Source organism: Brasilonema sennae CENA114 (genome assembly GCF_006968745.1).
Taxonomy (GTDB): Bacteria; Cyanobacteriota; Cyanobacteriia; order Cyanobacteriales; family Nostocaceae; genus Brasilonema; species Brasilonema sennae.
In genome coordinates this window covers 3,653,359-3,711,029 of the sequence record NZ_CP030118.1, presented here as the reverse complement: position 1 = coordinate 3,711,029, position 57,671 = coordinate 3,653,359, and the positions used below count along the sequence as shown (strand labels likewise).

47 protein-coding genes, 1 tRNA gene and 4 pseudogenes (2 of these 52 only partly in view) are annotated in these 57,671 nt (G+C 42.6%); 30 read left to right on the top strand and 22 right to left on the bottom strand.

Annotation, left to right across the window (positions count from 1 at the left end):
- From DP114_RS15785 to DP114_RS15775, 3 genes are all read left to right on the top strand, one after another.
- A protein-coding gene (locus DP114_RS15785; protein ID WP_171976539.1) for a Uma2 family endonuclease crosses the window boundary here: on the top strand, positions 1-91 show its final stretch. It extends 569 nt beyond the left edge of the window; only the last 91 of its 660 coding nucleotides appear in the window; its start codon lies off the left edge, out of view; the stop codon is at positions 89-91.
- A gap of 125 nt (positions 92-216) precedes the next feature.
- A complete protein-coding gene (locus DP114_RS15780; RefSeq protein ID WP_169268646.1) occupies positions 217-1,050 on the top strand; it encodes a carbohydrate ABC transporter permease in 834 nt (277 codons plus the stop codon).
- Positions 1,051-1,115: 65 nt separating this feature from the next.
- Positions 1,116-2,315 carry an FAD-dependent oxidoreductase gene (locus DP114_RS15775; protein WP_171976538.1) on the top strand — a complete coding sequence of 400 codons (1,200 nt, stop codon included), beginning with the start codon at positions 1,116-1,118 and terminating at the stop codon, positions 2,313-2,315.
- A gap of 39 nt (positions 2,316-2,354) precedes the next feature.
- On the opposite strand, the gene DP114_RS35955 is transcribed toward DP114_RS15775, so the two are convergent.
- Positions 2,355-2,618, bottom strand: a complete 264-nt coding sequence (locus tag DP114_RS35955) for an ArsR/SmtB family transcription factor (protein ID WP_246163332.1) — start codon at positions 2,616-2,618, stop codon at positions 2,355-2,357.
- Positions 2,619-2,788: 170 nt separating this feature from the next.
- On the opposite strand from DP114_RS35955, the gene DP114_RS36325 reads away from it, so the two are divergent.
- Both DP114_RS36325 and DP114_RS15760 read left to right on the top strand, forming a co-directional pair.
- Positions 2,789-3,193 (top strand): metal ABC transporter permease, encoded by a 405-nt coding sequence (locus DP114_RS36325; protein ID WP_171978210.1) that lies wholly within the window; start codon positions 2,789-2,791, stop codon positions 3,191-3,193.
- A 238-nt stretch (positions 3,194-3,431) separates the two neighbouring features.
- Positions 3,432-3,504, top strand: a tRNA-Phe gene (locus tag DP114_RS15760).
- Between the two features lie 256 nt (positions 3,505-3,760).
- Here DP114_RS15760 and DP114_RS15755 read toward each other — a convergent pair.
- The 3 genes from DP114_RS15755 to DP114_RS15745 form a co-directional block, all read right to left on the bottom strand.
- Positions 3,761-4,165 carry a hypothetical protein gene (locus DP114_RS15755; protein ID WP_169268505.1) on the bottom strand — a complete coding sequence of 135 codons (405 nt, stop codon included), beginning with the start codon at positions 4,163-4,165 and terminating at the stop codon, positions 3,761-3,763.
- A 425-nt stretch (positions 4,166-4,590) separates the two neighbouring features.
- Positions 4,591-7,767 carry a serine protease gene (locus tag DP114_RS15750; protein ID WP_246163211.1) on the bottom strand — a complete coding sequence of 1,059 codons (3,177 nt, stop codon included), beginning with the start codon at positions 7,765-7,767 and terminating at the stop codon, positions 4,591-4,593.
- A gap of 365 nt (positions 7,768-8,132) precedes the next feature.
- Positions 8,133-8,651 carry a COP23 domain-containing protein gene (locus DP114_RS15745; protein WP_171976537.1) on the bottom strand — a complete coding sequence of 173 codons (519 nt, stop codon included), beginning with the start codon at positions 8,649-8,651 and terminating at the stop codon, positions 8,133-8,135.
- A gap of 323 nt (positions 8,652-8,974) precedes the next feature.
- Here DP114_RS15745 and DP114_RS15740 point away from each other — a divergent pair, with 323 nt between their 5' ends.
- The 4 genes from DP114_RS15740 (at position 8,975) to DP114_RS15725 (ending at position 13,786) form a co-directional block, all read left to right on the top strand.
- On the top strand, positions 8,975-10,489 hold the full coding sequence (locus tag DP114_RS15740) for an AAA family ATPase (protein ID WP_171976536.1): 1,515 nt from the start codon (positions 8,975-8,977) through the stop codon (positions 10,487-10,489).
- Positions 10,490-10,684: 195 nt separating this feature from the next.
- A complete protein-coding gene (locus DP114_RS15735; protein ID WP_169268502.1) occupies positions 10,685-11,233 on the top strand; it encodes an SH3 domain-containing protein in 549 nt (182 codons plus the stop codon).
- Positions 11,234-12,207: 974 nt separating this feature from the next.
- Positions 12,208-13,155, top strand: coding sequence for an alpha/beta fold hydrolase (locus tag DP114_RS15730; RefSeq protein ID WP_171976535.1), 948 nt, complete (start codon positions 12,208-12,210; stop codon positions 13,153-13,155).
- 298 nt (positions 13,156-13,453) lie between these two features.
- A complete protein-coding gene (locus DP114_RS15725) occupies positions 13,454-13,786 on the top strand; it encodes a DUF433 domain-containing protein (protein WP_169268500.1) in 333 nt (110 codons plus the stop codon).
- A gap of 80 nt (positions 13,787-13,866) precedes the next feature.
- Here DP114_RS15725 and DP114_RS15720 read toward each other — a convergent pair whose 3' ends face one another.
- Both DP114_RS15720 and DP114_RS15715 read right to left on the bottom strand, forming a co-directional pair.
- Positions 13,867-17,217 carry a tetratricopeptide repeat protein gene (locus DP114_RS15720; RefSeq protein ID WP_172195223.1) on the bottom strand — a complete coding sequence of 1,117 codons (3,351 nt, stop codon included), beginning with the start codon at positions 17,215-17,217 and terminating at the stop codon, positions 13,867-13,869.
- Positions 17,218-17,277: 60 nt separating this feature from the next.
- On the bottom strand, positions 17,278-17,655 hold the full coding sequence (locus tag DP114_RS15715) for a hypothetical protein (RefSeq protein WP_169264827.1): 378 nt from the start codon (positions 17,653-17,655) through the stop codon (positions 17,278-17,280).
- A gap of 548 nt (positions 17,656-18,203) precedes the next feature.
- On the opposite strand from DP114_RS15715, the gene ilvA reads away from it, so the two are divergent.
- The gene (gene ilvA, locus DP114_RS15710; RefSeq protein ID WP_171976533.1) at positions 18,204-19,715 is read left to right on the top strand and encodes a threonine ammonia-lyase, biosynthetic; all 1,512 of its coding nucleotides are present in this window, start codon (positions 18,204-18,206) and stop codon (positions 19,713-19,715) included.
- A 253-nt stretch (positions 19,716-19,968) separates the two neighbouring features.
- Entirely contained in the window at positions 19,969-21,075 is a 1,107-nt protein-coding gene (locus DP114_RS15705; protein ID WP_216670002.1) for an SMP-30/gluconolactonase/LRE family protein, read from the top strand.
- An 85-nt stretch (positions 21,076-21,160) separates the two neighbouring features.
- Here the strand turns inward: DP114_RS15705 and crtO are convergent, their stop codons facing one another.
- The 5 genes from crtO to DP114_RS15680 all read right to left on the bottom strand — a co-directional run bounded on the left by crtO (position 21,161) and on the right by DP114_RS15680 (position 27,419).
- Entirely contained in the window at positions 21,161-22,858 is a 1,698-nt protein-coding gene (crtO, locus tag DP114_RS15700; RefSeq protein WP_169264825.1) for a beta-carotene ketolase CrtO, read from the bottom strand.
- Between the two features lie 211 nt (positions 22,859-23,069).
- Complete coding sequence (locus DP114_RS15695) at positions 23,070-24,329, bottom strand: MFS transporter (RefSeq protein ID WP_171976532.1); 1,260 nt, start codon at positions 24,327-24,329, stop codon at positions 23,070-23,072.
- Positions 24,330-24,514: 185 nt separating this feature from the next.
- Entirely contained in the window at positions 24,515-25,252 is a 738-nt protein-coding gene (locus DP114_RS15690) for an LmeA family phospholipid-binding protein (RefSeq protein ID WP_171976531.1), read from the bottom strand.
- Between the two features lie 428 nt (positions 25,253-25,680).
- Positions 25,681-26,370, bottom strand: coding sequence for a class I SAM-dependent methyltransferase (locus DP114_RS15685; RefSeq protein WP_171976530.1), 690 nt, complete (start codon positions 26,368-26,370; stop codon positions 25,681-25,683).
- An 89-nt stretch (positions 26,371-26,459) separates the two neighbouring features.
- The gene (locus tag DP114_RS15680; protein ID WP_171976529.1) at positions 26,460-27,419 is read right to left on the bottom strand and encodes a hypothetical protein; all 960 of its coding nucleotides are present in this window, start codon (positions 27,417-27,419) and stop codon (positions 26,460-26,462) included.
- 183 nt (positions 27,420-27,602) lie between these two features.
- On the opposite strand from DP114_RS15680, the gene DP114_RS15675 reads away from it, so the two are divergent.
- The 7 genes and pseudogenes from DP114_RS15675 to DP114_RS36315 all read left to right on the top strand — a co-directional run bounded on the left by DP114_RS15675 (position 27,603) and on the right by DP114_RS36315 (position 35,818).
- Positions 27,603-29,060 (top strand): sensor histidine kinase, encoded by a 1,458-nt coding sequence (locus tag DP114_RS15675; protein ID WP_171976528.1) that lies wholly within the window; start codon positions 27,603-27,605, stop codon positions 29,058-29,060.
- A gap of 96 nt (positions 29,061-29,156) precedes the next feature.
- Positions 29,157-30,338 (top strand): sigma-54-dependent transcriptional regulator, encoded by a 1,182-nt coding sequence (locus DP114_RS15670; RefSeq protein ID WP_171976527.1) that lies wholly within the window; start codon positions 29,157-29,159, stop codon positions 30,336-30,338.
- A 12-nt stretch (positions 30,339-30,350) separates the two neighbouring features.
- Positions 30,351-31,712 (top strand): RNA polymerase factor sigma-54, encoded by a 1,362-nt coding sequence (locus DP114_RS15665; protein WP_171976526.1) that lies wholly within the window; start codon positions 30,351-30,353, stop codon positions 31,710-31,712.
- Between the two features lie 183 nt (positions 31,713-31,895).
- The gene (locus DP114_RS15660) at positions 31,896-32,399 is read left to right on the top strand and encodes a hypothetical protein (RefSeq protein WP_169264818.1); all 504 of its coding nucleotides are present in this window, start codon (positions 31,896-31,898) and stop codon (positions 32,397-32,399) included.
- On the top strand, positions 32,396-34,246 hold the full coding sequence (locus DP114_RS15655; protein ID WP_171976525.1) for an ATP-binding protein: 1,851 nt from the start codon (positions 32,396-32,398) through the stop codon (positions 34,244-34,246). The genes DP114_RS15660 and DP114_RS15655 overlap by 4 nt, the downstream gene beginning before the upstream one ends.
- A gap of 21 nt (positions 34,247-34,267) precedes the next feature.
- Positions 34,268-35,317 (top strand): annotated as a pseudogene (locus DP114_RS36320) (tetratricopeptide repeat protein); the annotation flags it as partial.
- Between the two features lie 111 nt (positions 35,318-35,428).
- Complete coding sequence (locus DP114_RS36315) at positions 35,429-35,818, top strand: tetratricopeptide repeat protein (RefSeq protein ID WP_370469285.1); 390 nt, start codon at positions 35,429-35,431, stop codon at positions 35,816-35,818.
- A 14-nt stretch (positions 35,819-35,832) separates the two neighbouring features.
- Here DP114_RS36315 and DP114_RS15645 read toward each other — a convergent pair whose 3' ends face one another.
- The gene (locus DP114_RS15645; protein WP_171976523.1) at positions 35,833-36,294 is read right to left on the bottom strand and encodes a hypothetical protein; all 462 of its coding nucleotides are present in this window, start codon (positions 36,292-36,294) and stop codon (positions 35,833-35,835) included.
- 295 nt (positions 36,295-36,589) lie between these two features.
- On the opposite strand from DP114_RS15645, the pseudogene DP114_RS35015 reads away from it, so the two are divergent.
- A pseudogene (locus DP114_RS35015) lies at positions 36,590-36,751 on the top strand (aspartate aminotransferase family protein); the annotation flags it as partial.
- 131 nt (positions 36,752-36,882) lie between these two features.
- Here DP114_RS35015 and recA read toward each other — a convergent pair.
- From recA to DP114_RS15630, 3 genes are all read right to left on the bottom strand, one after another.
- On the bottom strand, positions 36,883-37,965 hold the full coding sequence (recA, locus tag DP114_RS15640; RefSeq protein ID WP_169264814.1) for a recombinase RecA: 1,083 nt from the start codon (positions 37,963-37,965) through the stop codon (positions 36,883-36,885).
- Positions 37,966-38,493: 528 nt separating this feature from the next.
- Positions 38,494-39,501 (bottom strand): glycosyltransferase family 2 protein, encoded by a 1,008-nt coding sequence (locus DP114_RS15635; protein WP_169264813.1) that lies wholly within the window; start codon positions 39,499-39,501, stop codon positions 38,494-38,496.
- 13 nt (positions 39,502-39,514) lie between these two features.
- Complete coding sequence (locus tag DP114_RS15630; RefSeq protein WP_169264812.1) at positions 39,515-40,219, bottom strand: C40 family peptidase; 705 nt, start codon at positions 40,217-40,219, stop codon at positions 39,515-39,517.
- Between the two features lie 13 nt (positions 40,220-40,232).
- On the opposite strand from DP114_RS15630, the gene DP114_RS15625 reads away from it, so the two are divergent.
- The 3 genes from DP114_RS15625 (at position 40,233) to DP114_RS15615 (ending at position 42,414) form a co-directional block, all read left to right on the top strand.
- Positions 40,233-41,177 (top strand): serine hydrolase, encoded by a 945-nt coding sequence (locus DP114_RS15625; protein WP_169264811.1) that lies wholly within the window; start codon positions 40,233-40,235, stop codon positions 41,175-41,177.
- Between the two features lie 149 nt (positions 41,178-41,326).
- Positions 41,327-42,118: a YdcF family protein gene (locus tag DP114_RS15620; protein WP_169264810.1), complete on the top strand. Its 792-nt coding sequence runs from the start codon at positions 41,327-41,329 to the stop codon at positions 42,116-42,118.
- A 71-nt stretch (positions 42,119-42,189) separates the two neighbouring features.
- The gene (locus tag DP114_RS15615; RefSeq protein WP_169264809.1) at positions 42,190-42,414 is read left to right on the top strand and encodes a hypothetical protein; all 225 of its coding nucleotides are present in this window, start codon (positions 42,190-42,192) and stop codon (positions 42,412-42,414) included.
- 143 nt (positions 42,415-42,557) lie between these two features.
- On the opposite strand, the gene DP114_RS15610 is transcribed toward DP114_RS15615, so the two are convergent.
- Positions 42,558-42,827: a ferredoxin-thioredoxin reductase variable chain gene (locus DP114_RS15610; protein WP_169264808.1), complete on the bottom strand. Its 270-nt coding sequence runs from the start codon at positions 42,825-42,827 to the stop codon at positions 42,558-42,560.
- Between the two features lie 659 nt (positions 42,828-43,486).
- On the opposite strand from DP114_RS15610, the gene DP114_RS15605 reads away from it, so the two are divergent.
- Positions 43,487-44,305, top strand: coding sequence for a type 1 glutamine amidotransferase (locus DP114_RS15605; RefSeq protein ID WP_171976522.1), 819 nt, complete (start codon positions 43,487-43,489; stop codon positions 44,303-44,305).
- A gap of 163 nt (positions 44,306-44,468) precedes the next feature.
- Here DP114_RS15605 and DP114_RS15600 read toward each other — a convergent pair whose 3' ends face one another.
- The 3 genes and pseudogenes from DP114_RS15600 to DP114_RS35010 form a co-directional block, all read right to left on the bottom strand.
- On the bottom strand, positions 44,469-44,750 hold the full coding sequence (locus DP114_RS15600) for a type II toxin-antitoxin system RelE family toxin (RefSeq protein WP_171976521.1): 282 nt from the start codon (positions 44,748-44,750) through the stop codon (positions 44,469-44,471).
- Positions 44,737-45,006, bottom strand: coding sequence for a type II toxin-antitoxin system Phd/YefM family antitoxin (locus DP114_RS15595; protein WP_171976520.1), 270 nt, complete (start codon positions 45,004-45,006; stop codon positions 44,737-44,739). The genes DP114_RS15600 and DP114_RS15595 overlap by 14 nt, the downstream gene beginning before the upstream one ends.
- A gap of 490 nt (positions 45,007-45,496) precedes the next feature.
- A pseudogene (locus DP114_RS35010) lies at positions 45,497-45,667 on the bottom strand (IS701 family transposase); the annotation flags it as partial.
- Positions 45,668-46,027: 360 nt separating this feature from the next.
- Here DP114_RS35010 and DP114_RS15585 point away from each other — a divergent pair.
- The 7 genes and pseudogenes from DP114_RS15585 to DP114_RS15555 all read left to right on the top strand — a co-directional run bounded on the left by DP114_RS15585 (position 46,028) and on the right by DP114_RS15555 (position 54,078).
- Positions 46,028-47,122, top strand: coding sequence for a S41 family peptidase (locus tag DP114_RS15585; protein WP_169264805.1), 1,095 nt, complete (start codon positions 46,028-46,030; stop codon positions 47,120-47,122).
- Between the two features lie 329 nt (positions 47,123-47,451).
- Positions 47,452-48,678: a murein transglycosylase A gene (gene mltA / locus DP114_RS15580; RefSeq protein WP_171976519.1), complete on the top strand. Its 1,227-nt coding sequence runs from the start codon at positions 47,452-47,454 to the stop codon at positions 48,676-48,678.
- 40 nt (positions 48,679-48,718) lie between these two features.
- Positions 48,719-49,609 (top strand): annotated as a pseudogene (locus DP114_RS15575) (CHAT domain-containing protein).
- A gap of 371 nt (positions 49,610-49,980) precedes the next feature.
- Entirely contained in the window at positions 49,981-51,177 is a 1,197-nt protein-coding gene (locus DP114_RS15570) for an acyl-CoA dehydrogenase family protein (RefSeq protein ID WP_171976518.1), read from the top strand.
- A 440-nt stretch (positions 51,178-51,617) separates the two neighbouring features.
- Positions 51,618-52,121: a YbjN domain-containing protein gene (locus DP114_RS15565; RefSeq protein ID WP_169264803.1), complete on the top strand. Its 504-nt coding sequence runs from the start codon at positions 51,618-51,620 to the stop codon at positions 52,119-52,121.
- Between the two features lie 50 nt (positions 52,122-52,171).
- Positions 52,172-52,840: a lipoyl protein ligase domain-containing protein gene (locus DP114_RS15560; protein ID WP_171978207.1), complete on the top strand. Its 669-nt coding sequence runs from the start codon at positions 52,172-52,174 to the stop codon at positions 52,838-52,840.
- Positions 52,841-53,058: 218 nt separating this feature from the next.
- The gene (locus tag DP114_RS15555; protein WP_171976517.1) at positions 53,059-54,078 is read left to right on the top strand and encodes a polysaccharide deacetylase family protein; all 1,020 of its coding nucleotides are present in this window, start codon (positions 53,059-53,061) and stop codon (positions 54,076-54,078) included.
- Positions 54,079-54,117: 39 nt separating this feature from the next.
- Here DP114_RS15555 and DP114_RS15550 read toward each other — a convergent pair whose 3' ends face one another.
- The 3 genes from DP114_RS15550 to DP114_RS15540 form a co-directional block, all read right to left on the bottom strand.
- Positions 54,118-54,732 carry an HD domain-containing protein gene (locus DP114_RS15550; protein ID WP_171976516.1) on the bottom strand — a complete coding sequence of 205 codons (615 nt, stop codon included), beginning with the start codon at positions 54,730-54,732 and terminating at the stop codon, positions 54,118-54,120.
- 89 nt (positions 54,733-54,821) lie between these two features.
- Positions 54,822-55,004 (bottom strand): hypothetical protein, encoded by a 183-nt coding sequence (locus tag DP114_RS15545; protein ID WP_171976515.1) that lies wholly within the window; start codon positions 55,002-55,004, stop codon positions 54,822-54,824.
- 35 nt (positions 55,005-55,039) lie between these two features.
- Positions 55,040-57,671: the 3' portion of a CHAT domain-containing protein gene (locus DP114_RS15540; RefSeq protein ID WP_171976514.1), read on the bottom strand. The gene runs 227 nt beyond the window's last position; only the last 2,632 of its 2,859 coding nucleotides appear in the window; its start codon lies off the right edge, out of view; its stop codon occupies positions 55,040-55,042.

Genomic DNA, 57,671 nt, shown 5'->3' with positions numbered 1-57,671 from the left:
ACAGTGTAAAACTGTGGGTAGAAACAAGACTATGAGAGCTTTTAGAGCTTGGGTGCAAGAACTCATTAGCAAAAATATTTCAAGGGTGTAAATGTAGTTTAGAATACTGGTTGTTTTTTTCAGTTACAGAAGCTGATTTAATTCTCAAGTTGAAGAGACTATTTAAGCTGGGTGATGGTGAGGAAAAACTAAACCCTTGATAAAGATATTATCAAAATGAAAATATATAATTTTTTGACTTGGAAGACACTGCTATACATTTTACTAACACTGTATGCAATCATCACGCTCATTCCCTTTTTATGGGCACTATCAGCATCATTTAAGCCGCTATCAGAAATTGTCAGCGGTGAACCTAATTTTGTACCCAAAAACTTTACTCTCGACAACTACAAACAAATTTTTTTCCAAGAACCGCTGTTTCTGCGGTGGGTCTTCAATAGTGTGGTTATAGCTATCAGTGTGACTGTATTAAACTTGTTATTCAACTCAATGGCAGGTTACGCCTTAGCAAGACTGAACTTTACGGGTAAACGCTTCTGGTTCTTCCTGATTTTGACAGTCTTAGCAGTCCCTGCACAGATCACCCTCATTCCCACATTTTTAATTTTAAAAGCTTTGGGCTGGCTGAATTCCTATCAAGGGATGATTGTTCCTAGCATGGTTAATGCTACCTTCATTTTTATGATGCGGCAGTTTTTCGTGAATTTTCCCAAGGAATTAGAAGAAGCTGCTCAATTGGATGGATTGAAGACTTGGGGTATTTTTCAGCATATTGTTTTACCTTTAGCAAAACCAGCTTTAGCAGCACAAGCAGTTTTTGTATTCATGGGAAATTGGAATAATTTCTTGTTACCTCTAGTTATTTTGTTTGATCCAGAAATGTTTACTCTTCCTTTGGGATTGAATACTTTTAAAGGTCAATTCATTAGTTATTGGAACTATATTATGGCGGCTTCTATGGTGTTTACTTTACCGGCTTTGGCGATTTATGCATTTTTTAACAGGTATTTTATTGAGAGTGTAACGTTTACGGGAGGAAAAGGTTAATGTAAGCAACTCAAAACTGAAAATGGACAATTTACGAACAATTCAATAAACGTAGGGGAAATGTAATGGCGCAGATTGTGATTGTGGGTGCAGGCCCGACTGGTGCTACGCTTGCTTTACAGCTTGTAAAACGCGGTATTGCAGTAACATTGATTGAGGCGGCGAAGGATTTCCATCGAGTGTTTCGCGGTGAAGGGTTAATGCCGAGTGGGTTGGATGCACTTGAGCAAATGGGATTATCGGCGATTGTGGAACGTATTCCTCATAGACAACTCGACGCATGGGAGTTCATCATAGGCAAAAAGCAGTTGTTTCGAGTTGAGGAACCAATGGGGGCAGATCAACCTTGTACGTTGGTGTCGCAACCGCCGTTGCTTGAAGCTATCATTACCGAAGCTCAGGCTTATCCTAACTTTGAATTTATACAAGGTTTTGCTGTAAAGGATTTACTATCGATTAATAATCGCGTTGCGGGTGTGAAACTGGGCAGTGGACGTGAAATTTCCGCCGAACTTGTGATTGGGACAGACGGTCGAAACTCGGTTATCCGACAACGGGCAGGGTTGCAATTGGTACGCCAGCCAAAGGATGTGGATATTCTCTGGTTCAAACTTGCTGCCAGTCCCAGGTTTACAGGAGATAATGTGTTTAATTTAATCGTTAATGGTGATCGCGTATTCACCATCTTTCACGGAGCAGAGGAAGGAAAACTGCATCTAGCTTGGGTAATATCTGCAGATGAAAAAACCGATCGCAAACAAGCAGACTGGGCAGAAATTTTTGCATCGCTATCACCCTCATGGATGGCAGAGCATTTCCATAGCTATGCAGACACCATCGAAACTCCGATTAAGCTATCAGTTGTAGTTGGTCGTTGTCCATCCTGGTACGCCCCAGGAGTGTTACTTCTGGGTGATGCTGCACACCCAATGTCTCCCATTCGCGCTCAAGGAATCAATGTCGCATTGCGTGATGTTATTGTCGCTGCTAATCATCTTGTACCGCTGTTTAACGCACAAGCTGGACACAAAGAGATTGACGCAGCACTATCCCGGATTCAAGCGGAACGTGAGCCAGAAATTATCCGCGCCCAACAACTCCAGATGCAGGAAGCAGCACAAGGCGAACTACTACGAAAAAATGCACTGATACGTTGGCTATTGATTCAACTTGCTCCCTTACTTGGTCAAACAATTCGCCACTCTTGGCTGAAGCGACAGTACGAAATGCGTCAGGGTATCACGCAGGTGCATTTGAGTGTCTGAAACTTGATGAGTTGGTTAAAAGTTTAGCGCCATGATCCTTTACTCCTGTTCATCCAAATGTTCAGCAACAGCTTGATAAAGATGCAAAACATGACTGTCATGTAAGCGGTAGAATACATTACGACCTTGCTTGCGGTAACTAACCAAACGCATCGCCCGTAAGTTTCTCAGTTGATGGGAAACAGCAGATTCACTCATTTTTAATACTGCTGCCAAATCACTTACACAAAGTTCTTCTTGAGCTAACAGTGAGAGAATACGCAAACGATTAGCATCGCCTAAAAAGCCAAAAAATTCTGCCATGCGCTGGGCTTTCTCACTGTTGAGAAGCTCATATGACACAGGTTGCACGTTATCACTCTCTACTTGACTGGATATTTGATTGTACTCACTAGTTTCTTTTTGGGAAAGAGAATGAGTGATATTGTCAGCAAAAGTGTCTTTAGTTGACATAGTATTCATGTAGGAAATTTATAGTTATTTTTTTAATAAAAAAGAAATCTTACATACTCAATAGCCTTTTGAATATTGTCTTATCAGGCGGGTTGGCAGTAGGCATGATTCTCACTAGCTTAATTCAAGGATATCGCGATAACCTCATGAGCGTACTATTTGGCAAGATTCTCGCTCGTTTGGTGTTGCTATCTGTGATTGTCGGTTCCATAAGCAGTATCGTTGGCATCTTTGTATCAGGTTTTTTCAAGTTTGCTTGCGATCCTAGTATTATTCTTGTTCAGTTTGTGGTATTAATGGCTGTTTTTGGCTGGATTAGCAAAAAAGTTTGCCCAACCCTGATTCATATTCGGGCTAATTCTTCCTTCACCCCTATCCCCTTACACGGTTCGGACGTTCGGACGTTCGGCGAAGCTATCTCCTGAGCCCTGAGTCCCAAAGGGACACGCTGCGCGAACGGGCACGGCTTGAGGCCGAACGGAGACGCTACGCGAACGACGCCGCTCAGCTTCCGCTCAGTCGAACGCTGAAGCCTTAACACCCGCCTCCTTCAGGGCTTGCTCAAGTTGAAAATAAAAGCTGCTGAAATTTTTTTCTGCTAGGTACTTGCAAAATTAATAGAACTTTGCTACATTTATTAATCGTGGGAATCAAAGATTCCACGCCGGGATAGCTCAGTTGGTAGAGCAGAGGACTGAAAATCCTCGTGTCACCAGTTCAAGTCTGGTTCCTGGCATTATCTCAATAAAACCATAAGCTGTAACCCTTGATATTACGTTAATAGCCTATCTGCGCTCAACTCTTTGGCTACAGATGCCCTTACAACTGTAGACATACCTTCATCACTATGTCACTAGAGGCTGGAATACCCATCACTCATGTAGCTAAATGGGTTGGCAACAGCCCCGAGGTAATATTAAGACACTACGCAGGCTGCTTAGGTAACTTAGAAGTACCTCTGGTCTGAATATTGGGTCTATAAAGCTGTCAGGTTAGTCATCATCATCATATTCCTCACAGTCTGCTTCTAAGTCCCTAGCGATAGTCATTTTCTCTTTGATAGTTTCTAGCGCTTTTTTCGCTCGTTCATTTATATACCTATCGTAGTATTCCATTGTAAATATGGCACGACATATCAAGTCTATTTCTTCATTGCTTAGTTCTAATATTTTGAGTTCCATATTATGCCCGTCAGGATAACGACGGTATCTTTTATTGTTTTCAGGGTAAAATACGCCTATTTCTGATACTGGAGCTTGTCTCAGTTTTATTCTGAGACTATCAATAGCCTGAATACCTATATCATTTAAATACTTATCCAAAAATAACCATCTACCCAAGGCACGATAAATAAGCTCCGTTTTTTCTTTATGTAGCTCTAACCTTTTGACTTCCATATAGTAGTTAGTGGTAAACACGTATACAGTATAGCCAAAAACAAACCCGTCCTTGTCGTGGATGCTAACCTAGTATGTGGACAGGTTTAACAGAATGAGGATGGATGGTTTAGATGGCTATCACCGCGATATTAACCGACAGTGAAACTAGGGAAGAGACAATACTGGACTTACAAGATACTTAAGCTTTTGAAGCTATCTGTTATGAAGCCTAAAAAGTATAAAATAACACTCAAAGAGGACTACTCAGAGCTTGAGGATAAAACAGAGGCTAAGGACTTAGTTACCCTGTCTGAATGGCTACTAGAGGAGAATATAGACCGGTCCATTAGTGACAAGCACAGGCTAGCTAGACTCATACCTACTAAAGTACCGACTGGTAGGATTTTCAAGGGTTCTGTCTCAAGTGGCAACGTTGCCAAAATCTAATTTTGAAAAAGACGTGAAAAACCTTCTTTATTGTAAGCTTCTGCAAGATCTGGGTTAAGACGCATGGCTTGCTTGAAATCCTCTATCGCTCCTTTGTCGTCTTTCTCTTGCAAACGCACTAAACCCCGGTTGTTGTAAGCTAAGGCAAGATCTGGCTTGAGGCGAATGGCTTGTGTAAAATCGGCGATCGCCTTTTCGTAGTCTTTGGCATTTTGTGTCTTCTGCAAAGACTCTGGATTGATGTATAACACAGTGGGTATGTTGGAGTTGAGGCGAATAGATTGATTTGCGGGGGCGATAGCCCCTATCTTATCTTCTTGTTGCACACGCACCAAACCCCGGTTGTTGTAAGCTAAAGCGAAATCTGGTTTGAGGCGAATTGCTTCGTTGTAATCTGCGATCGCTCCAGTATAGTCTTTCTGTTCCTGTCGCGCGTTACCCCGCAAGGTGTAGTACAAATGTGCTAATTGAGGAAAAAGACCGATGGCTTTGTTGTAATCTGCAATTGCTCCTTGTTGATCTTTGAGGATAAATCGAGCCTTTCCTCGTTCACTATAAAACCACGCGTTATCAGGCTGGAGTCGCAAAGCGGTGTCGAAATCTTCTGTAAATCCCTGTTGGGAAGCCATCATAGCATTGACAATTCCTCGACCAACATAAGCGGGAGCATAGTTTCGTTCTAGGCGTATTGCTTCGCTATAGTTTTCCATTGCTGTTTTGTAGTCTTTCTGAACAGTCCGCACATCGCCCAGCTTTTTGTAATAAATATAAGCTGATTCCGGAGCAAAGCGAATCGCTGCGGTGTAATCTTCAATAGCACCCTTGTCATCTTGTAAAATAGAATGCGCAATACCGCGCTTATTAAAAATAGCTGCTGAGTCAGGTTCAAGGCGCAGTGCTGTCTCGAAATCTTTGATGAATGCTTTGCGGTTTCCCATCATGGCGTAAACTATGCCGCGATCAACGTAGGCATAGCCATTATCACCTTGAAGAGTGATAGCCTTATTTAAATCCTCAAGTGCTCCTTGATAATTTTCTTCGTTAGACTTGGCGATTCCACGTCGTCGATATGCAAAGGGATTATCAGGTTGAAGCCGCAAAGCTTCGTTAAAATCTTTAATTGCTTGGGTGGTGTCTCCAATAGTAGTTAAAGTTTCACCCCGAAGAATATACTGCAAAGGCTGAGGATTAATTTTAATCGCTTGATCGCAAGCCTTAATCGCTTTTGAGTAATTTCCTAATTCACCCAAAACACTACATAGTCCTCGATAAGCCATGAACTCATCTGGCTTGAGTGAAATCACTTTCTCCAAAGCTTGGCGTGCTTCTTCGTATCGATTCAAGGCAAAAAGCGTATCACCAAGTTCACGCCAAGCTGGATCGTATGTTCGATTATACGCTCTTGCTTTGTTAAAAGATTCAAGTGCGTCTTTATATTTTTGCAGTAGACGTTGTGCGCGTCCCCGTGCATACCAAGCTTGATAAAAGTCTGGCTTGATTTTGATGGCTTTGTCAAAAGCATCTACTGCTTTTTCATACTTTTGCGATCGCAACAATTTATTTCCATAACTAAGCCACTCAAATTCATCCGAATTGTCTTTCGGTGATGCTACATTCAGAGCAGATGAGATTATTGCATCTTGCTGTGGAGCGCTCAATCGCGGTGGCAAAGTCGTGTGTTTCTTAAGATTGAGTTCCAATTTATCTTGTTGTACCAGTGCCAAAAACGTATGAATTGGCACACCCAAACTGTAACCTAGTTGAATTTCCCGTGCGTCACCAGTTTTTTGTTTAATTAAAGTTGGTTCACCTTCTGCTGCTGTATGAATCCCAATGACTCGACCCAAACTATCTAACACTGGGCTACCACTCATACCTTTATCGGTGGAATTAGTATAAACCAGTTCATAACCAAAAGCAAAAGAACGAGAATCTTTAACGCGATCAATTCCCCCACCATAAAGCAAGCCAGCACTAAATTGACGTTTTGCTTGTGTAGTAGGATCCTCAGATGTCGGGATTCCAGACACAAAAACGATTCTGTCTTCATTTTCCAAGTCATAATCAGCCAGAGTCGCCACTTGGTAAGTTTGGTTGCTGGTGAATTCCAACAAAGCTAAATCTGTCCCTTCCCAGGTTTTCACCCCCGTTGTGTTGACTGAATACTGCTGATTATCTGGGGTAACAATTTTCAAGTTGTTCTTGTTTCGCACCACATGACCAGCGGTGAGGACGTAATATGTGTTACCTTGCTTATTAACAATCACTCCCGAGCCATGACTGCTTTCCCAACTAATTAACACCGTAATTTCTTGGGCAATCTTGTCTACCAGACTTGCCACCAAGGGCGTCGAGTTTGGTGCTGCTTGTTTAAGTGTATTTCTTGCTTGAGGGATTTCTGGTGGAATAATTGGGGGGTCGAACTGCGCTAATGTTTCAATGGGGACTCCCCAACTTGAGCGTTTCATCCGTTCACGTAAGGCATCATTAGGTTGAGAGCCATCCTCGTACATATAAGGATCGCCCCACAGAGGTTGAGCATGAATACCATTGACACCAATAACCTTACCTTCATTATTTAACACCGGTCCGCCGCTCATGCCCTTTTCAATTTCATTGGTGTATCCAATCCGGTATCCCCCTTTCAAAGGGCGTTCTAGCAACAGGGAAACACGCCCACTCGTTGTAATCATCTGCCTTGACACAGATGAATTCTCTTCAAAAGGAAACCCTGCAGCTAATAGTTGATCGCCTTCTTGTAAGGTTGAGGAATTTCCTAAGGAGGCTATGGCGTAGTTTCCTGGTGCACGAAGCTGTAATACACTCAAGTCTTTGTTATCATAATTAACATCCTTGAGCAACTGTGCCGGATAATTTCGACCATCGGATGTATAGATCAGATGTTGTTTGCCTGTTTCCAGAACGTGCCGACTGGTGAGAACTGTATACAGTTGACCTTCTTTCTGAATCAAAATCCCAGAACCGCCGTTGTTCCCTGAAATAATTTTGACAGTAATAGATTGAGCAAGTTTCCGCAATTGTTCTTGTGACAATTGTGAGACTTGCTGCTGAGCAAATAGTTTGGCACTAGAAATATTTAGAGGAAGACTTTGTACTGGTAGCATCCATAACGTCCCCATCCAGACAATCAAAGCCAGTAACCGACAATTCATTTGCTCATATCCCAATTAATGTCAATTGATTTATAGGAAAATCTGACCGAAACTATTTTAGATTAAAGAAAAGCCGATTTTAGATTGGGTTAACTCGTAAGACTAGAAGCGATTGAACTCTTTGAAATCCTGAACTTTAGCAAAATTCCTCAATCTCAAATCTCAAATCGCAAATCCAAAATTGATTGACGGACTTTGTTCCGCCTCAAGCTCCGCACTCTTAGCTTGGGCTGAGCGCAGCCGAAGCCGGTGGAGTTAATCCAAAATCTAAAATCCTAAATCCAAAATTGATTGACCACTGTTTTGATCTTGCTATCTCACTAAGCGCGAACCACGAAAGTTTGACGTATCCAAACTAGGATACCTTACTCAGCGTCACTGCGCTCCTCCCTGAGTAATTGATTCATATCAATATAGGTTTGATGAGATTCATCATCAGATTGAACAATCGGACCACTAGCGGTGTAACCCATTTGTCTGAGATTTTCAATCACTTGGCTTGCATCGTCACTTGCTCTGAGTGTGAGTAACAAATAGTTACAAGTTCCACCATATCGACTGGCGGCACATAAAACCTTTTGACCATTCATGGTTCCAGTTGTGAGATAGTTTAGCACACCGTCAACAGAAGCAGTTTGAAATCTCGCAGAAACAGCCTCACAACGTGCTCTTTGGGAAAATTTATTATTCCAATTTCTTTGCCAGCTAATGAGTGGAATTTTTCTCCCTAAGGCGTTGCGAGCGTATGTTGTTGGTACGCCATCCCTATTTACACCACAAAAGTATGTATTAACTTGAGCATAGGTAGGGTGAATTATAGTAGTAAAATAGCCAAGTGCGATCGCACTGGCAGCTAGGATATTTGCAAATAATTTGGCATTCATGGTAGTGCTCTTGTTCCGAAAACGAAGAAGTGATATTAACTACATGCTTGCAATCAATCAATCGTGAGCTTCTCCAAAAGGATGAAAAAATATTCTTAGTTAATATTAATTAGGGCATTTTTATTTTAATACTTAATTATCAAAGGATTAAAATTTCCAAATATTTTTTTACCTATTCCATTGTCAAGAAAGATACATTTTTTTGTAACTGCGAGGCGTGGATTGAACGATCGCGAAACACAGGAAACAGAAAAAGTTGTTAGACGCATGACAACCCTTAACAATGAGAGAAAGAACTAACAACATACTTCTAACATCTACTTATGAGCTTCCGTGACGAATTTAAACTGCTACTACGCGCCCGCTACCCTTTGATTTACATCCCAACATACGAAGAGGAACGGGTTGAAAGCGCTATCCGGGAAGAAGCTGCGAATCAGGGTAACCGTCCAGTGTATACTTGGGATTTTGTGGATGGTTACCAAGGTAATCCGAATGATGCGGGTTTTGGTCGTCGTAACCCTCTACAAGCTTTGGAATTGGTGGAAAAACTGCCAGCTTCTGCGCCTGCGGTGTTTATTTTACGAGATTACCATCGGTTTTTAGAAGATGTGGCGATCGCCCGCAAACTCCGCAACTTCGCCCGACTCCTCAAGTCTCAGCCAAAAAATATCGTCTTACTATCTCCAAAAATTGCGATTCCCGACGACTTAACAGAAGTTCTCACTGTTCTGGAATTTCCCTTACCCGCAGCAGCCGAAATTAAAATAGAAGTCGAACGCTTGTTAGCTGCTACTGGTCACTCTCTTCCTACTAAAGTGTTAGATGACTTGGTGCGCTCCTGTCAAGGACTCTCGATGGAACGCATTCGTCGGGTTTTAGCAAGAGCGATCGCCACTCACGGAGAATTGCAGCCAGAAGATGTAGACTTGGTTTTGGAAGAAAAGCGCCAAACAATTCGCCAAACCCAAATCCTCGACTTTTACCCAGCCACAGAGCAAATTTCTGATATTGGTGGACTAGATAACCTGAAAGATTGGCTTTTGCGTCGGGGTGGTGCATTTACCGAAAGGGCGCGACAATATGGTTTACCGCATCCCCGTGGTTTAATGTTGGTGGGAATTCAGGGGACGGGAAAATCGTTAACAGCCAAGGCGATCGCTCATCACTGGCATTTACCTTTGTTGCGTCTGGATGTGGGAAGATTATTTGGGGGTTTGGTGGGTGAATCTGAATCTCGCACACGACAAATGATACAAGTCGCCGAAGCCCTTGCACCTTGCGTTTTGTGGATAGATGAGATTGACAAAGCCTTTTCCGGACTTGGTAGCAAAGGTGATGCGGGAACCACGAGTCGTGTTTTTGGTACATTTATTACCTGGTTAGCCGAGAAAACCTCACCTGTGTTTGTTGTTGCGACTGCGAACGATATTCAAGCATTACCACCAGAAATGCTGCGAAAAGGACGCTTGGATGAAATTTTCTTTGTTGGTTTACCCAGCCAAGAAGAAAGAAAAGCCATTTTTAATGTACATTTATCTCGACTGCGCGCCCATAACTTTAAAAATTACGATATTGACAGATTAGCTTACGAAACACCCGATTTTTCTGGCGCAGAAATTGAGCAAACTTTGATTGAAGCAATGCACATTGGATTTAGCCAAAATCGCGACTTTACGACCGATGATGTTTTAGAATCTGCCAGTCAGATTATACCACTAGCACGAACTGCCACAGAACAAATTCAGAAATTGCAAGAATGGGCAGCAGCTGGTAGGGCGCGTTTGGCTTCCAAGCATAGTCCTTTAAGCGATCGCATTCAACGCCAGCCCCAATAATAAGTTCGCAGTTATGAATTATGAAGAATCAGAAATTTCATAATTCATAATTTATAGCAGTTGGCAGTTACCAGTTACCAGTTACCAGTTATCAGTTATCAGGTAGGAAACGAACAAAGTCCACCTCTTGTTTACTGTTCACTGTTCCCTATTTCCTGCTATATAATTCAAAATTTGTAGTGTGAGGTTCTGACTATGGTGATTGTGAACGTACTGAAATATACGCTTGGGATTTTATTGGCGATCGCTATTTTAGCTGGGGGCGGATTTGCGACTGCTTTATATGTGATAAATCGAACTACTATAATCCCCCCAAAACCAATTTATGTTAATGATAGCCCCTCTGTGAAAGGAGAAAATCCAAAAACTGTCCCTAAAGGAACCAAAGAAACTTCTACGGTTGCGGTTAAACCTAAAGCCTCAGCCAAACCAACACCCAAGCCTACCCCATCTGCAAAATCATTACCACCTGGAGCTTACCGTGCGCGTATCACCTGGAAGCAAGGCTTAATTTTGCGAGGAGAACCAAAGCAAGAAGCTGAACGTATTGGTGGGGTTGGGTTTAATTCAAAAGTTATCGTTTTGCAAGAAAGCCAAGATAAAGCCTGGCAAAAAATTCGCACTGAAGGTGAAGAAAAAGAAGATGGTAAACAAGAAGGTTGGGTAAAAGCAGGTAACACCCAAAAAGTTGACGAAAGTGATTCACCGCAGAAAGAAAAGCCTGAGCAAAAAAACGATCAATAGTAAATTTTTACATTAAAAGACAAAAATTAACACCATTTTTTCGACATGAAATGTATCTGGAAAGTATCTGCTCGTACGTGAAGTCCTGTGTAAGGAAAGTATTAACTGATAGATATCAAGTTGTGTTCAAAAACCTCACCCTGCCCTGTCGGGCATCCCTCACGCCAGCTGCAACAAGCGCGGCTCGCCTAAGGAGAGGGAAAGATTTTTGCTACGCAAAAACCGAGGGTGAGGTGAAACGTATGAATGCAACGCGCGTATTAACCAGTACCAAACGGGATAGAGATGGCGAGAAATTGTTTGCGAATTCATCATGAGAACGATTCGATTCAACTTTTTTGGCAACTTGGCATCTAAAAAAATCCCTCACCAAAATCGGCAAGGGATAATGTGCATCTTTTTGCTTATATCTAATTAGATGTTGGGGAAATTAACTTATGCAGTTGTGTGGAAGGGATGAAAGCGCTCGCACTAAGAAATTGTCTTTAAGGGATTCCCTGGCGACGCAACCCTGGCGGGCTTTAGGCTTGGCATCTAAAAAATTCCCCCACCAAAATTGGTAAGGGATAATCTGTATCTTTTTTTCTTTTACTAATTAGATGCCAAGGAAATTAACTTATGCAGTTGTGTTGTGCGGAGGGGATGAAGGCGATGGCGATGCTTCCCTGCTGCTTTACTGCAGATAGCACTGAGGGGGATGAACCCCTAACACAAATTAGCCATTTCGTATATAAAACTATATATCTGGGATGCACAAATCTAGCTGGGGTGCATGGATCTAATACATTGAGTGACCTTCACTGTTCGTTTTTGGTTTTTTAGGTTCGTGAAGGTCATTTTTTTTGGTTTATAACAGATGAAAATCCAATAAATAATAACCCAGGTAGTGCACCTTTGTTAACGGGGGTGAGGTAATAGAGCCGCAACTTGGTATTAGAATAATTATTAAAAGGTACTTAACATTTCTTTATATCATGCAGGGAACAACAGCCCCTTCTACAACCCCAATTCCTGGTAAATATTGGCAGTGGCGAGGGCACAGCATTTATTACGTCAAAGCCGGAGAACCAAAAATTCAACGCCCTCCCTTATTATTGGTACACGGTTTTGGTGCATCTACGGATCACTGGCGCAAAAACATCAGCGGATTGTGTAACGATTTTGAAGTTTTTGCGATTGACCTTTTGGGATTTGGGCGTTCTGCGAAACCTAAACTAGAATACAGTGGTGACTTGTGGCGCGACCAACTCAATGACTTTATTACAGAAGTGATTGGTCAAAAGGCAGTCTTAGCAGGTAATTCCCTGGGAGGGTATGCAAGCTTGTGTGTTGCAGCACAACGCCCTGATGCAGCAGCAGGTTTGGTTTTGCTCAACAGTGCAGGTCCTTTTAGCGAAAACCAGCCTTCACCAGAACCAGAGGCTTTACAATCTGAAATTGAGCCTCCCAAGCCAAATGAAAAGCTACAAAAACTCCTGGGTGAAATTGTCAAGTGGATTTTGCAACAGCCTTTAGCCCAGTTTTTCTTATTTCAATACATAAAACAACCTTGGGTGATTCGCCAAACTCTAGAGAAAGTTTATCTTGACAAAAGTGCCATCACAGACCAATTAGTAGAAGAAATTTATCGTCCTGCTTGCGACTCTGGGGCTATGGATGTATTTTTGTCTGTGTTTAGCACTCCTCAAGGGGAAAAAGTTGATACGCTGCTCAAGCAATTAACTTGTCCTCTGTTACAGTTGTGGGGAGAAGCTGATCCTTGGATAAGTGCGAGAGAACGTTCAAACAAGTTTCGGCAATATTATCCTGAACTAACAGAATACTTCTTGCAGGCAGGTCATTGTCCTCATGATGAGATACCAGATGAGGTGAACCGTTTGTTGCGTGATTGGGTTTTGTCTACAGTTATGAGTTCGTCGTGACTCTGCTGTGAGTTACTGTAGGGGAGCCAGTGCGTTGCGGGGGTTCCCCCCGTTGTAGCACCTGGCGTTGTGTTAGGCGCATATTTCAATATGATTTGTAACGAAAAAGAGAAAAGCCCCTAGCGCACCAATGTATAACTTAACTCGTCTTTCAATGGCTCAAGATAAAGCGATCGCATGCTCGTGATTTGATAGGTTTAGGTGGACAGATTAGTGGTAGTTTCATCCAGAGCATCGCTTTTTGTTATGTCATAGCGTTAAGCTAAAATAACCTCAGAATCTTGCCAAGTTTAGACCGATGCAATTAGAAGATTATTTTGACTTTTTGTCACCCGATGATATTCGTCTAAAAGGACATCGCATTGGGATTGATAATGTGCTTGATTATTATTTGGAAGGATACACACCGGAAGAAATTGCAGCTAATCTGCCTACTCTGGGCTTAGAGCAGATTTACGCTACTATTACTTATTATCTGCACAATCGTGCCCAGATGGATGCCTACCTGTCACGTTTGACAAACAGGCGTGAACAGCGTTACCAAGAATGGATTGCTAATCCTTCACCTTTGGTACAACGCTTAAGAGTATTAAAAGCTCAAAGAACTGAACAGCAGGTTAGTGCTTCGTGAAGGTGCGTTTCTTGCTTGATGAAAATTAGTCTCAAGCACTCAACGACGAGTATTTATAGTGCGATTCAATTACCGCACGATCAAAAATATCCCCGCCTCAAGCAAATTGCGTAATTTCTCCGAACCGTCATTGTACATAGATGATCTACTCCTAAGTGTCGCTCACAAATCTCCAACGCTTGTTTGTACAAAGGTTCAGCTTCTGCGTATCTTCCTTGGGAACGGTAGAGTTCTGCCAGGTTGTTGAGGCTTTGTGCGACATCAGGATGTTCATCTCCCAGCAGGCGTCGCGATAGTTCCAAAGCTTGTTGGAACAAAGGTTCAGCTTCTGCGTATCTTCCTTGGGAGTAGTAGATTCCCGCCAGGTTGTTGAGGCTTTGTGGGATATCGGGATGTTCATCTCCCAGCAGGCGTCGCGATAGTTCCAAAGCTTGTTGGAACAAAGGTTCAGCTTCTATGTATCTTCCTTGGGAGTAGTAGATTCCCGCCAGGTTGTTGAGGCTTTGTGCGACAGAGGGATGTTCATCTCCCAGCAGGCGTCGCATTAGTTCCAATGCTTGTTTGTACAAAGGTTCAGCTTCTGCGTATCTTCCTTGGGAACGGTAGAGTTCTGCCAGGTTATTGAGGCTAGTGGCGACAGAGGGATGTTCATCTCCCAGCAGGCGTCGCATTAGTTCCAATGCTTGTTGGTGCAAAGGTTCAGCTTCTGTGTATCTTCCTTGGGAATCGTACAGTAACGCCAGGTTGTTGAGGCTGAGTGCGATATCAGGATGTTCATCTCCCAGCAGGCGTCGCATTAGTTCCAAAGCTTGTTGGAACAAAGGTTCAGCTTCTGCGTATCTTCCTTGGGAGTAGTAGAGTAACGCCAGGTTGTTGAGGCTAGTGGCGACAGAGGGATGTTCTTCTCCCAGCAGGCGTCGCGTGAGTTCCAATGCTTGTTTGTACAACGGTTCAGCTTCTGCGTATCTTCCTTGGGAACGGTAGAGTTCTGCCAGGTTATTGAGGCTTTGTGCGATATCGGGATGTTCATCTCCCAGCAGGCGTCGCCTTAGTTCCAAAGCTTGTAGGTACAAAAGTTTAGCTTCTGCGTATCTTCCTTGGGAAGAGTAGAGTCCCGCCAGGTTGCCGAGGCTAGTTGCGACGGAGGGATGTTCATCTCCCAGCAGGCGTCGCGATAGTTCCAATGCTTGTTGCAACAAAGGTTCAGCTTCTGCGTATCTTCCTTGGGAGTCGTAGAGTCCCGCCAGGTTGTTGAGGCTGAGTGCGACATTGGGATGTTCATCTCCCAGCAGGCGTCGCGATAGTTCCAATGCTTGTTGCAACAAAGGTTCAGCTTCTGCGTATTTTCCTTGGGAGTTGTAGAGTTCTGCCAGGTTGTTGAGGCTGAGTGCGACATGAGGATGTTCATCTCCCAGTAAGCGTCGGTATAGTTCCAATGCTTGTTGGAACAAAGGTTTAGCTTCTGCGTATCTTCCTTGGGAGTTGTAGAGTAACGCCAGGTTGTTGAGGCTGAGTGCGACATGAGGATGTTCATCTCCCAGTAAGCGTCGGTATAGTTCCAATGCTTGTTGGAACAAAGGTTTAGCTTCTGCGTATCTTCCTTGGGAGTTGTAGAGTAACGCCAGGTTGTTGAGGCTGAGTGCGACATGAGGATGTTCATCTCCCAGTAAGCGTCGGTATAGTTCCAATGCTTGTTGGAACAAAGGTTTAGCTTCTGCGTATCTTCCTTGGGAGTTGTAGAGTAACGCCAGGTTGTTGAGGCTGAGTGCGACATGAGGATGTTCATCTCCCAGTAAGCGTCGGTATAGTTCCAATGCTTGTTGGAACAAAGGTTTAGCTTCTGCGTATCTTCCTTGGGAGTTGTAGAGTAACGCCAGGTTGTTGAGGCTGAGTGCGACATGAGGATGTTCATCTCCCAGTAAGCGTCGGTATAGTTCCAATGCTTGTTGGAACAAAGGTTCAGCTTCTGCGTATCTTCCTTGGGAGTTGTAGAGTAACGCCAGGTTGTTGAGGCTACTTGCGACAGAGGAATGTTCATCTCCCAGGAGGCGTCGCGTTAGTTCCAATGCTTGTTGGAACAAAGGTTCAGCTTCTGTGTATCTTCCTTGGGAGTTGTAGAGTAACCCCAGGCTGCTGAGGCTAGTTGCGACAGAGGGATGTTCTTCTCCCAAGCGCTTTTTTGTAACTTCTAAACACTGCTCATACCAAGGTTCTGCTTGATCATACAATCCCTGACTATTGTAGAATGAGGCATTACCGAGGAAAGCCCAGATCAAATCCTCATCGCTGACATATTCAATAAGATTGTTGGCGACTTCTGCTATATGAGGTATGACGGGAGAGATAGCGGTAATTTGTTCACGAGTCAGAGTTTGAGGAATCTCTTTGGCGACTGCTATCATTGCTGTGGCAAAAGCATATTGAAGATTCCCCCAAGTTGCCAGAAAAGCTGGGGCTTTAAGATTCGCTTGAAAAAATTCCCTCAGCAGTGGATGCAATTGATAAATTCCCTTTTCCTTACGCTGTAGCAAATGCAAATTCAGCAGCTTATCATCCCGACTTTCTTCTAACTCTTCTGCATCTACATCGGCTAAGCAAAATTCTATCAACTGCCAAGGTATCGGTGCAGGTGCAAATAAACTCAGCAAACACGCCAGCTGCTTATCCGTGTTGTTTAATTCCTGCCAACTCAACTCAAAGGCGGCTTGCACACCCAGTTGTGCTGTCATGTCGTCTTCTGACTTCACAAGGGCTGGTTGTTCTAATCTCTTTTTCTCCAACCTCCGCAACATATCTTCTAGGGACAAATCTTCTTTCCGTGCGAGATACCGCCCGACTAATTCTAACCCCAAGGGCAAATATCCCAGCCATGCACACAAAGATTCTGCTTGTGCAATTTCTTCATCAACCCGTTCTGCACCAACGAGTGTTCGTAATAACTCCAGCGCCGCTTCTGGTTGCAGCACACCTAATGATAATTTCGGAATTTGCCCAAAGTGTGCTCTTGTTGTCATCAACACCTTAAACCGGGAAGATGATGGTGGGAGATACGGCTTAATTTCTTTGTATTTCGCCACATCATCCAGCACAAGCAGCACTTCACGTTCACGCCATCGCCGCCAGCAGTATGCGACTTGCGCGAGTAAATCAAAATCCGGCGATATTTCTGGTGGGTTTAAGTCAAGGTGAGTACGCGCAAACTGCACCAACTGCACTCCCACATCCGCAGCTTTCGGAAGTAACCAACAAATTCCACCTTGGTAAGCTTCGCGGTGAGTGTTTGCATATTGAAGCGCCAGTTCGGTTTTCCCTACTCCACCCATACCAGAAATGGCGGCTATTGCTACGCAGTCATTTTTCTGCAAGAGTTGATGGAGGTGTTGCAGTTCTTCTTCACGTCCGACGAACTTTGTCGCCCCACTTAAGGGCAAATTCTGCGGTATTCCAGTAGGGGGATTTAACTTTGTCCGTTCCCATTCGGACGACTGCAGTCAGAAATTAAAAGTATTGCCAGAAATACTATTAGTTCCGCCTTTAACGTTTATGCCTTGCCAATTTTCAATAATTGTTTTTGTCAATTGAGGTTGTGCTTCATTTGCCACAGCTGAGACTGCTTGAGCAATTTCAGAGTCTTTTTTTGCCGCTTTCTCGACTTGTTGTCCAATGAGAGAAGCTTTACCATAATCTAAAGGTTGCTTTTGAGCTAATTCTATAGTCTTTGCCGTGTCAGGTTCTTTACGCTTGAGAAGTAATAACAATTTCTCGCCTTCGTTCCAAGCCTTTTCCCCGATGATTTCACCTGTTTTTTCAAAACTTTTAGTGATGACTAAGGTGGCGATCGCCGCTGCTGTGAGTGTTGCAGGTTCCATAAACTAGCCCCGAAACCAAGATGACATTTAGTTATATCTACCACTTTATCTTGGAAGATTTCGGAAAATGACTAATAGGTTTGGAACCTCACCCTGCCCTGTCGGGCATCCCTCTCCTTGTTAAGGAGAGGGAAAGATTTTAGCGTAGCTAAAAGCGAGGGTGAGGTTCATAATTCGGAATATTTTTTATAAAAATCTGCTTTTTGTGGTATAAAAACCGTGCAAAAAGCAGATTTTGTTTCATAGGAAGGTCTTAGTGCAAGTTTTTCCAAACCACAAGTAACTACACCGTGGATAAGTACAGTTCCTGATATCGCAATCCTCTTTTTTTAGACCTTTATTAATGGTGATGCGTACTTAGTTTTCCCTTACACCCCTACAACGCCAGGTGCTTCAAGTCGGGAAACCCGCCCAACGCACTGGCTCCCCTTACCCCCTTACACCCTCCCACAACTGCTGGATCTCGTTGCGTAACTCCTGTATGTCATGCTGACAAGTTTGGCGGTAAAATTATCATCCATCCGGCATTTACCAACCTGTTGACGCCCATGCTTTGCGACTACCTTGTACAAATCCTGACTGCCCGCGTGTACGATGTTGCTCAAGAAACGCCCTTGGATTATGCTCCCAATCTATCCGCACGACTGAATAATAAACTCCTACTCAAGCGGGAAGATATGCAGTCAGTCTTTTCCTTTAAGCTGCGGGGTGCTTATAACAAGATGGCGCAACTACCGCCGGATTTACTGGTACAAGGTGTGATTGCTGCATCTGCGGGAAACCATGCCCAGGGCGTTGCTCTTGCTGCCCGTCACATCGGAACACGAGCAATTATTGTTATGCCGGTAACCACACCTCAGGTGAAGATAGATGCAGTCAGAGCCAGAGGGGGGGAGGTAGTATTGCATGGAGATACTTACGATGATGCCTATGCCTTAGCCCGTCAACTAGAGGTAGAAAAAGGTATGACTTTTATTCATCCCTTTGATGATCCGTATGTGATTGCTGGGCAAGGAACAATCGGGATGGAAATTCTGCGACAATATCAGCAACCCATCGACGCTATTTTTGTGGCAATTGGTGGAGGTGGACTGATTTCTGGGATTGCAGCATATGTGAAACGGTTGCGTCCTGAAATTAAAATAATTGGTGTTGAGCCAGTGGATGCTGATGCCATGCATCAATCGCTGAAAGCAGGGAAGCGGGTACGCTTACCTCAAGTAGGCTTATTTGCTGATGGGGTAGCAGTGCGGGAAGTCGGAGAAGAAACTTTCCGTTTGTGTCAGGAGTATGTGGATGACATCATTTTAGTTGATACAGATCATACTTGTGCTGCGATTAAAGACGTGTTTGAGGATACACGCTCGATTTTGGAACCAGCAGGTGCATTGGCGATCGCCGCTGCAAAAGCCTATGTCGAACGAGAACAAATCCAGGGACAAACGTTAATCGCCGTTGCCTGCGGTGCTAACATGAACTTTGATCGCCTCCGCTTTGTTGCTGAACGAGCAGAATTGGGTGAACGCCGCGAAGCCATTTTTGCTGTCGCGATTCCTGAAGAACGGGGCAGTCTTCGCAAGTTTTGTGAATGTATTGGCAGACGCAATCTAACTGAATTTAGCTATCGCATTGCTGGTGATAAAGAAGCACATATTTTTGTGGGAGTGCAAATTCAAAACCGTGCTGATGCAGCAAAGATGGTTAAAACCTTTGAAGCTAATGGGTTCAAAACCATAGACTTAACCGATGACGAACTGACAAAATTGCACTTGCGGCACATGGTTGGTGGACACTCTCACCTTGCTAAGAATGAGTTGCTCTACCGTTTTGAGTTTCCTGAACGTCCCGGTGCATTGATGAAATTCGTCAGTTCCATGAGTCCCGATTGGAATATCAGCCTCTTTCATTACCGCAACAATGGGGCAGATTACGGGCGAATTGTCGTGGGAATGCAGGTATCTCCCCACGAAATGGAGCAATGGCGAGCATTTCTGAATACGCTGGGTTACCGCTACTGGGATGAAAGCCAGAATCCAGCATACAAGTTGTTTTTAGGATGAGGCAATGCTAATCCTAAGTACATCACGCCCCATAACTAAGGGTTGAATATTAGAACTGTAATCTACTAAAATTAGATGAATCACAGGTAAAATTAACGAAAAATTATCTTAAATATTGTGTAAATAATCGCAAGGGAGTATTGCTATTTAAAAATTAGAAATAGGAGTATATTCGTGGTTTTGTAAGTACTTATTAACATTTAGATTGCTTGTTAATAAAAGGACAATAAACGTATCTGTAACATTGCAAATTATGAACAAGCTCACTTCATTTGTTCTAGCAGCACTTTTGTTTAGTGGTGGTTTGACACAATTGACACAAGCATCCGCTAACAACAAAAAATGGCATACCAATCAGATTAGCATTACGCATATGGAAGATTTGTCGCCGGTTGACACTAAGGCTCCCACTATTGCTGGCAGAATTGTCCGCTATGATTCCCGTATTAACAGTCTTGTTCCCGCTGATGCCAAATTAGAAAAATTGGCGGATGGATTTCGCTGGGCAGAAGGTCCCCTGTGGAATCGAAACGAGAATTATCTGCTGTTTTCGGATGTGCAAACCAATAAAATCTACAAATGGGAACCGGGGAAAGGGATCTCGACTTATTTGAGTCCCAGTGGATATACGGGGGACACTCCCTTTAACGGACTAGAACCCGGTTCTAATGGGTTAACCTTTGATAGCCAGGGGAGACTGGTGCTGTGTGAACATGGCGATCGTCGCGTTGCTCGGTTAGAGGACAGAGAGAACAACATCAAAACTACTCTGGCAGATCGGTATGACAATAAACGGTTGAACAGTCCCAATGACCTGGTTTACAAATCTAATGGGGACCTGTACTTTACCGATCCCCCCTATGGTTTGCCAACCCAAAGATTTGATGATCCACAGAAGGAACTCCCGTTCAGTGGCGTTTACCGCCTATCGTCCGATGGCAAGTTAACGCTATTGACTGATGAGATTCGTTCTCCCAATGGCATTGCATTTTCTCCAGATGAAAAGATTCTCTATATCGCCGATTCAACCACTAAACAATCGAGATGGCTGGCATACGACGTCGCACCGGACGGCACGCTTCAAAATGGTCGCACGTTTGCGGATGCCTGGAGATGGGAACGCAACCGCAAGGGTTTTGCCGATGGAATCAAGGTTGATCAGGCAGGTAATGTGTACGCTGCTGCACCCGAGGCAGTTTTCATTTTTGCTCCCGATGGGACGCTTCTGGGGAGTATTGAAACGGGTGATAAAACAAGCAATTTAGCCTGGGGAGAAGATGGTCATACCCTCTTTATTACAGCCAACACAGCCATCTATCGCATTCGCTTGACTGCCACAGGCAAGGGATACGGGACTTAAGCAACTGGCACAAAGGGCGGGCGTGGCACAATCCCGCCCCACGGTAATTCAAATTACACCAAACACATATAAACGTCTGGACGTTTTAGTTGTTAATCTTAAACACAGATTCAACTGTTGATTTAATCGAATCCCCTGCGTCCTTTAGCCTTTGTACTATGGGCTGCTTACTCTGCAAAAAGACTCGCGCACAGTTGCGTCCTGGCATTCCTGAAATAGAACCGCCGGGATGAGTGCCTGCACCTGTCAAATACAAACCCGAAATAGGTGTTTGGTAGTTGGCAATCTCTGGCAAGGGACGGAAAAATACCATCTGATCTAAAGTCATATCAATATGGTAATAATTTCCTTTATACGCGCCTAATCTTTCTCCTAGTTCCGCTGGACTTTCCACACCACGGGCGATAATTGCGTCCTTCACATTTGGTGCGTAGTCTGCAAGCTTATCAATCACCTTGTCTGCGACTTTGTTTTTTAATTCATCAGTCCACCCTGTACCATTTAAACCAGTACCTTCTGCACCTGCGACTTGATACGGACAGAAAAACTCAATCCATGCGGTATGCTTACCAGGAGGTGCCATTGATGGATCTAGCACTGTTGGCACAACGACATACATTGAGGGGTCAGAATCTGGAATTTCTCCTAAACTACATCTGCTATGAGCCTGTTCTACATGAGTAACAGAATCTGCTATTAAAATAGACCCAATCAGGTATTCGTCCTTGTGTTCGTGGTGTTCAAACCGCAGTGGTTCGTTTAAAGCCAAGTCTATCTTGAGGATAGTTTCGTTGTTGTTGACAATGCGGCGTTCTAATCTTTCCCGTAAACCTGGATCAGCAGCATTTACATCGCTGGTATCCATTAATTGTAAAAATACACGCTTGGCATCAATGTTTGAAATCACTGCGTGCTTAGCACGGTATTCTATGCCATTAGCTACCCGCACACCAACAGCACGATTATCGTCAATCAAAATTTTCTTAACCTGCTGGTCTGTGAGGATAACGCCGCCTTTACTTGTCACCAAGTTTACCAAAGCTTGCGTTAATGCACCAGTACCGCCACGCGGTCTAGTCATCCCTGGATTATGACGCATTGCCATCATAATTGCACCAATACCAAGGGTTTTTTGGGAGGGAGGTGCACCAAGTTCTGATGCAAGTCTTGCCAGAGGTGCTTTGAGAAATTCTGAATCAAACCACTCGTTGACAATATCCTCACCGCTGGTTAGCATATTGCGAATAAAGTCCAGAGCCTTATTGGTAGAACCAATTACCGAAAATAAATCTTTCAGCTTTGTAATGTCGTAGTTGCCAAGAATATCTAAGACAGATTTGGGCGGTGCATTAAATATCGGAATCATTGCACCAATCGCCCGCTGCCAGTATTGTGTAAATTCTAGATATTTTTTGGCATCGCGTTCATTGTAACGCGCAATTTCGGCACTCGTTTTTTCTACTGATTTATGAGCTAAAAAATACTTGCCATCCGGATGCGGACAGAAAACAACAGGATCGCACTCCAGATATTGCAAACCGTATTTTTCCAGCTCTAATTCTTGTACAACTGGTCCTAGATGAATAAACTCGTGGTCAATAGCACACAAGTTAAACTTAAATCCAGGAGCTTCTTGTGGTAAATATTCTTCTGTTGTTGCTCCACCACCAGGAATAGGACGTTTTTCCAATAGTAGCACACTATAGCCAGCCTTGAGCAAATAAGCGGCACAAACTAAGCCGTTGTGTCCTGCTCCGATAATGACAACATCATACTCTTGCATAAATGAAAATTTGTGCCTATATGTTCCTTTACGAGGTTACAAATTATGACATCTAATTCCATCATTCGCCAGTTATAGAAATGCGAGGTAATCAGAGAATAGAAAGAAATTGGCTAACCACTAATTGTAAGAAAGAGGAGACAATTAGTAATTAGCTGTTGTATAATGTGCCCTATACTTTTACGATAGATCGTTATTCATAGAGTTTTTCTCAAGACTCGCTTGAAACCAAAGATTGTGCTTTGTGTGAACCTTTGGTTTCTGGTACCAACATCCAGAAAATAACAGTAGCAACAGCGGCGATCGCAGCCAAGCCCAAAAAAGCAGTATTGTAGCCAGCCTTTTCCACAACAAACCCAGCTATCAGATTACTCAGACCAGCACCTATACCAATAGCAGTATTTAATGCTCCTTGTGTGATATTAAACCGACCTGTGCCCTTAGTTAAATCCGCAACCATGAGTACAGAAAGTACTCCGAAAATACCGCCAGCAACTCCATCTAAAATCTGTACAGAAACCAAAAAATAAGGATTATCCGTTAGAGTATAAAGTACACCACGAATTGGCAACACAGCAAAGGCAAGCAAAAAGACAGGTTTTCTGGCAGTATGGGCCAAACGACCAGCCAAACTAGCAGAAGGAATCATCACCAACTGAGCTACGATCATGCAAGCTGACATATAAAGTGTAGCTCCTGTAGCTTTGCCTTCTGAGAGTCTTTGACCGACGAGTGGTAACATCGCCGCATTGGCAAAGTGAAACAGAATTACTGCAAGACAAAATAAAAGTATGCGGCGATCGCTAAACAACTGCATAAACCCAGAGACTTGATGCCCCTCTTTTTCTGGAGTGTCCTCATCCTCTGCTGCAGCCCCACGCGCTAATTCATGGTCAATTTCCTTTTCACGAATCCTCGAAACGGCGACTGCACTAGCCCCCGCCATTGCTGCAACCAGAAAAAAGATGCCTTTGCGAGTAATAAAATGACCTACCACACCAGCCAAAACTGCTGCAAGTACATTACCCCCATGATTAAACGCCTCATTGCGACCAACTCGGCGATCAAATTTATTATGTCCTACTAGTCCTAAACTAATAGCGGCGATCGCCGGTGGAAACACAGCCGCTGCTAAACCAATTAAAATTTGACCACCAATAACTACCGGAAAACTCGGTAACAGTGCTATTACAATACAACCAATAGATACAAGCGTCGCACCCGCCACAATCAACATTCGTTTTTGACGCAATCTATCTACCAACCCACCTGCTGGTGTCTGTGCAATGACTGTTGCAACAGTTGAAGCGGACATTGCAATTCCAATATCGGCTGGATGCCAATTTTCTGAAGCTTTCAAAAAAATAGCTAAATATGGACCAACGCCATCACGTACATCTGATAGAAAAAGATTTAAGAAATCGAGTGATATTAAACTTTTCTGACTTGGTTCTCTACTTTTTTCATCCATAAATATAACTCGATCAAACCAATCTTATTTCATCATTGAAATTTAGAGCTGTCTATATCTCTAAAAGTACAGTTTTAGGTCTATTTTCCTATGCAGCAGTTAAGCAGATACAGCATATGCAAAGGTATTTACTTTTTACAACTTAGTTGATGTACGTCTTTTTCTGAATCAAAACTTCAAAAATCTCAGAAGGATGGAAGTTTTTTTAAACGAGCATCTACCAAAAGTATCATAATCTCTTTTTGTATTTCCATTTTTCTGATTTGTAACACGATATTTTCATATTTAAAACTTGGTAATTTTACCAATTCTTTCACTTTTTGCATTAACGCAACAACGACTTCAAGTGAAATTCCTTCTCCTTGAGTGCAGTTAAAATATTCTAAAATGATAGGTTTTTCGTCGGTACGTGGGGAATATTGTGCTGTAAAACTTAATGGACGAGTATTTCCATCCTCTGTTAATGTCACTTTTAACGCCACTGTCATTTTGTTATCCTCTAGTAGCTTCATTTGTATCTCCTCTGGATATAAAGATACAGTTTTACCATCGGCATTAAACTTAAAAGTTGGCATCTTGCTACGGATAAACTCGGAAATCATAGCACGGTTAATATCTTTTTCTGTCATGACAACACGAGTAGTGATATTAACTGGTTCATTCAGTTCAACTTGACCAAAGAGAACACTGAATGGATTAACTGCGACGTTATCTATTTGCAGCTTGATTTCCTGTATGCGAATATCTTGTTTGACCAGTCCCTGACCTTCAACAGAAACTCCATCTACCATACCCTGCAATAATTTCAGGAAATCAGTTTGTATATCTACGTCTATTTTGTCTGCTGTATCTAGCTGTTTAGAAAGTTGCTTCTCAGCTTCGCGGGAAAGCATTTTTTCTTCTATACGTTGATCTTCTGACATGAGTGAATGATTTCCTAGTATGGTGTCACTGCTTAATTCTGACGCCAACAACTGAGGAGTGTATCTACATCAGGATATAGAAGATATAAAAAAGCTGAATTTGCTAATTTTCGCTTAGGAGTTGCATTTGTCATCTGACATCAAATTGATATATTAGGAAGCCTGTTTGATTTTGTGAATTGATAAAGTGGAGGTATGCAAGGCTTAACACTTAACAGAAAATGTACCTAATTTTGTCAAAATTAAATATGAGTTCTATAGCAATCCGTCCAGAAGTTGTGAAATTACTCGTTGAGGTAGGAAACACTTAATAGAGAAGAATAATATACAAATGTACTTTCTTCTTTTTACAAGTGAAAGATGACTCATATATTTTTTACCTCAAAAGTTTAAACAAATCTATAATTTTATAGTTATTTAGCTTCAGTTTATACCAGATAATTATGATTGATAAATTCGATTCTAAATCGCCTGACGGGTGGTACTTCATTATCAAAGTAGTCTTCTAAAGGAGAGATAGCATTTAACCCAACAGCATCCTCGGAAAGTTCTGTTTTCGTAAGTGGCCATGGCATTGTACCAGGTGGATTTTCTTCATCGCGTCCACGTGCAACAATTAGTAACCTACCTTGCGGTCGAACAAAACTAGCTATTTTTTCTAGTGCAGATGTACGAATGTCAGGAGGTAAAACTTGTAAAGTATATGCTTCAATAACAAGATCAAACGACTGATTCCACTCAGTTGGAGGTTTAAGTAAATCTGCCGCAACATACTTCACTGATGATAATGGAAAGCGTTGCTGACACCACTTGATAGCCGTCAAAGAAATATCAAACGCAACTACATGACAACCAAGTTCAGCAAATTTTTCTGCATCATCTCCAAGTCCACATCCAACTACAAGAACTTGTAAACCCTGGAAAAAAGACGGTGCTTTTTTATCAATCCAAGCTAGTATATTCGGATTTGGCTTCATATCAGCCCAAGGAATTACATAAGGATTCTCATTAGCAGCTAAATATAGTGCTTCAAACCAACCTAAAGGATCACCACAATCAATGTAAATTTTCGCGAACTGTCTAGCGCTGTTTCTTGTTTCTGAAGGTTGATTATTCATGATGAGCTTAGGTTGGTACAAATCAAGTTAACGATGTTTTGGCAGTCATTAGTCATTTTCCTGGCGTCTTTTGGATTCCTTAACTTTTTTTAAGGAGCAACACCCACACTACGTTCATTCACCTTTAACGTAGTAGCTTTAATAACTTCCCCGTATTTATTGCGAGTACCAAAACCCTGCACTTGTACTTTGTCACCAACTTGAGCCGTATCAACAAGTTGATTGCCAATATGAGGTGGAAACTTCACTTGTACTCCTGAAGAGAGAATCACGCCATTGATTTCTCCTCGATGTCCAACCAACCATTTTTGGGCTTTTCCTTCGGCTGATAAACTGCTGTAATCAGTGGGAGTTGGTGCTGGGGGGGGTGCGTCAGCAATTGCTTTGTTTGTGATTGTCTGTTGGGTTTGACGATTCGTGATTTCCCTTGCTTTGATTTCTTGTCCAAAGGATGTGGACACGCCGGTTTTACCTGTGACGCTAATCTCAGTTCCTAGACTGACTTGTGCAACTAAATTTCTGTTCAGGTGTGGTGGAACTTTCACTTGCAGTCCATTGTTGAGCAATAACCCATCCACTCTACCTTCAGGGTTGAGGAGGTATTGCTGAATTTTACCTGTCAATGTGGTTGCATTATTGTCTAGAGGAACTGGTGGTGAATCTGGGGGCTGTGAAGTACTTGCAGTTAGCTGGTTAGCATTGCGAGGATTTGGTTGTACTGCATTGATTTCAGATGAGGTTGCACTCCAAGCTGGATTTCTAGTCATGGCAGTGTAAGCCCACATACTACTGAGGGCGATCGCCACCCCCACAGCCCCACTACCAAGCATCAGCCGCAGCTTATCCCTTTGCGTCTGGTCTTCCATCTGTTTTGCCTGCATCAATTTTAATGCTTCCTGAAGAGCTTCTGGTGAAATATTTGCTTCTGCTGCTGCCTGCATCAATTCTGCAGTTGAGTAATCTTGATGTCGCTGCGCCTGCAACTTAGCAGCAAGAGCAAATGCATCAGCAGCCGTTTGACTAGATATACGATCATTGGGATGATTCATGGTAAAGTCTCCGTGAATAGATCAGAAGTGATTGTCAGGCATGTATCTGCTACACAATGCCTGGTTCACAATTATGTTGTGCAAAAATCGTGCCAAAGATACAGGCTAGATGCATTTGAGTAAGGCAGGATAAGATATGTGACACTATTGACACAGATCACCCTTCAATGAACCCAATCTTTAATGAAACTCCGACGCTGGACATTGCGGCAACAGCTAACTATTTTAAGTATTCTATTTCTAGGTTTAAGCGGGGTGGCACTATTGCTGTTAGTGCAACTGTTTGAAAGTTTTGAAGGCGCAGTGGTGGCTCGTAATCAGCAAGAACTTGCCAGAGCCAACACGCATTTAATCAAACTGTTTTGGGAATCAGGTCTTTTTGAGATGGGAGTTCCCAAACGAAAAATAAATAGACCTTTACAAGAGCTTTCCACTGAAGTACTAGCGAACTTTGGGCGAGTTGAAGGTGGCTTTTACCTGTTAGAAAGAGATCAACTTCTGGGCTATGCTTATCCCACACACGGTGCACCTGTGCCCAAAAGCGATATTCCACCAGCAGAACGAGACACAATTCTCCAACTGGCACGACAGGCGACAAGTCAAGGATTGCCCCAAGAATTGGTGCTACGTCCTAAGCTAGACGTTGTGCTGGTGCGCGCAGATCCTCTGTCAGCCTGGGGGGCAGTATGGACAATGAAACGGATACCTCGCACAAAAGACAGCCAGCAAAAAATTTTTAGCGTACCAGTTGTCTTGGGAATTTTGGTGGTGGGTTTTTGGACTTTTGCCATTGCGCTCCAATTACAGTGGGGTGTGCAACGGCTACAACAAAGCATTAAGGCAATGGAAGCGAATCAGGCAAATGAAATTCCACCCCTACCTGCTGAGATGGGAATGTTGGGAGCGGCTATCAACACAATGCAGGCCCGTCGTCAAGAGTTGGAGCAGCGTTTGCATCGTGTAGAACGACTGGCTTCACTAGGACAGCTAGTCGCGGGTGTTGCTCACGAAATCCGCAATCCCCTTGCTAGTATGCGTCTCAATTTACAGTACACTGATCGTCAACTGCGAAAGCAAGGCTTAACCACATTGCCTATTGATAGTCTGCTAGAACAAGTAGACCGTCTGGAGCATCTTGTACAGAGACTTTTATATTTTGACAAAAATCAGCAGCAGGAAGCTCTAGTTCTGACATCGCTAGAGGAAATTGTTTTGGAATCCGTCTCGCTGTTGCGTCTCAAAGCCGAAGAACAAGGAGTAGATTTAGTCTACCAAACTCCCACTCACCCAATACGAGAAATTCCCTTGCGTCGCCGCGAACTCGGACAAGTGATGGTCAATTTGATTCTCAATGCCATTCAAGCTAGCCCTGAAGGACAACAAGTAACCGTGGGAGTGGAAAAGGAATCAGACGTTAAAAATCAGCAAAAAGATCGTTACTTTGTCGCTTGGGTAGAAGATAAAGGAGCAGGTTTACCACCAGAAGAGCAAGAACGTATTTTTGATCCATTCTATTCCACCAAACCAGAAGGAACAGGACTGGGACTCTCAATCAGTCATGAAATTGTAACTCGACATGGGGGATACATCCAAGTGGAATCATCTCCTGGAAAAACACGATTTAGTATTTATTTACCTTAAAACTTACGCAAAAACTCTCTCAAACTTTTCTTTCTTTGCGTCCTTTGCGTCCTTCGCGGTTCGTTTTCTCTTCCAAATTTCTCAGCAAAATAGAAAATGGCTAAAATTCTGATTATTGATGATGAAAAAGCACTGCGGCAGGCGATCGCCCAAATTCTTCAAGACGAAGGCTACGAAGTCCTCCAAGCAGCAGATGGAGAACAGGGTTTAAAACTCCTCACTGACAACACAACTCATCCTGATTTAGTCTTCCTAGATTTAAAAATGCCCAAAACCCAAGGAATCACAGTCCTAAAAACTCTAGAACAAAGACTGTTTGAGTTACCTGTCATCGTCATGACTGCTTACGGTACAAGTCGTACAGCAATTGAAGCCATGCAGTTGGGTGCTTACGATTACCTAAGCAAACCTTTTGATTTAGAAGACTTAGTTAATATCACCCAAAAGGCACTTGCGCATCACCAAGAACCTGTGTATAAACTGGGAGAGTCGCACTTGCAGAGTTTGGATCAGTCGGATGAGTTATTGGGGCGATCGCCCGCCATGCAAGAAGTCTTCAAACTCATCGGACGCGTTGCTCCTGGAAACACCACTGTTCTTATCACCGGAGAGTCAGGCACTGGTAAAGAATTAGTCGCTTCCACACTCCATACTACCAGTCCCCGTCGTAAGGGACCATTGGTGAAAGTCAACTGTGCCGCCCTCCCAGAACATTTGCTAGAAGCTGAGTTATTCGGACATGAAAAAGGTGCTTTTACCGGAGCAAATCACCTGCGAATTGGTCGCTTTGAACAAGCAAACTGTGGTACCATTTTTCTAGATGAAGTCGGGGAGCTTAGCCCTGTGATTCAGGGTAAGTTGTTGCGTGTCTTACAAGACCACTCCTTTGAACGGCTCGGAAGTAACCAAACTCGTACTGTAGACGTACGGATTCTCGCCGCTACTAACCGGAATTTAGAGCAGATGGTTAGGCATAACCAATTTCGCGAAGATTTGTACTATCGTTTCAACGTAGTGCGGATTGATATGCCACCATTGCGCGATCGCCCTGAAGATCTGGAACAGCTAACCCAGTACTTTTTGAGCACCATTGCCTTACGTCGAGGACTCAAGCGTTTAGCACTCACAATGGCAGCAATGGAGAAACTCACAAGCTACCATTTTCCCGGAAATGTACGTGAATTGCAAAACACACTGGAACGTGCTGCAGTGCTTTCCGGTGGAAGAACAATATTACCAGATCATCTGATTTTGAGTCAAGAGTCACAACCACAATAGGAGCAGAAAGTCATGTCTGCACTCATATCCACACCTTCGGTAGAAACCCACTTAGAGACTCAAGCAGTCCTTTATCCAAGCTTGCGCTATCTTGTGCAGCTGCTGCCCTTGGATCATCGACGGGTTATTAAGCATGTTAGAAATGAAGTTGAACAAAATCCTTTTTTGCGCAGCACGACGAGTTCTGGCAATAAAGAAACTCTGGTGTCAGATGTTTTACCAGATTGGTACACTCCACCAGCGGCAGAACTTAGTCTTCAAGAACATCTGCAAGGACAAATTTCAGCCCTTAACCTATCTTCTCGGCAGCAAAAAGCCTTACTTTACTTGATTGAATGGTTATCTCCATCTGGCTACTTAGAAGAATCACCGCAAGTTTGGGCGGCGGGTAGTGGATTTTCTATTAGCGAACTAGAAGGGGTGATTCCTGATTTGCAAGGTTTGGATCCGCTGGGGATTGGTGCGCGATCGCTTCAAGAATGTCTCTTATTACAACTTCCAAATCAACCCGAAAATTTAGCAACACTATTAGTCAGGGATTATTTAGAGGAGATAGCAGCTTGTGTCAGCAATTCCACTGAGGCACAATGTCACCGAGATGCGCTACTGCAAAAGCTGCGACAGACAAGATCTAGTCTTGATTCTGAAACACTCAAGAGTGCTATTCGCCAGATTCAAACGCTAGAACCTCGACCAGCCAGGAACTTTAGTCACAGCCCCGCACCAATTGTCACCCCCGATTTGAAAGCAGAACCTCATGCAGGCGGTTGGCAAGTTATGTTAGCTTACGAGGTGAGTCGAGATTTCTACCTGGATGAGGAAGCTGTTGCTGTTCTCAACCGCCCACATCGTAAAACCAAAGAAACTCAACGACTGGAAGTTCTGTTGCAGAAAGCTCGTTCTTTACTCACTGCATTGAACCAATGGCAAGATAATCTCTTGAAAGTGGGAGAGTTTTTGGTTGCTCGTCAGCAAGCTTTTCTTTCCAGTCGAGACGCGTTGGATCTTGTTCCTACACCACAACAAATGGTTGCTCAAGCGGTGGGACTCTCAAATGCAACTATCAGTCGGATTGTGCGCGAGCGATATCTGTTAATTGGTGGACAACCAAGCCAGATTGTACCGTTACAAAAGCTTTGCACACCTGCTCGTGTTGGTGGACACACCCCACAACAAATACAGCAGTTCATTCAGCAACTAATTCAAGAAGAATCTCCTGCAAAGCCTTATAGTGATGACCAATTGGCACAGTGGATTAAGTTGCGGTTTGGTCTACCCATCGCTCGCAGAACCGTGACCAAGTACCGCAAAATGGCAGGTGTTGATTCATCTAGTCGTCGTAAGATGCCCGTAGGGCAGGGTATAAGGGTGTAAGGGTGTAGGGGTCAAAATAGCTATCTGCGTGTCGCTCAGGGCTTGATACAAGGATTGATAGTATATTTTTATGTCCATTTCAGTAATTTCCTACTGAAAAAAAACCTAATTTAACCGGATAACTTGGTTATAATCATGAATAATACGTAGAAATGCGATTATCTTGAATAAATATGATTGCTTATGCGCTCTCAAGAAATTAGCCGTCAACGATTAACTTCTCTTGAAGATATTTTAGAAATTTTATACGAAAAGCTTGGGGAATTTCAAAAGGAACTTGTTGTCACAGCCAGTACCCCTGCTAAAACCGAATTGAAGATGCGAATTAAACGAGAAATCTTACCGGATGTTCGCAAGTATGAGGTTGAATATGGAGAACTCCTTTATCAAAGGGCTGATGCTTATTTTATTTCGGATTTGCAAGCCGAAAATGCTTTGATGCGGGTTATGGAAGCTGTTGAACGTTTAGAAATGCAACGTTCAATTAACTACCCCGATGAGTTGCTGCGTTTGTTAACAGAAATTCGTACCAAGCTTGACGAACCAGGAAAAACGGCAAGTGCAAAGTTAAAAGTAGCTCTACCTATTGTTCCGGCTATTGCATCCTATGAGTTGGAAATGGATACAGAAGCTTTAATGGTTCGGTCATGGCAACAGGTAAAATCGCTGTTTAGAGGTAGAGGATGAAGCAAGAGGAGTTTGCTAGTTTAGAAAAAGCGCTTAATTCTTGGCGGGATAAGCGTGACTTTTTTGAGGTAGAAAAAGTTGAAACGGCAGACCCCGAACAAAAATATTCTCTTCACCGCAAGATTAAAGAATGTAATGAAAATATTAACAGATTAGAAGCAGAAATAAGCGAAAGGCAGAAAAAAGCTAATAATTCAACGTCTCTGCCTTTTCAAATACCTTTTATATTGCCACAAAAAGATGTCTCTAGTTTTACTGGTAGAGATGAAGAATTGCAGCAACTTCAAGAACTGCTGATTCATCGTCAAGGAACCAAACTGTGCAGCATCGCTGGTTTGGCTGGTACTGGGGGTATCGGCAAATCAGCGCTTGCTTGTCACTTCGCTACGTTACACAAAGCAGATTTTCCTGATGGTGTCATTGGTTTGCGGGTTGATGGTAAAGATGCAGACACCATCGCTCGTGATTTTGCTCGACGTTGTGGAGAAGAAGTAGAACCGGAAGATGAGCGAGACGCAAAAACCATCATGCAAGATGTGTTTGCTCATCGTCAGATACTGTTGATTTTCGATAATGCTGAAGATGCCAATATTATTAAGGAATTATATCCAGATGGTGAGAGATGCGCGGTTATTATCACCACACGCGATCGCTTCTTGTCCATTTCGTTAGATATTCCCGATCAAGGTAGGATTGAAGTTAAACCGCTCTCAAAACCAGAATCATTACTCCTGCTGCAAAAGCTATTAGGCGAAAAGCGCATCGCAGCAGAACCTCAAATATCTGAAGAAATTATCGAGTTAGCAGGCTATTTACCCCTAGCATTACAAATTATCGGCGCTGCGCTAAAATCGAACCTAAATCGTCGTCTGGCAGACTATGCGGCTTCATTGCGAGAAGAAAGACGATTGGCAAGATTAAGGGTTCCAAAAGATAAACATTTAGATGTTCGTGCTTGCTTCTCACTTAGTTTAAAAGAACTTCAGCCAGAGCAAATTGATTTTTTTTCTTGTTTAAGTGTTTGTGCTGAGGATGGATTTTCTCGACGTTCTGCAACAGCAACAGGTAATTATAGTGATGAGTATACGGCACAAGATGACCTCGATTGGTTATGTCGGTTTTCACTACTTAACTATGCTGAGGTAGGAGAGAATCGATTTGTTTTTCATCCGTTAATTCGTGCGTTTGCTCATGAGTTGGCAGTTGAACGCGGATTGCGAGATGATGCAGCAACTCGACACGCTGAATTTTTTATCAATTTAGTTAAATCCAGCGATGTTGGTTTTGTTGATAGTGCGATCGCAGAGGATATTAACGGTATTATTTTGGTTGCTGATTGGTTGCAACATCAACAAAGTCCTGACTATGAATTTGCATTTCGGCTGCAAGAATTTTTTGAAAAATATGGCTACTGGAAACAAGCAGTAGCATTCATGTTCCGGTTCCAACTTTTAGCGGAACGATTTGAGGATTGGGAATTGGTAGTTAAATTTCGCATTCAACAAGCAAAGTATCTTTCTCTGGAAAAACAATATTTGAATGCTGAGGTAGTACTTGCCCCTATTTCCGGAATACTGCAAAAAATCGAAATCCAGGCAACCCGTCACCGCTATCATGCAAAGTGGCTTACTACCCTTGGAAGTATACAATGGCGACAACACAAATTAGACCAGGCTGTAGATACTCTCAAACAAGCTTTAGCTATCCAAGAACTATTGGATGAACCAGATGGTTTGTCAATTGTGCTAAATAGCTTAGGAAGTGCTTTGCAAAAGCAAAGCAAACTTGCTGAAGCCGTCGATGCTTTTCATCGTCAAATTGAAATCAGCCAACAATTTGATGATTAACGCCAAGAAGCAAGAGGTTTAAACTGCTTAGCTGGTGTTTTGCAGCAGCAAAACAAACTCGATGAAGCCGTCGATGCTTTTCGCCGCAGTATTAAAATCAGTCAACAACTCGATGATAAACGCCAAGAAGCAAGAGATTTAAACTGCTTAGGTAATGTTTTACAGCAGCAAAACCAACTCGATGAAGCCGTCGATGCTTTTCGCCGTCAAATTGAAATCAGCCAACAACTCGATGACAAACGCCAAGAAGCAATCGGTTTAAACTGCTTAGCTGGTGTTTTACGGCAGCAAAATAAACTCGATCAAGCTGTCGAGGCTTTTCGCTGTCAAATTGAAATCAGCAAAGAACTTGATGATAAAGATTCTGAAGCAAGAGGTTTAAACTGCTTGGGTGGTGTTTTACAGCTGCAAAATAAACTCGATGAAGCTATCGATGCTTTTCATCGTAGTGTTGCCATTCAAGAACAGTTTGGCAACCAACGCGGCTTGACAATTACCCTAACAAGTCTAGCTGCTGTACTGCGTGAACAGGGTGATCTTGAAGAGGCGATAAAAATTCTTGAGCGTATTACTGATATTGAGCAACAGCTAGATAACAAACGTGGCATAGCGATGACACTAACGACTCTGAGTGCGGTACTGCGCGAACAGGGTGAAATTGAAAAAGCTATTTCGACTCTTGAGCGTATTATTGTTATCGAAGAAGAATTAAACAACCAGGAGCGGAAGTCAATAACACTTACCTATTTAGCTGAGATATTGCATCATCAGGGTTACTTCTTGCTCGAACAAAAGCAATTATATAAAGCAAAAGAAGCTTTCAAAAGCAGTTACGACATATCTGAAAAACTAGGAAACCAGAAAAGCTCGGCTATTTCATTGAATAATATAGGGAGAATTCTAGAATTACAATATCAATGGGAAGAAGCTGAACAAATATTAAAACGCAGCCAAGATATTTGTGCCGAATTGGACGATATTAAACCTTTCATCTTTGCCCTTAATACCCTAAGCAGAGTACTAATCAATCAACAAAAATGGAATGAAGCAGAGAAAATTCTCAGACAATGTTATGACTTATCTACAAAAGAGCAAGACCAACGTGGACAAGCAATAATTCTTAACAGTCTGGGTAGAGTATTACACAAACAGGGAGGAGAGAAAAAGTATAAATTAGCGCTGATGTTTTTCCAAGAAAGTATCAAATTAGGCGAGCAATTAGGCGACCAAGAACATCTAGCAAAAGTTTATACTGCAATGGGTCAAACTTTACTTGCACATGAAAACTTAGAAGAAGCTGTTATTCAACTTATAAAAGGTTTTGAAATCGACAAAAATTTAAAAAATGAAACAGGTTTGACCATCGTCACATCAGATTTAACTCGCGCACTGTTGAAACTTGGCAGACTTGATGAAGCAAGAATGTACTGTGAAAAAGCACTTGTGATCGCACCAAACCACCCAACACTACTAAACTTGGCACACCATCTTACCCCGTCACCGAGACAAAACACTAAACCTATCCTAAAACGTTGCCCCGGTTCCCAAGCCCAGCCTGGGAACCACAGGTAACACTTCATCAATTACTATTGTGGTGCAGGAGGTGGAGGAGCTGCTTCATTTCCACGTGCAGGAGGTGGAGGGGCTACTTCATTTCCACGTGCAGGAGGTGGGGGCGGAGCATTCCGTCCATCTGGTCTGGGAGCCTTTGCTGGCCCCTGATCTGGGCGAGGACCCTTCTTGTGTGGTCGTTTTCCTGGCTTCTGTGGAGGACGTGGTGCTTGAGCCTCGTAATAACGGTTATATGGAGGTTCCCTAAATATACTTGGTCGAGGATTTTGCACTCTTGGATTAACCTCTGCTGGGGGGACTGGTCGCGCTGCTGGTTCTGGTGGGGGTGGCGAAGAGCTATCTGGTGTAAAAATTTGTATGTCTTGGGGTTGTGGTTGAGCAAATGCGGGAGTTTCCACGGTGATCGCTAAACTACTCACAGCCAGAACTAAGAATACACCTAAACGACCTGACTGATATTTTGCTGGTTGAAACATTACATATTTTCCAACGTGTCTGATAATAATGTTTTGTGCAAAAATCGTGCCAATTTGATTTTTCAGCGTCGTTAAGATTTACTAACGAAAATCAGTCTTTTTAAGCAAAAATATTTAATTTAACTGTGTAACTTATTTAGTATCCACTAGAGTTTAAACAAAAAGTCAGCGATATGCTTTTCATCTTAAAAATTTAGTATATAAGTATACACACAATCTTTTTGTAGTACAAGACTATTTAATCAATATTCAAATTTGATATCAACTTTTCATCGTAGACCTTTGACAATCTAATATCAGAAATCTCAAATTCAGAGTTACTCTACCTCGTGTACCGCACTTGGTAACATCTTTACCTGGTTCTTGTGCGAAAGAGATAGTGGAACGCGATCGCGCTGTCACTTCTTGTTCCTACACCCCCGACTACCCCTTGGTTGTTAATCGAGGTGAGGGGTGTAGCCCGGTTCGCTCGATACACAAAATCCTGATTCATCTAAATATTTAATTACGCGGTACTGTACTAGCAAGTTGCATTAGTTTGATAAGTGGAGCGATCGCTCCACCCACCAAACAACAAAAGTGCTAGTGTTACTCTTCTTCCACTAGCTCTAAGTCCTCATCTTCTTCATCTTCACTTGTCTTGCTCACAGAGTTAGCAGAAACAACAGCTCCCATTTCTAGTTTTTCACGCACCAGCTGCTTAATTTTTTCAGCAAATTCAGGCTTGTCTTCTAGGTACTTAATGGCATTGTCTCGTCCTTGAGAGATGTTTTCACCGTTGTAGCTGTACCAAGCTCCCTTGCGGAGCAAGATACCAGTTTCTTCTGCCAAATCGACAAGACAACCTAAAGTAGAAATACCTTTACCAAAGATAATGTCAAATTCCGCGACTCTAAAAGGTGGTGCTACTTTATTCTTTGCAACTTTGACTTTCACACGGTTACCAAATTCCTCTGTACCTTTTTTCAAGGTTTGAATCCGGCGAATGTCTAAGCGTACTGAAGCATAATACTTGAGAGCGTTACCACCAGTTGTTGTTTCTGGGTTACCGTAGCTGACACCAATTTTTTGGCGCAGCTGGTTGAGAAAAATCACCGAGCAACCAGATTTACCAATATTGCCAGTAATTTTACGTAAAGCTTGACTCATCAATCTCGCTTGAAGACCAACGTGAGCATCTCCCATCTCGCCTTCAATTTCAGCACGGGGCACGAGCGCCGCCACTGAGTCAATAACGACAATGTCTACTGCAGCAGAACGGACAAGTTGATCAACAATTTCTAAAGCAGCTTCCCCAGTGTCAGGTTGCGAAATGAACAGATTTTCAGTGTCAACACCCAACGCTGCAGCGTAGGCGGGATCAAGGGCGTGTTCAGCATCAACGTAGGCAGCTATACCACCATTTTTTTGTATTTCCGCAACTGCGTGCAGTGCTAGTGTGGTCTTACCAGAACTTTCTGGACCATAAATCTCAATCACCCGTCCTTTGGGTAAACCGCCACCTAGCGCCAAATCCAGGGTGAGTGCTCCACTAGAAATTGTCTCTACCCGCATCCGGGTAGCGTCACCCAAGCGCATGATTGTTCCTTTACCAAAAGTACGCTCAATTTGATTGAGTACCATGTTGAGCGCTTTTTGCTTGCCGGCATTATCTGTGGTGTTAACAGCCATTCGATCCCTCTATGTATCTCTATCTATATATTTGTGGATTTGTTTATGGATTTAGAAGTGGGGTTTGGAAGCTTTATAAGTACTAATGTACTATTCATCTATTTAAACACACTTTATGAAGTACCCACCACCAAATCGGACTACCGACTTGGGCTACTTCCCGGCGGCATGGTGAAAAAGGGAAGTGTGACAATATCCTAACGCAAGAGTGGTCTGGTTTGGATAAGTAAAAATAACTATGTAACCTAAGTTACCAGTTCTTCATGTAAGTGACCGATTTGTTTTATTGAGTGGGCGTGATAGTGATATAAACTAGTGATTATACTGAATATTTGGCAATTTTTTTCTCTTATTCATGTAAGCTTAATGCCGAGGGGGTGCATGGGTACGCGCAAGGACGCATGTCGTATGAATCGACGAGTAAAAAACCAGCCGAAATTTCATAACCCAAATTGCGGGCTATGCAGTCACAGCTGATTGCCATAAAAATAGATTTTGTGGACTTCCAAATAAGTCAACCCTTTGGGGCTAGACTTTCGTGACTACTTCACGCACACGATAGATGGGGCGTCCTTGGGATTCATGGTAAGTACGCATCAGTAATTCTGCCAACAAACCGAAGCAAAACAACTGTACCCCCGTTACTAGCAAAAGAACTGCCAGAATTAGTAAAGGGCGATCGCCAATATTTTGATGAAAAGCAAATTTGACAAAGGTCAAGTAAATTCCAATCGCCCCACCACAAGCCATTGAAACCAATCCCCACAACCCAAAAACGTGCATTGGGCGTGTAAGGAACTTTTTCATAAATAAAATTGTTAACAAATCCATCAACACTCGGAACGTCCGCCATATCCCATATTTGCTGCGACCAAAGCGACGGGCATGATGACGCACGGGCATCTCTGTAATTCTAGCTCCTTCAATATACGCTAAAGCCGGAAGAAAGCGGTGCAGTTCTCCATAAAGGTTCATATCTGCCACGAGTTCGGCGCGGTAGGCTTTGAGCGAACAACCATAGTCATGAATATACACACTCGTGCTTCGCCTAATTAACCAGTTGGCAATTTTGGAAGGAAGTAATCGATTCACAGCACCATCTTGGCGATTTTTCCGCCAACCGCTGACCAAATCGTAGCCTTCCTCCAACTTTGCTAATAGCATAGGGATATCAGCAGGATCATTTTGAAGGTCAGCATCTAAAGTGACAATTGCTTTACCAAGTGCGTAGTTAAACCCAGCAGCCATCGCCGCAGTTTGACCATAATTGCGACGCAAAATCACGGCTTTCAAATCGTTGCGGATTTGCGCTTGTTCTCTAAGAAACTCTGCTGAACCATCTGTGGAACCGTCATCTACACAAATGATTTCATAACTCAACTCAGTTGCGGATAAAGTGAAGGCGATCGCCTCAAGCAAATGAGGCAAACTTTCCACTTCATCATGCACAGGCACCACAACCGAAACATCTGGAACAACTGAGGATATCGCCTCATCTTGTCCAGCAAGTCTATCAGAAACCAGTCCACTCCTCATATTTCTCTTTCCCTCAGCGTCTTTGTGGTTCGTAATTCCTGACCACTCTTCCTGCACCGCGCAGTTGCTGATAATATGACTGACTAACCTTCTCTCCTTGTTCCGAAAGACGATCTATGCCAATTCCATTACGTCCTATTTCTTTGCCGGAACTATGGATATAGCAGCCATCTTTCAAATAGAGTCCCACATGAGTCGCTTTTTGGGAAGTTCCGAAGAAAACAAGGTCACCTGGTTGTAATTCTGCCATAGAAATGGCTTGGGTGAAACCTTCCTGCTGATAGGCATCTCTGGGTATACGAATACCTACCGAGGCGAACGCCGCTTGCATCAATCCCGAACAGTCGTAATTTGGTCCTACCGTACCACCCCAGAGGTAATAATTTGGTTGTTGCATAGCTTGTTGGGTAAACCCAATCACCTCTGGCAGGTGTTTTTTTATCTGTGATTCCGAAAATCTTTTCGCTTTATAAGGTACAGTGCATGATTGTAATAAACCCAAATCGGATAGTGATAGCCATCCTGGATAGTCATCTTCGGACAAACACACCTCAACTGCACAATCTTGATAGTTTGATGTTACCCACAAATATCGCCCAGTTGCAGCTTGAGTTGCCAGTCGTTGACAACTAGGAGAATCATATATGTTTACGTTAGTTAGGCACTGGTACTCAGCTGATTTGAGAGTTTGGATTTGAGATTCTAGGTTAAAGGACATTGGTGAAACAACAATGAATTTCTTCTTTAATAAAGACGATCAACTAGAAAAACTTGGGTTAGGCATTTTAGAAGCAACTTGGGCTGCATTTCCAACTTTAGCCCGCAACCAAATTGCTTTGACTTGGATTGTCTACGATCCGCCAGTACTAATGAACACAGGTGGTGCATTAACTCCAGATGATTTTTGGAACTACCCGATTCGTGGTTTCACTTATCGCGGAGTGGAACGAATTTACCCTGCAAGTGTGGTGAAGTTGTTTTACTTGGTCGCAGTCAACGAATGGCTGCACAAAAACATGGTTTCCAATTCTTTAGAAGTGGAAAGAGCTATACGCGATATGATTGTTGATTCTAGCAATGATGCGACAAGTTTAGTTGTAGATATCTTAAGTGGAACTACTTCTGGACCAGAATTATCACTTGGACCATTTGAAACTTGGAAACAGCAGCGCAATATTGTCAACCGCTATTTCCAGTCTTTTGGGTGGTCAGATATGGAAACGATTAATGTTTGCCAAAAACCCTGGTGTGATGGACCTTACGGACGCGAACGGGCTTTTGTAGGAGAGTTGCTAGAGAATCGGAATATGCTGACAACAAATGCTACCGCCAGGTTGCTACACAGTATTATTGGTGGTGTGGCGGTGTCTAGTGGGCGATCGCAATCCATGATGAGTTTGCTCAAACGCAGTCTTAACCCGAATGACTTGCCAAAAGATGTTGAAGAAGACCAAGTGACAGGTTTTTTAGGCGCTGGACTTCCTCAAGAAGCAAAAATTTGGTCAAAAGCAGGTTGGACGAGTCAAGTCCGTCATGATGCTGCTTATATAGAGTTAAACGAAAAACGCCCTTATCTGCTTGTTGTGTTTACTGAAGGCAAAACAAATGCTAAGAACCGCGAAATTTTGCCTTTCGTCTCGAAGCTAGTGAGGGAAGCAGTTGAGGGTTTAGGTTAGTAGGACTTACGCAGAAGAGATCCCCCTACACAGTTAAAAAGGGGGCTTTTAAGATTCCCCCTTTTTAAGGGAAAATCAAGGTTTCGGGTTTTGAGTGCGTAAGTCCTGAATTAATTAAAAACTCATAGTTCTATTGAGACATTTGGCAAATGTTTTTATATCTCTCTAAATTGCTACCATTATTTTTTTATCCTCTGGGACTCGCTTGCTTGTGCTTATTGGTAGCATTTTTTATGTTATGGAAACGACCACGCACAGCAGCACTTGCAATTGCATTCGCGCTGATGCTATTGCTACTTACTAGTAATGGCTGGGTTTCTCGATTACTTGTCCAGTCTTTAGAATGGCAACATCTTCCACTGACTGAAATACCAACGGCAGAAGCTATCGTAGTTTTGGGTGGTGCGACTAAATCAGCTTTGCCACCACGACCATCGGTAGATTTAAATGAAGCAGGCGATCGCGTCATTTACGCTGCTCAACTCTACCGCCAGAAAAAAGCCCCTATAATCATTTTGAGTGGTGGTCGCATTGAATGGAAGGGAGGCGGTTCATCAGAGTCAGCGGATATGGCTAGTATTCTCACTGCTATTGGTATCCCAAAAGAAGCTATTGTACAGGAACCCGATTCCCTCAATACTTACCAAAATGCGGTGAATGTCAATAAAATTCTCAAATCTCGTGGAATTCGCCGTGTTTTGCTAGTTACTTCCGCAATTCATATGCCGCGATCGCTTCTTATCTTCCAACATCAAGGTATTGATGTTATTCCAACGCCTACTGACTTTCTCGTTAGTCGCAGTGATTTGCAAGAACTAACTAGCACCCCAAAAGCAGCGTTGCTAAATGTGTTACCTGATGTTGATAATTTACACATGTTTACGTCAGCTTTGAAAGAATACGTTGGTATTCTCGCTTATCGCTTGCGGGGATGGCTGTAAGTCATAATAAATAAAGATTTGTAAAATAAGTTCGACTTTCAACTTTTAACTTCTAACTTAAATTAGTCAGTATGTCTCAAGAGTTATCGCAAATCATACCTTCTCCTCAATCCGAAGTTGAGGATACATTTTCTGCATACCAAACAACTCATCAGTTTTACACAGAAGTTCAGACGCGCTCAGAGTTCAAGCAATATTGTGAACGTTATTATATTACAGCAGAGCGCAATCGTCAAGATTTAGAAAAAATGCGGGGCGAGCTAAATATCATGCGGTGGTTTCGTAAAACTCGGTAGGCGTATTCTAACGTTTCACTAGTTCTTCCTTTGGGAATAATGTAAGAGTCATTAGATATAGTAAAGTATGGCCTCCTGCCAAAAGGAGGCTACTTATTTTCAAAAATGATACTCACTAAATGCAGTCGTTGACCACAAATAAGTTAGATAACTTCTAACTCTGCTTCACGCAAGTGAGCCTTAAATTTTTTACTAAATTGGACATAAATCGGTAAATTAGCACTGACAGGTCTACCTTGCCATTGATTAATTATACTTATCACTTCACCTTCTGTGCCTTTGATGTCAAAAGGTTGACCGCGATGCTCATTATGATGGTAGACTATGACGGATTCTTTAACGCGGACGCGATCGCCAATTTTCATATTAGTATTTACACTTAGTTTTTGTTCCATAAGTGTCTCCACAGCCATCCCTCACTGAACTTGCTTTTTTGAAAAGTAGACTGCTTGCACATTTTATTGCTGTTGGTAGTTAGTTTGCACCAGACACGCCACATTTACGCCTCTGTAGCTACTAGACAAACAAAGCCTGCCCTTGCAGGCTTTATTATTCAATGATTAGCTATAGTCCTTGCCTGCTTGTCCTTCCAATCAAGAAAGAGATAAACAGGGGTATGGCAACATCAAAGTCGCCTCGGACTTCGGCAAGAGGTCTAATCCTTATTATCTTTACTCTTGGATGTTCCCAAGGTCAACTGCTTGCTTAAGATTCCGAAATCATGACTTTATAAGAGATAGGCTAAAAACCCCCGAGGAACAGTTGCGCAGCAACGTATTCTGTGCTATTTCCGAAGGAGCACGCTACGCGAACAGACCGGAGGATGCGCAATTGTCACAAATCAAATAGGATTGCTATATTTACTGTTCTCGATTCCCTATTCCTTATTCCCGGCGATGCACTGAGCTTGCGCTGCCCTGAGCTTTGTCGTAAAGCCGTGCCGCAGGCTCAGGACTCAGGGTCGAAGTGTTCCCTGTTCCCTCACTAAACCAGATTTTTATATGCACCGGATTTTCCGACTGTAGTAGGGAAAAGTTATGAATTGTAGAGACGCTGCAAATAGTTAGAAATTATGAGTTATCAACAGTATGAATTAACAATTGGTTGGCTGTATCCAAAGCTGATGAGTACGTACGGTGACAGGGGTAATGTCATCTGTATAGAACGGCGAAGTCAATGGCGGGGATACAGTGTCAAAGTTTTACCATTAGATCAAAGCGCGACAGCAGCTGATATTCGTTCAGTAGATGTGATTGTTGGTGGTGGTGCACAAGATCGTCAGCAAGAAATTGTCATGCGCGATTTGCAAGGTGCTAAAGCAGAAGCAATGCGCGAAAAAATTGAAAATGGGACTCCAGGTGTGTTTACCTGTGGTTCACCTCAGTTGTTGGGACATTATTATGAACCAGGTTTTGGACAGCGTATTCAAGGTTTAGGCATATTAGATCTGGTGTCCGTGCATCCAGGGGAAAATGTCCGCCGCTGTATTGGGAATTTGGTCATAGAAGTGACAGCAACTCGTCTGGCGCGGGACTTGGAAGAGATGACAGGTAGCAAACCGTATTTGATTGGTTTTGAAAATCATGGCGGACGCACCAAGCTAGGAAAAGTGGAAGCACTCGGACGCGTGGTGCACGGTTTAGGTAACAATGGCGAGGATGGGACAGAAGGAGCATTTTATCAGAATGCGATCGCGACATATTCTCACGGTCCCCTGTTACCAAAGAACCCCTTTGTCGCTGACTGGCTGATTCAAACAGCGTTGCGGTTGAAATATCAACAGCCGATCACTTTGCCACACATGGATAATACCTTAGCCTTGCAAGCGCGAGAAGCTATGTTTAAGCGGTTGAAGGTTAGTATTCCAACCGTTACGGCTGCGAAAGTTTGAATTTGAGTCAATCGTAGGGTGCGTTAGCGTATGCATAATGCACCACTCATGACATTCCACGTTGGTTTTACCTCACCCCTTAGTCCCCTCCCCTTGGCAAGGGGAGGGGAAATTTTCGCATCACAAATAAATACTACTTTGTAATTTAAAAAGACGAATTAAGTCACCCTAATAAACGCTTTAATCGTTTGTACACATCATCATCATTACGCTTGCCTACTAAAATGATTTCAACTAAATCCTGCTCTGGAAAAAACCTGTAAACAATCCGATACTCACCACTATCGACTCGATAATAACCCTCGTAGCCAGATAACGCTTGACTATCAACAGGTATTGGATCTACATTCAAAGCTAAGACTTTTTTAGCAATTTGAGCGGCGATTTTAGGCTGCAAACCATTGAGAAAATCAAGAACAGTTGCTAAGCCATCAAGTCTCGCCATCTACTAAACGCTCCAGTGCAGATGTAAAAGTCTCTGTACCAACCATTTTTGATTGACTAAGAGCAGTTTTGGCAGCTTGACCTAAAAGCATATCCTCCAATTCTGTCAGTCGATTAATCAATTGATCGTAGCTTTCTGCCGACATAATGACATGGCTAGGTCGTGATTGCTTTGTTAGTAAAACTGGTTCAACAGTCGCCTTGTCAAAAACTTCACCATGTTTGTTGCGAGCATCTGTGAGAGTGTAGATGTGCATAATAAAATTTGTTTTTGACTATTTGAGACATTTTGACTATATTTTAACAGATGCGTAGACGAGTTACCAGCCAGTAGAGGTGAATGCTGCGATCTGCCTTTGGCAGCAAGCTAGCGCCGATAGGCGTAGCCGTGCCGCAGGCATAGGGCGCGCTACGCAAACGCTTATCGCCTAAAGAGCGGCTTCCAAAGGCAGCATCGCGGAGCGTGTCCTATCCCTTCCAGAAAATCCGACTTTTTCTCGTTCCCTGGCTCTTGCATCAATATAATTGAGAGGCAGAGCCTCCTTTTTGGCATTCCCACGCGGAGCATGGGAACCAGAGATCAACCTTCCAGAAAATCCCCTACTCTCTCCATTGGTTGCAAAAAACGAAACCAAAATAAATTTAAGTGACATTACCCATAAAATAACAATAAGTTTTGCAGAATTTATTTGAAGATAACTAAATAATTAGGACTTACGCATTGACAAAAAATCCTATTCATGAATGCTAAGCAGCACAAGTATTGGTAAGATTTTCTACAATATAATCACGCAAGACTAAAGTGAATAAATTTCGTTGCAATCCATACCAATTAGAAATTATATTTTGAGAGCGCATTTTTTCTAAACCAACAAATGCTTGAATCGCACAAAATATGTGTGTTTTGATTGCTTGGGCAACTTAAACCCTTACGGGTTCCCCCCGTTGTAGCGACTGCGAACCCGAAGGGTGGCCGAGCGCTCGCACTCTCGTGTTTTTTAGAGGTATCCTGAACAGCGCTCGGTCAACAACTGGTAGCATCGGTCAATATGGTCGTTTTTCAAAACCTTACGAAGAGCGACTTTTTGGGAACTTTTATCCTTTCTCTTTTTAACAGATGAAATGTGGATTGGTTCTACCTTGATTTGATCACACAATTGAGAGTATTTGTCAATGCGTAAGTCCTATTTACTACTTACCCCCAAACAAGAGTGATTATCATTCTTGTTTGGGTGATTTTATTGCTTGGAAGTCCCTAATCTTGAACACACTCAATCCATGTCTATCTTCATGCCTTTAGAACAACTTTTTTCTCAAAAACCGGATTTGGCTCAACCGGATTTGGCAATTGACCCCAAAGTAGGAGTGCAGATTATCGAAACTCTGATTTCATTTCTGGATAAATATATTTTCCCAGAAGTGGCTCAAAGAATGAAATCCCAGTTCAGGACTCACTTGCAAAATGGAAATTATGCTGACATCACAAGCGCGATCAAATTAGCAGAAGTTTTGACTCAACAAATGCAAACAATTAGCTCTGATCGGCATCTGCAAGTGTTTTACAGCTATAAACCATTGCCTTCGCTTAATGAGCAAGGAAAGCCAACAGCACCAGAGGAGCAACAAAGAAAACGCCGCTATGCCAGATGGCAAAATTTTGGGTTTTATAAAGTTGAACGGTTAGCAGGCAATATTGGCTATCTTGATTTGCGGGCATTTGTCCCACCAGAACTGTCTGGAGAAACGGCGATCGCAGCTATGAATTTTTTGAGTAACACCGAAGCTTTAATCATCGATTTACGACAGAATGGCGGTGGTTCACCCGATACAGTTGCCCTGATTTCAACCTATTTATTCGATCATCAACTTGTGCATCTCAATAATTTACACTGGCGAGAACAAGATGCGAACGGAGTCTATTATGAGCGGGTTCAACAGTACTGGACACTGCCCTATGTTCCTGGACAAAGATATCTCGATAAAGATGTTTATGTGTTGACCAGTTCCTTTAGTTTTTCAGCCGCAGAAGAATTTGCTAATAATTTAAAGCAACTCAAACGCGCCACCATCGTTGGTGAAGTAACAGGTGGAGGAGCGCACCCCGGTGACTTTCTGCTTCTAAGCGATCATTTTGATGTATTTATTCCCACAGGTCGCTCCGTCAATCCAATCACACAAAGAAATTGGGAAGGAACAGGTGTGGAACCCGATATCAAAGTTCCGGGAGAACAAGCCTTGAAAATGGCTCACTTGGCAGCACTGAAGGAACTGCTAACTAAAACAACTGAACCTGAATTTATTAGTGAATTGCAGCAGGCGATGCTCCAGCAGGGAGCCACCCAAAGGGTGATCGCAACTTTAGAGCAAGATTGAGCATCATTACTATCGTATGATCGCTAAAAAATAGCTTTTCAATAACGAGTTACTTTTTATTAACCCCCACGGGTGTATCCCAAGGGGGTTAAGTTTTGAAACGAAAGATTCGTATTGTTTCTTTTATTCCGAGAGAGAAAAGAAAGATTCTTGTATGTAAACCATAAGGGGGGTCTGCCGAGATACCTGTAGTCCGGGGACACCTTGTAAAGTAAAGAAAGCACTAATTTAATTACGTAAGAATCAAAATATATGTAATAAATCTACACACTTATATTGATGTAGCTGGGAGAAGTATAGAATGTTAATTTCCTAAAAATTATCAAACTATGCAATTTCAGCAGAAAAATAAATTAGCAAGATTGATTCTGACAATTTCTCTTTACTGTTTACCCTTATTAGCTTGTAACCAGCCACAACCAATCATTCCAAACAATCAAACACCAAAAGCCACAGAAACCCCAGCAATCCCTACAGCGAAACCTCTATCTCTACAAACATCATTACCACCAGATAAAAATTATTTTCTCGATAATCAAATCTGGGGCAACCCTAGAGATAAACAAAATTTAATTCAAGCCATTGACAATAGTTTAAATTATCTAAAAACTTCAGAAGCCAAAACAGCTTATGAGAACTATACTCCTCCCGAAATTACCAATAAAAGAGTAGAAAAAAGCCTGAAAAGATTTCGAGAATTAGTCAGTAATTCCCAAAATTCCCAAGAATTACAAGCCAGTGTCAACAAAGAATTTGTCTTTTACAAATCTATTGGTACCGATAACCAAGGAACTATTGTTTTCACAGGTTATTACAAACCCATTTACCAGGCAAGTCGCAAGCCAACCGCCGAATATCGTTATCCTATCTACCGCTTACCTGAGGATTTTTCCACCTGGAGTAAACCACATCCCACCCGTTTAGAATTAGAAGGGTCAGACGCTTTACAAGCTGATAAGGGTAAGCTCAAAGGTTTGGAATTATTTTGGTTAAAATCGCGGTTAGATGCTTTTATTGCCCAAGTTCAAGGTTCTGCCGTTTTACAATTTGCAGATGGAACTAAAACCACAATTAACTATGCTGGAAATACCGAACATGATTATGTTAGTTTAGGTAAGGAATTAATTAAAGATGGGAAATTAGATAAAGAAGGAATTACTTTAGAAAAGGTTATTAACTATTTAGAAAAAAATCCCGCCAGCCAAAATATTTACTTACCTCGTAACCCCAGATTTATCTTCTTTAAAGATACAAAAAACGCCCCAACTATTGGCATTCTTAACGTTCCAGTCACCCCCGAAAGGTCAATTGCCACAGATAAATCCTTAATGCCTCCCGGTGCATTAGCTATTATTCGCGCTCCCTTCCCTTTCATCAATCAAGGGAAAATTGAACAGCGTCTTGTCAGTCGTTACGTTCTCGACCAAGATACAGGAGGTGCAATCAAAACTCCGGGTAGAGTTGATTACTATATCGGTGTTGGCAAACAAGCTGGCGAGCGCGCTGGTTCTATTGTTAATAAAGGTGAGCTATATTATCTCCTATTGAAAGATTAATTTAGTCCTCAAAGTATTCAGGGCAAATGCCTAAATACCTTTGCAATCGATTCCCTTTGCCGCATTAACTGAATCAGGAAAATCACCTGCTTCTTCCAATTATCAACCTTTAATCGTCAACCATGAAATAGTCAATCTACCTTCAGCATCAACTATTGCCTTTCATAGACTTGAACTCAAAGGACGCAAAGCCACACCCAAAACCCTCGCCATCTTAGCAGATCCCGTATTCGCCGCAGATGACGATCGCCTGACTGGCAAACCAAAGGGACTCGGTCCTGAACTGGATTTGAGGAGTCAACTACAAGAGTCTGCCCTTAAGCAAGTAGCAAGAAATTTCAACCGCAACGCCTTGAACCGACTTCCAGCTACAGCAGAAGAAGCGAAGGCAATACTGAAACTTGTACCAACATCAAATCACCTGCAAGCTTTTGATTTTGACGCTAACTACAATTGGGCAACTAACAAACAACTCTCGCAATATCGGTTCCTGCATTTTGCTACCCACGGCTTTGCAGATCCCAACAACCCAGAATTGTCAGGAATTATTCTCTCGCTTGTAGACAAAGCTGGTAAACCGATTCAAGGTTATCTGCAGTTGGGTGATATCTTCAACCTCCATTTTTCCGCTGATTTAGTCGTACTGAGTGCCTGCGAAACCTGATTGGGCAAGGATGTCAATGGTGAAGGATTAGTGGGGTTGACAAGAGGCTTGATATATGCAGTAAGTGAAAGGGTGGCTGTGTCTCTGTGGAAAGTTGATGACGAGGGCACATCACAATTGATGCAGGAATTTTATAAGCAAATCTTACAGCAAGGAAAGTCACCTAGTGCTGCTCTACGTGCCGCACAACTGAAGCTGTTGCAAGACTCGAAATGGAATAAACCTTCATATTGGGCGGCGTTCACTTTGCAGGGCGAGTGGAGATGAGGAGTTGATTTTTTTATATGTAATTTTGACATCTTTTTATCTAAATTGCGATGTCTTGAAGTTAGGCGACAAAGACTGAAAACTTTATCTAGTAAGAGTTACAAGACTGAAAAATAACATATGAAACTAAAATTATCGAGTTATAGGCAAGATTTTTCTACCATCTCAAGGGCTATATGATAGTTAGCTAGAGCCATATGGAAAGTTAATCCCAAATTGCTCCTAGTGTTTTGCTCAGGAAACTTGTCAGGGTAAAGGAGAAAGATGTCTTATTTTTTTTTACCCTTTCCCCAACCCACACCCAAGTTTTGGTTGGCAGACTACTAACCTATGGCGTCAAGAACATCCAATGATGAAGGAAAAAATAAATCATGATTGACTTCAGCCTCACTCTTGAACAGCGGATGTTGCAGTCGAAAGCGCTTGAGTTTGCCCAAACAGAGATTAAACCTATTGTTCAAATCATTGAGGAATCTGATAACCCAGAAATAGAACCTTGGGATTTCTGTCAAAGTGTGTTCCGCAAAGGAACTGAACTAGGATTCACGTCATTATTACTCCCAAAAGAGTACGGTGGTTTGGGTGGAAAGTGCGTAGATCTGGTTTTGGTTCTGGAAGAACTAGGTGCAGTTGATGTCAGTATTGCGTCTAGTTACTTTAATCTGACTGCTGCAATGTCCCTTTTCGTGACTAGGGCTGGAACAAGTGAACAGCAAAAGCGAATATTGTCGCATGTTCGTTCCGGGGAACCTCACTTGTATAGTGCTGCAGAAAGTGAGCCAAACGTCGCCACCTCAGATTTGTTTTGTCCAATACCAGATCCTAACATCGGACTTAAGACCTTTGCACAACGCGATGGTGATGCATACATCCTCAACGGGAAAAAGTCATCGTTAGTCACAAATGCTGGGATTGCAGATGCATATTTCATCATTGCACGCACCGCTCTCGATAAGCCTTTGGGCGAGAGTATGTCTATATTCTACATTCCAGCAAATACCCCCGGTCTGAAATTTGGTAACAGAACCGAGATGATTGGTTGGAAACCTTCTCATCATGCAGAAATTCATCTTGACAACGTGCGAGTACCTACAGAGAATCTTCTTGGCAAAGAGGGGGAGGGGGCAAAACTTCTCATGTTGCTTCCTGAAGTGGCTATTGGACTTGCGGCTTGCTACGTTGGTTTGGCTCGCGCTGCATATGAGTATGCTTTAGATTATGCCAAAAAGCGGGTTAGCTGGGGGCGTCCAATTATCCAGCATCAGTCAGTCGCCTTGAAACTTGCTGATATGATGATAAATACCCAGGCTGCGCGATTAACGGTATGGGAGGCAGCAAATACTGCAGACACTAACCTCCAACTCGCTGGAATGGTGAAGGCACCAGCAGCTAAGACTTTTGCTGTGGATGTGGCAATTAAAAACGCCCAAACAGCACTTGAGATTCTTGGTGGCTATGGAGTTACTAAGCAGGCTCAAACAGGTAAGTTTCTTGCCGACGCCTCTATTGGATATTCATGTGACTTCACAAGGGAAGTTCTGCGTCTTGGACTTGTTAACTGTTTGTAGGTTGGTACGGCATTTCACCGTTAGGCTTTTCTTTTCTTGTGCCTGTTGTTCTTGGGGCGAGTAAAAATTGAAATTCAAAATTATTCTTGTTTTTTAAATTATTGTAAGGATTCAGGTCACTCAAGTTTAGACCTGAATCCTTACTTTTCTGTTATATTAAATTACCTTGGCTCAACCTGACTTCTGATCAACCTTTGTACACTCACCAAAGCACGATTCAACTCATAACCCTGCTTCTGGGGATTTTCCAAAACTTTGGGCATGACTTTGGGCAGCTTGGGAAACAACAGACATAAATTGAGACATCCTCGCTATTGTTAGAATGTATCGCAAATTTTCGTAATATTCCCCTTGACTACTTAAGGAGCTTAAAATGATCAGGCACACAAGCTATAAAGTAGTCTAGACGAAACAATTATGCTGTTGAGACAAAAATCTGTATGACAAGCTACCAATCCAATCCAGAAACGCTTGAGAGTGAATCCACATCCACTGATGAACTCATCAATGAGATTATCGAAGAAACAAACGACATTAACTATGTGGAGATCATCGAAAACGTTATCGACACGCTAGAACAAGATGACAGCGCAATGGTGAGTCAGCCTTCAGAAGGTGGTTACCGTTGGAAGTTCAAGTACGGCACAGTGGAAGTGTATGTCCAACTGACTGGAAGAACTGATGAAGATACTTTAACAGTTTGGTCTGCAGTGCTCAAATTACCTGCCAAAGATGAACCTAAGTTAATGCGACAGTTGTTAGAGATGAATGCATCTAGCACCTTTGAATCGCGTTTCGCCTTCATTGAAAACCAAGTTGTCGTACTTGCAACACGCACTCTGGCAGATTTGTCTGCTGGTGAGGCTTCCCGCTTAATTACTATCGTGGCAACGATCGCCGATAACAACGACGAAATATTACAATCTGAATTTGGTGTGGCTTGACTGTAGTGTGGCGATTCATTCCGTTGCTAGAAGCCTCTGGTGATGTGCAGATGGCGATTGACAGCTGGTTGTTAAAACAGCATCAGTCGGGACATCCTCCTGCTTTGCGATTTTACACTTGGTCGCCACCTGCCATTTCTTTAGGCTACCATCAACATAAATATCCTGAACATTGGCAGCATCTGGTTTGGCAAGGTGAGAAAGTGGATTTAGTGCGGCGTCCTACAGGAGGACGTGCAGTGTTACATCAAGGTGATTTAACCTACGCTGTTGTCACATCTGATGTCACATCTGGAATTGTGGGGAGTCGCGTTCAGGTGTACCAAAAAATTTGTGAGTTTTTGATTCAGGGGTGGCGATCGCTCGGCATAGAATTACAATACGGTACAGCTGGACGCGGTTACATCCACAACCCCAACTGTTTTGGCACTGCAACTGGTGCAGATTTAATTTTGCCAGATGGTACTAAACTGATCGGTAGCGCGCAACTGCGACGAGGTGGAGCTATTTTACAACATGGTTCTATGCGTTTGCACCCTTCAGCTGAGTTATTTACTCAAGTATTTGGTACAGAATCTTTTTCTCCTGTCCATTTTCCCCAGAACTTAGATATTGAGAAGATTATTGCCGCTTTAATTGCTGCTGCTGAAGATTGTTTTGGTATGGAGTTAAAAGTGCAACCAATCTCTGAGTCTGAGTGGGAAGCAATTTTGAGCTAGTTAGGCGCTATTGGCTCAAATACCTGTTGGGCAGGGGCAAGCTTCACGAAAACTCCAAGGAATGCGCCACTTTCCTACAACGCTGAGGAACCACTACTAGATGTAAGTCCACCCTTAACATTATAAACCGAGGTAGGGCATTGGACGAAACTGATTTTATACCTACTTCCGTGCGTCAAAAAACATAATTACGAATAATTCTGAATTCTTATCAAAAAATGGTGCCAAAAAATCAGAGAAAGTTTCGTGTCATAGGAATTGCGTTTTTGTCCACAGTTTGTATTTGGTTTTTTGGTTCATACCGGGTGATTGCAAATGAATTTGAAAGTCTGCACTTTCAGACATCACGAATTATAAAAGTTTCCTTAAAACAGCTCAATAATCAACAATTATGTACCCAGTCTCAAAATATAGCTAGGCAACTTGAGCCTATAGGCAATCAAGTATTATCTGGTTCAAAAATATTATTTAAGACTTTTGCAGATGACAAAGTGTTATCAATACCCGCCGAGCCTTTACCAACAATACACCAAGCTGCAAAGAAAGCTAAAGTACCTGTAATTATGTATCACGATATTATCTCAAACAAGAAAGTCATTTATGATATAACACCCCAAGAATTAGAGAAACATTTTGAACTGATTAAATCGACTCAGATGACTCCTATTAGCTTAAATCGACTTTTTGCTCACTTGCGAACAGGAAGCCCATTACCAAAAAAACCTATCTTGTTGACTTTTGATGATGGTTATGGTGGGCACTATGAATATGCTTATCCTCTATTAAAAAAATATGGTTATCCGGCTGTTTTTGCTATTCATACGAGCGGTGTAGGAGTTAATGCTGGTCGTACTCATGTTACTTGGGAACAATTAAGAATTATGGCTAATGACCCACTCATTACAATATCTTCCCACAGCAGAACTCATCCTGCCCTCACAAAAATATCAGATCAACAGCTATATAAAGAAGTTGTGGAATCTAAGCAGATACTTGAAGCTCAATTAAATCGTTCTATTATTTATTTTACTTATCCTTACGGTAACTATGATTCCAGGGTAAAGAAAATAGTTGCAGAAGCCGGATATTTGGCAGCACTTACAATCGGCGATCCAACTGAGATGTTTGCAAACCAGTCAAAGGATTTATTTGCGATCAGTCGTTTTGAGAAATCTCGTCTAGAAAAAGTTATTCCCCAAGCTTGGGGCAGCCCAAATCTGGCACAGTGTAATTCTTGAAGGGGCGTTATACCGCCCCCCTTGTCTTTTTGAGATGTGTCATTTTGCTGGAGTACTTGCAGGAGCATATTTAAGATAACCAGCTGCTATACAATCTTCAATCAGTTGCTGCACAAAAGACCAAAGTTCTGGTGTTCCCGTCTCCACAGGCGCTACCCGTTTCATCACCTGATCGCGTGTAACACTATGAATGCGCCAAGTACCCCCTTGAGTTTGCTGGTTGTGCAGCAAAGGTTGTATGCGATCTAGGGCTGCTGCAAACTTAGCAGTGGGTGTTTGCAGTGTTTCAAACTCTTCCCAAACAGAACGTAACTCACTTGCTTGATCTGCTGGCAAAAGTCCAAATAGACGCAACGCTGCTTGAGCTTCTCGCTCTTGCTTGCTTTCGTTACCCTGCACATCATAACAGAAGGTATCACCTGCATCAATTTCCACCAAATCGTGAATCAGCAGCATCTTGATGGCACGCGATAAGTCAACTCCTTCTGGAGCATATTCTGCTAAGACTACAGCCATTATTGCCAAATGCCAGGAGTGTTCTGCACTATTTTCCCGGCGTGAACCATCAGTCAACAGAGTTTGGCGGAGGATTTGTTTTAGTTTGTCGATTTCGATGATGAATTGTATTTGTTGAGTGAGTCGGGTGATTTGCACTTTCTTGTCCTGCTAAAGAGATTTACAAATATCAGTAGACCGAAAAGTTCTGCTTACTGAAATAGGAAACCACTATAAGTTACACTTTTTCAATCTAAATACGATAGAAACAGTAATCTCAGAAGTAGCGATCGCTCATGGGAGTGCGGCATGACTAAAGGGTGCGATCCTCGAACTGCCCTGCAAGCGCGATCGCCCCTTAGGGGCGGCTCCTCCGGAGTATCGTCTTTACAAAGATTTACAATAAATGTAGAGCCTTTGCGATTCCTCATAGTTCTTCTTGGCTCACTCCTGTTGCTTGCTCCCATTAGAGCCAATTCCCCACTAATACAAAAGGTGCCCAAAAATATGGACTTTTCTGTTGGGCAAAAACAGCTAGTTGAGCACGCTGGAGTGCTTCGGCTTTATTAACTCCTGCTTTCAATTCTTTGTAAAACCAACTCATCAAATTGGCGGTAGCTTCATCATCTACAGACCACAATGTTGCAAGTGTACTACGTGCGCCTGCCTGTACAGCTACTCCAGCAAGTCCCAAAGCGGCTCGCTTGTCTCCAACAGCTGTTTTACAAGCACTCAGCACAAGCAATTCGATAGCACTCGACGTTTTTGTGTCCCTGAATCGCAGTAAGTGATCAAATTCTTTCACCTTAAGTAACTTATCCCAGGTGAGAACAAAAGTTTTTTCTGGATCGGAACTAAACTCACCGTGAGTCGCCAGATGAACTACAGAAAAGGGAGCTGATTGCAATTCTTTTTGGAGATTATGTTCGGTAAACTTTTGATTTAAAAGTTCTTCAGTTTTGGGTACCTCAGACTGGATTTGTTGCAGTTCCTGGGGTACATTTTGGAGCGGAGGAAACTTGCGGTTTTCAATAGTCCGTTCTGCAGCTACTCCAGCAATAATGGTATTTAACTTGACTTTTTGCAATGGTTTGGGATCTAGCAGTTGTAATCCAGGGGCGATCGCGATCGCATACTTTTCAACCAGATATTTCTCATGTTGTTTGTCATAGAGAACTGACATTGGTATGTTACGCAACGCTCCATCTAGGACAAACACTAGGGTTTTGATCCCACTTTTGCTTAACTCTGCTTCAGCAGGTTGAATTAACCAGTCGTATATTTGTTGGGATAGCTGTTTGACTTGAGAAGTTCTGGTGACATCGCGTAAATATTCTGTGAGATTTTCTACAACACGTTCTACCTTATTTTCAGCAATGACAGTTTTGTAGTGCCGCAAGTTCTGATTAGGCAATTTGAGAATAACATCTAAACGGTCTGGTAAAATGATTGGATAGAGAACTGCTGAGCGTGAGTCTTTTTTATCAACAATTAGATCAAGTTTCTGCTTTGCAGTTAAACATGCTGAGCGAAAGAAATTATCTAATTCTGCAATTTGCAGTGCTTCTATTACAAAACGAGCTTGCTGCAGATTTTTTTGGTTTTCTGACTTTTGGCTTTCTTGATGTTGGATACTCTCGTTCTCTGTTTGCAATAGCAATGCGACTAACTCCCGATACACAGGTTCCACACTTTCACGGAAGGAAAACTGAATGTCTGGATTGATAGCAACTAAATCACTACGTAAAGTTTGGAGAGTGTTAAAAGCTTCAGAATAGTAAGCAATTGCAGTTTTTTGATTTCCCTGCTGCTTGTATATACGTCCTAGTTGCCATTGCCATTGATAAACTATATCTAATGCATGAAGATTTTGAGCTATAACTAAAGCTTTCTGAGTGAGCTTTTGGGCATCCGTAAACTGCTGATTGATTTGATACAAATTCCCAAGAGTCCCAAGGGCATAAGATTCTGCTCGGTTGTCTTGTAAACTTTGCGCCTGCTGAACTGCATTAGCTAGTATCTGGGCTGAAGTTTCTAGCACAGAAGGGGATGAGGGAGATGTAGCACGATTCTCCATGAGCAATGTCGCCCGCCCAGAACTGAAGTTCCGGGGTAATAATCCAAGTCCATTAAAATTGACTAAAAACTTTGATGAGTCGGTATTTTGTTCTGTTGAGAAGACTTTTGCTACTCGCGGGGGGTTTCCAACCCTTGGCGGAATCGTCTTACAACTGGTGCAAGAGTTTAGTTTCATCAAACTTTGGGCAAAGTTTATTTTTGCCTCAACTACCATCCGACTTGCCGGCAAGTTGTTGATTTCAGATTGGATTTGGGACGATAATGCTGATGCATCTGCAAATTGCTTTGTCTCAACAAGTAGGCTTAGTCGATTCAGATGTGCCTGAGTACGTGTAGTTGAATCAGTTGAAGCACTTGCAGCTTGCTGGTAATAATCCAATGCCTTTTTTTTATCATGCTGGGCACGGGCAGTGTTTCCCAAGCTAAAGAGAGTTTCAGCGATTATTTGATCAGACGACGTCGCTTTTGCAAGTGCTAAACTTTGCTGCAATACCTGCTGAGATTCCTTTAAATCACCAACGACTTGCATAATGTTGCCAAGACTCAATAGTCCCGATGCTTTTGTTGATGAGTCGCTTTGGTTTTGAAAAGTTTGCGAAACTTCAGTTAAAATTTTCTTTGCTTGACGGTATCGTCCTAAAACTTGTAGAGCTTGAGCCGAGTTAATCTGGTTACGGGTGAATGCAGCAGTGTCTTTGATTTGCTGATAAATCCCAGCAGCTTGTTGCCAAGTGGTCAATGCTGCTTCAGATTGTCCCCGCGATAATTGTAAGCGTCCTTGCACATCGAGGGCTTGTGCTAGGATATTAGAACTTTCTTGGGAATTCTTTAAACTTTTTAATAAATTGAGACTTTGAGCGATCGCTTTTTCAGCTTGGTTCCATAAACTGAGTTGTTGAAAAGCTAAACAGAGATTGCTCAAAGTTACAGCTTCCCCTAAATAATCTCCCTGAGTTCTAAAAGCAGCAGAAGCCTCTTGCAACACTTTAACAGCAAGGGTAAACTGTCCAGCCTCGTAA

Excerpts from the sequence above, each read along its gene's own strand:
- DP114_RS15690 (WP_171976531.1), bottom strand. The coding sequence starts at position 25,252 with ATGTCAGAAGATCAACGTATAGAAGAAAAAATGCTTTCCCGCGAAGCT.
- DP114_RS15615 (WP_169264809.1), top strand. The coding sequence starts at position 42,190 with ATGTCTCAAGAGTTATCGCAAATCATACCTTCTCCTCAATCCGAAGTT.
- DP114_RS15695 (WP_171976532.1), bottom strand. The coding sequence starts at position 24,329 with ATGGATGAAAAAAGTAGAGAACCAAGTCAGAAAAGTTTAATATCACTC.
- DP114_RS15775 (WP_171976538.1), top strand. The coding sequence starts at position 1,116 with ATGGCGCAGATTGTGATTGTGGGTGCAGGCCCGACTGGTGCTACGCTT.
- DP114_RS15555 (WP_171976517.1), top strand. The coding sequence starts at position 53,059 with ATGGTGCCAAAAAATCAGAGAAAGTTTCGTGTCATAGGAATTGCGTTT.
- DP114_RS15735 (WP_169268502.1), top strand. The coding sequence starts at position 10,685 with ATGGTGATTGTGAACGTACTGAAATATACGCTTGGGATTTTATTGGCG.
- DP114_RS15660 (WP_169264818.1), top strand. The coding sequence starts at position 31,896 with ATGCGCTCTCAAGAAATTAGCCGTCAACGATTAACTTCTCTTGAAGAT.
- DP114_RS15665 (WP_171976526.1), top strand. The coding sequence starts at position 30,351 with ATGTCTGCACTCATATCCACACCTTCGGTAGAAACCCACTTAGAGACT.
- DP114_RS15645 (WP_171976523.1), bottom strand. The coding sequence starts at position 36,294 with ATGTTTCAACCAGCAAAATATCAGTCAGGTCGTTTAGGTGTATTCTTA.
- DP114_RS15565 (WP_169264803.1), top strand. The coding sequence starts at position 51,618 with ATGACAAGCTACCAATCCAATCCAGAAACGCTTGAGAGTGAATCCACA.
- DP114_RS15750 (WP_246163211.1), bottom strand. The coding sequence starts at position 7,767 with ATGAATTGTCGGTTACTGGCTTTGATTGTCTGGATGGGGACGTTATGG.
- DP114_RS15675 (WP_171976528.1), top strand. The coding sequence starts at position 27,603 with ATGAAACTCCGACGCTGGACATTGCGGCAACAGCTAACTATTTTAAGT.
- DP114_RS15630 (WP_169264812.1), bottom strand. The coding sequence starts at position 40,219 with ATGTCCTTTAACCTAGAATCTCAAATCCAAACTCTCAAATCAGCTGAG.
- DP114_RS15745 (WP_171976537.1), bottom strand. The coding sequence starts at position 8,651 with ATGAATGCCAAATTATTTGCAAATATCCTAGCTGCCAGTGCGATCGCA.
- DP114_RS15545 (WP_171976515.1), bottom strand. The coding sequence starts at position 55,004 with ATGAGGAATCGCAAAGGCTCTACATTTATTGTAAATCTTTGTAAAGAC.
- DP114_RS15725 (WP_169268500.1), top strand. The coding sequence starts at position 13,454 with ATGCAATTAGAAGATTATTTTGACTTTTTGTCACCCGATGATATTCGT.
- DP114_RS15755 (WP_169268505.1), bottom strand. The coding sequence starts at position 4,165 with ATGGAAGTCAAAAGGTTAGAGCTACATAAAGAAAAAACGGAGCTTATT.
- crtO (WP_169264825.1), bottom strand. The coding sequence starts at position 22,858 with ATGCAAGAGTATGATGTTGTCATTATCGGAGCAGGACACAACGGCTTA.
- recA (WP_169264814.1), bottom strand. The coding sequence starts at position 37,965 with ATGGCTGTTAACACCACAGATAATGCCGGCAAGCAAAAAGCGCTCAAC.
- DP114_RS15585 (WP_169264805.1), top strand. The coding sequence starts at position 46,028 with ATGTCTATCTTCATGCCTTTAGAACAACTTTTTTCTCAAAAACCGGAT.
- DP114_RS15655 (WP_171976525.1), top strand. The coding sequence starts at position 32,396 with ATGAAGCAAGAGGAGTTTGCTAGTTTAGAAAAAGCGCTTAATTCTTGG.
- DP114_RS15620 (WP_169264810.1), top strand. The coding sequence starts at position 41,327 with ATGTTTTTATATCTCTCTAAATTGCTACCATTATTTTTTTATCCTCTG.
- DP114_RS15635 (WP_169264813.1), bottom strand. The coding sequence starts at position 39,501 with ATGAGGAGTGGACTGGTTTCTGATAGACTTGCTGGACAAGATGAGGCG.
- DP114_RS15625 (WP_169264811.1), top strand. The coding sequence starts at position 40,233 with ATGAATTTCTTCTTTAATAAAGACGATCAACTAGAAAAACTTGGGTTA.
- mltA (WP_171976519.1), top strand. The coding sequence starts at position 47,452 with ATGCAATTTCAGCAGAAAAATAAATTAGCAAGATTGATTCTGACAATT.
- ilvA (WP_171976533.1), top strand. The coding sequence starts at position 18,204 with ATGCTTTGCGACTACCTTGTACAAATCCTGACTGCCCGCGTGTACGAT.
- DP114_RS36315 (WP_370469285.1), top strand. The coding sequence starts at position 35,429 with ATGTTTTTCCAAGAAAGTATCAAATTAGGCGAGCAATTAGGCGACCAA.
- DP114_RS15740 (WP_171976536.1), top strand. The coding sequence starts at position 8,975 with ATGAGCTTCCGTGACGAATTTAAACTGCTACTACGCGCCCGCTACCCT.
- DP114_RS15610 (WP_169264808.1), bottom strand. The coding sequence starts at position 42,827 with ATGGCTGTGGAGACACTTATGGAACAAAAACTAAGTGTAAATACTAAT.
- DP114_RS15570 (WP_171976518.1), top strand. The coding sequence starts at position 49,981 with ATGATTGACTTCAGCCTCACTCTTGAACAGCGGATGTTGCAGTCGAAA.
- DP114_RS15730 (WP_171976535.1), top strand. The coding sequence starts at position 12,208 with ATGCAGGGAACAACAGCCCCTTCTACAACCCCAATTCCTGGTAAATAT.
- DP114_RS15685 (WP_171976530.1), bottom strand. The coding sequence starts at position 26,370 with ATGAATAATCAACCTTCAGAAACAAGAAACAGCGCTAGACAGTTCGCG.
- DP114_RS15780 (WP_169268646.1), top strand. The coding sequence starts at position 217 with ATGAAAATATATAATTTTTTGACTTGGAAGACACTGCTATACATTTTA.
- DP114_RS15680 (WP_171976529.1), bottom strand. The coding sequence starts at position 27,419 with ATGAATCATCCCAATGATCGTATATCTAGTCAAACGGCTGCTGATGCA.
- DP114_RS15600 (WP_171976521.1), bottom strand. The coding sequence starts at position 44,750 with ATGGCGAGACTTGATGGCTTAGCAACTGTTCTTGATTTTCTCAATGGT.
- DP114_RS35955 (WP_246163332.1), bottom strand. The coding sequence starts at position 2,618 with ATGGCAGAATTTTTTGGCTTTTTAGGCGATGCTAATCGTTTGCGTATT.
- DP114_RS15560 (WP_171978207.1), top strand. The coding sequence starts at position 52,172 with ATGGCGATTGACAGCTGGTTGTTAAAACAGCATCAGTCGGGACATCCT.
- DP114_RS15705 (WP_216670002.1), top strand. The coding sequence starts at position 19,969 with ATGAACAAGCTCACTTCATTTGTTCTAGCAGCACTTTTGTTTAGTGGT.
- DP114_RS15670 (WP_171976527.1), top strand. The coding sequence starts at position 29,157 with ATGGCTAAAATTCTGATTATTGATGATGAAAAAGCACTGCGGCAGGCG.
- DP114_RS15715 (WP_169264827.1), bottom strand. The coding sequence starts at position 17,655 with ATGGAACCTGCAACACTCACAGCAGCGGCGATCGCCACCTTAGTCATC.
- DP114_RS15605 (WP_171976522.1), top strand. The coding sequence starts at position 43,487 with ATGAGTTATCAACAGTATGAATTAACAATTGGTTGGCTGTATCCAAAG.
- DP114_RS15595 (WP_171976520.1), bottom strand. The coding sequence starts at position 45,006 with ATGCACATCTACACTCTCACAGATGCTCGCAACAAACATGGTGAAGTT.